57 protein-coding genes and 1 tRNA gene (1 of these 58 only partly in view) are annotated in these 56,932 nt (G+C 68.2%); 33 read left to right on the top strand and 25 right to left on the bottom strand.

Annotation, left to right across the window (positions count from 1 at the left end):
* Positions 1-235: 235 nt before the first annotated feature.
* The 3 genes from BM362_RS06690 to BM362_RS06680 all read right to left on the bottom strand — a co-directional run bounded on the left by BM362_RS06690 (position 236) and on the right by BM362_RS06680 (position 1,312).
* A tRNA-Ser gene (locus tag BM362_RS06690) sits at positions 236-322 on the bottom strand.
* A gap of 43 nt (positions 323-365) precedes the next feature.
* Positions 366-806 (bottom strand): nucleoside deaminase, encoded by a 441-nt coding sequence (locus BM362_RS06685; protein ID WP_067577212.1) that lies wholly within the window; start codon positions 804-806, stop codon positions 366-368.
* A 23-nt stretch (positions 807-829) separates the two neighbouring features.
* The gene (locus BM362_RS06680) at positions 830-1,312 is read right to left on the bottom strand and encodes a tRNA adenosine deaminase-associated protein (protein ID WP_037354362.1); all 483 of its coding nucleotides are present in this window, start codon (positions 1,310-1,312) and stop codon (positions 830-832) included.
* 76 nt (positions 1,313-1,388) lie between these two features.
* Here BM362_RS06680 and BM362_RS06675 point away from each other — a divergent pair, with 76 nt between their 5' ends.
* A complete protein-coding gene (locus BM362_RS06675) occupies positions 1,389-2,618 on the top strand; it encodes a M20 metallopeptidase family protein (protein ID WP_067577214.1) in 1,230 nt (409 codons plus the stop codon).
* 36 nt (positions 2,619-2,654) lie between these two features.
* On the opposite strand, the gene BM362_RS06670 is transcribed toward BM362_RS06675, so the two are convergent.
* Positions 2,655-3,368, bottom strand: coding sequence for a class I SAM-dependent DNA methyltransferase (locus BM362_RS06670; RefSeq protein ID WP_067577216.1), 714 nt, complete (start codon positions 3,366-3,368; stop codon positions 2,655-2,657).
* Between the two features lie 146 nt (positions 3,369-3,514).
* Between BM362_RS06670 and BM362_RS06665 the strand changes: the two genes are divergently transcribed.
* Both BM362_RS06665 and lysA read left to right on the top strand, forming a co-directional pair.
* Positions 3,515-4,417: a dihydrodipicolinate synthase family protein gene (locus BM362_RS06665; protein WP_093572473.1), complete on the top strand. Its 903-nt coding sequence runs from the start codon at positions 3,515-3,517 to the stop codon at positions 4,415-4,417.
* Between the two features lie 609 nt (positions 4,418-5,026).
* A complete protein-coding gene (lysA, locus tag BM362_RS06655; RefSeq protein WP_067577220.1) occupies positions 5,027-6,361 on the top strand; it encodes a diaminopimelate decarboxylase in 1,335 nt (444 codons plus the stop codon).
* Here the strand turns inward: lysA and BM362_RS06650 are convergent.
* Positions 6,358-7,884, bottom strand: a complete 1,527-nt coding sequence (locus BM362_RS06650) for an APC family permease (protein WP_093572472.1) — start codon at positions 7,882-7,884, stop codon at positions 6,358-6,360. The genes lysA and BM362_RS06650 overlap by 4 nt on opposite strands.
* Positions 7,885-8,076: 192 nt before the next feature.
* On the opposite strand from BM362_RS06650, the gene BM362_RS06645 reads away from it, so the two are divergent.
* Complete coding sequence (locus BM362_RS06645; RefSeq protein WP_009084674.1) at positions 8,077-8,574, top strand: Lrp/AsnC family transcriptional regulator; 498 nt, start codon at positions 8,077-8,079, stop codon at positions 8,572-8,574.
* 1,627 nt (positions 8,575-10,201) lie between these two features.
* On the opposite strand, the gene BM362_RS06640 is transcribed toward BM362_RS06645, so the two are convergent.
* Positions 10,202-12,031 carry a LamG-like jellyroll fold domain-containing protein gene (locus BM362_RS06640; protein ID WP_093572471.1) on the bottom strand — a complete coding sequence of 610 codons (1,830 nt, stop codon included), beginning with the start codon at positions 12,029-12,031 and terminating at the stop codon, positions 10,202-10,204.
* Between the two features lie 124 nt (positions 12,032-12,155).
* A complete protein-coding gene (locus tag BM362_RS06635) occupies positions 12,156-12,662 on the bottom strand; it encodes a DUF6328 family protein (protein WP_255366061.1) in 507 nt (168 codons plus the stop codon).
* Positions 12,663-13,677: 1,015 nt separating this feature from the next.
* Between BM362_RS06635 and BM362_RS06630 the strand changes: the two genes are divergently transcribed.
* Positions 13,678-14,265, top strand: coding sequence for a superoxide dismutase (locus BM362_RS06630; protein WP_093572470.1), 588 nt, complete (start codon positions 13,678-13,680; stop codon positions 14,263-14,265).
* A 13-nt stretch (positions 14,266-14,278) separates the two neighbouring features.
* Here the strand turns inward: BM362_RS06630 and BM362_RS06625 are convergent, their stop codons facing one another.
* Positions 14,279-14,680: a TIGR03667 family PPOX class F420-dependent oxidoreductase gene (locus BM362_RS06625; protein ID WP_093572469.1), complete on the bottom strand. Its 402-nt coding sequence runs from the start codon at positions 14,678-14,680 to the stop codon at positions 14,279-14,281.
* A 183-nt stretch (positions 14,681-14,863) separates the two neighbouring features.
* On the bottom strand, positions 14,864-17,326 hold the full coding sequence (locus tag BM362_RS06620; protein ID WP_244287053.1) for a DUF2339 domain-containing protein: 2,463 nt from the start codon (positions 17,324-17,326) through the stop codon (positions 14,864-14,866).
* Between the two features lie 94 nt (positions 17,327-17,420).
* Between BM362_RS06620 and dusB the strand changes: the two genes are divergently transcribed.
* Positions 17,421-18,593: a tRNA dihydrouridine synthase DusB gene (gene dusB / locus BM362_RS06615; RefSeq protein WP_093572468.1), complete on the top strand. Its 1,173-nt coding sequence runs from the start codon at positions 17,421-17,423 to the stop codon at positions 18,591-18,593.
* Positions 18,594-18,664: 71 nt separating this feature from the next.
* On the opposite strand, the gene BM362_RS06610 is transcribed toward dusB, so the two are convergent.
* Together BM362_RS06610 and BM362_RS06605 are read right to left on the bottom strand one after the other, a co-directional pair.
* The gene (locus BM362_RS06610; RefSeq protein ID WP_143132388.1) at positions 18,665-19,132 is read right to left on the bottom strand and encodes a hypothetical protein; all 468 of its coding nucleotides are present in this window, start codon (positions 19,130-19,132) and stop codon (positions 18,665-18,667) included.
* A gap of 12 nt (positions 19,133-19,144) precedes the next feature.
* Positions 19,145-19,399, bottom strand: a complete 255-nt coding sequence (locus BM362_RS06605; protein WP_093572466.1) for a hypothetical protein — start codon at positions 19,397-19,399, stop codon at positions 19,145-19,147.
* A gap of 1,015 nt (positions 19,400-20,414) precedes the next feature.
* Between BM362_RS06605 and BM362_RS06600 the strand changes: the two genes are divergently transcribed.
* Positions 20,415-21,113, top strand: coding sequence for a GntR family transcriptional regulator (locus BM362_RS06600; RefSeq protein ID WP_067577236.1), 699 nt, complete (start codon positions 20,415-20,417; stop codon positions 21,111-21,113).
* Here BM362_RS06600 and BM362_RS06595 read toward each other — a convergent pair.
* On the bottom strand, positions 21,083-21,847 hold the full coding sequence (locus BM362_RS06595; protein WP_198545185.1) for a maleate cis-trans isomerase family protein: 765 nt from the start codon (positions 21,845-21,847) through the stop codon (positions 21,083-21,085). The genes BM362_RS06600 and BM362_RS06595 overlap by 31 nt on opposite strands.
* Before the next feature lie 38 nt (positions 21,848-21,885).
* On the opposite strand from BM362_RS06595, the gene BM362_RS06590 reads away from it, so the two are divergent.
* The gene (locus BM362_RS06590) at positions 21,886-22,608 is read left to right on the top strand and encodes a GntR family transcriptional regulator (RefSeq protein ID WP_093572465.1); all 723 of its coding nucleotides are present in this window, start codon (positions 21,886-21,888) and stop codon (positions 22,606-22,608) included.
* Here the strand turns inward: BM362_RS06590 and BM362_RS06585 are convergent.
* The 5 genes from BM362_RS06585 to BM362_RS06565 are packed head-to-tail and all read right to left on the bottom strand — an operon-like array spanning position 22,544 to position 27,698.
* Entirely contained in the window at positions 22,544-23,230 is a 687-nt protein-coding gene (locus tag BM362_RS06585) for an SRPBCC family protein (protein ID WP_093572464.1), read from the bottom strand. The two genes, BM362_RS06590 and BM362_RS06585, sit on opposite strands and share 65 nt — an antisense overlap.
* Positions 23,231-23,250: 20 nt before the next feature.
* The gene (locus tag BM362_RS06580; protein ID WP_093572463.1) at positions 23,251-23,745 is read right to left on the bottom strand and encodes a (2Fe-2S)-binding protein; all 495 of its coding nucleotides are present in this window, start codon (positions 23,743-23,745) and stop codon (positions 23,251-23,253) included.
* Entirely contained in the window at positions 23,738-24,556 is an 819-nt protein-coding gene (locus BM362_RS06575; protein ID WP_093572462.1) for an FAD binding domain-containing protein, read from the bottom strand. Before BM362_RS06575 ends, BM362_RS06580 begins: the two co-directional genes overlap by 8 nt.
* Positions 24,553-26,925, bottom strand: a complete 2,373-nt coding sequence (locus BM362_RS06570) for a xanthine dehydrogenase family protein molybdopterin-binding subunit (protein WP_093572461.1) — start codon at positions 26,923-26,925, stop codon at positions 24,553-24,555. The genes BM362_RS06575 and BM362_RS06570 overlap by 4 nt, the downstream gene beginning before the upstream one ends.
* 23 nt (positions 26,926-26,948) lie before the next feature.
* Positions 26,949-27,698: an SDR family NAD(P)-dependent oxidoreductase gene (locus BM362_RS06565; RefSeq protein ID WP_067577248.1), complete on the bottom strand. Its 750-nt coding sequence runs from the start codon at positions 27,696-27,698 to the stop codon at positions 26,949-26,951.
* A 308-nt stretch (positions 27,699-28,006) separates the two neighbouring features.
* Here BM362_RS06565 and BM362_RS06560 point away from each other — a divergent pair, with 308 nt between their 5' ends.
* The 10 genes from BM362_RS06560 to BM362_RS49865 all read left to right on the top strand — a co-directional run bounded on the left by BM362_RS06560 (position 28,007) and on the right by BM362_RS49865 (position 35,836).
* Positions 28,007-28,654 (top strand): isochorismatase family protein, encoded by a 648-nt coding sequence (locus BM362_RS06560; protein WP_198545186.1) that lies wholly within the window; start codon positions 28,007-28,009, stop codon positions 28,652-28,654.
* Positions 28,651-29,730, top strand: a complete 1,080-nt coding sequence (locus tag BM362_RS06555) for a zinc-dependent alcohol dehydrogenase (RefSeq protein ID WP_093572460.1) — start codon at positions 28,651-28,653, stop codon at positions 29,728-29,730. The genes BM362_RS06560 and BM362_RS06555 overlap by 4 nt, the downstream gene beginning before the upstream one ends.
* An 11-nt stretch (positions 29,731-29,741) precedes the next feature.
* A complete protein-coding gene (locus tag BM362_RS06550) occupies positions 29,742-30,965 on the top strand; it encodes an aromatic ring-hydroxylating oxygenase subunit alpha (RefSeq protein ID WP_093572459.1) in 1,224 nt (407 codons plus the stop codon).
* Positions 30,962-31,423 carry an aromatic-ring-hydroxylating dioxygenase subunit beta gene (locus BM362_RS47300; protein WP_167545215.1) on the top strand — a complete coding sequence of 154 codons (462 nt, stop codon included), beginning with the start codon at positions 30,962-30,964 and terminating at the stop codon, positions 31,421-31,423. Before BM362_RS06550 ends, BM362_RS47300 begins: the two co-directional genes overlap by 4 nt.
* Positions 31,424-31,468: 45 nt before the next feature.
* Positions 31,469-32,335, top strand: a complete 867-nt coding sequence (locus BM362_RS06540) for a DUF3891 family protein (protein WP_093572458.1) — start codon at positions 31,469-31,471, stop codon at positions 32,333-32,335.
* The gene (locus tag BM362_RS06535) at positions 32,332-32,622 is read left to right on the top strand and encodes a hypothetical protein (protein ID WP_198545188.1); all 291 of its coding nucleotides are present in this window, start codon (positions 32,332-32,334) and stop codon (positions 32,620-32,622) included. Before BM362_RS06540 ends, BM362_RS06535 begins: the two co-directional genes overlap by 4 nt.
* An 8-nt stretch (positions 32,623-32,630) precedes the next feature.
* On the top strand, positions 32,631-32,816 hold the full coding sequence (gene rd, locus BM362_RS06530) for a rubredoxin (RefSeq protein WP_067577255.1): 186 nt from the start codon (positions 32,631-32,633) through the stop codon (positions 32,814-32,816).
* Position 32,817: 1 nt separating this feature from the next.
* On the top strand, positions 32,818-33,990 hold the full coding sequence (locus tag BM362_RS06525) for an NAD(P)/FAD-dependent oxidoreductase (RefSeq protein WP_167545214.1): 1,173 nt from the start codon (positions 32,818-32,820) through the stop codon (positions 33,988-33,990).
* A gap of 116 nt (positions 33,991-34,106) precedes the next feature.
* Complete coding sequence (locus BM362_RS06520) at positions 34,107-35,489, top strand: MFS transporter (RefSeq protein ID WP_093572456.1); 1,383 nt, start codon at positions 34,107-34,109, stop codon at positions 35,487-35,489.
* Between the two features lie 224 nt (positions 35,490-35,713).
* On the top strand, positions 35,714-35,836 hold the full coding sequence (locus tag BM362_RS49865) for a hypothetical protein (RefSeq protein WP_280142712.1): 123 nt from the start codon (positions 35,714-35,716) through the stop codon (positions 35,834-35,836).
* 65 nt (positions 35,837-35,901) lie between these two features.
* Here BM362_RS49865 and BM362_RS06515 read toward each other — a convergent pair whose 3' ends face one another.
* Entirely contained in the window at positions 35,902-36,321 is a 420-nt protein-coding gene (locus BM362_RS06515; protein WP_067577261.1) for an Hsp20/alpha crystallin family protein, read from the bottom strand.
* Positions 36,322-36,486: 165 nt separating this feature from the next.
* On the opposite strand from BM362_RS06515, the gene BM362_RS06510 reads away from it, so the two are divergent.
* From BM362_RS06510 to BM362_RS06500, 3 genes are all read left to right on the top strand, one after another.
* A complete protein-coding gene (locus tag BM362_RS06510; protein ID WP_067577263.1) occupies positions 36,487-37,320 on the top strand; it encodes an alpha/beta fold hydrolase in 834 nt (277 codons plus the stop codon).
* 148 nt (positions 37,321-37,468) lie between these two features.
* A complete protein-coding gene (gene idi, locus BM362_RS06505; RefSeq protein ID WP_067577265.1) occupies positions 37,469-38,032 on the top strand; it encodes an isopentenyl-diphosphate Delta-isomerase in 564 nt (187 codons plus the stop codon).
* 114 nt (positions 38,033-38,146) lie between these two features.
* A complete protein-coding gene (locus BM362_RS06500) occupies positions 38,147-38,806 on the top strand; it encodes a GGDEF domain-containing protein (RefSeq protein WP_067577267.1) in 660 nt (219 codons plus the stop codon).
* Between the two features lie 834 nt (positions 38,807-39,640).
* On the opposite strand, the gene BM362_RS46790 is transcribed toward BM362_RS06500, so the two are convergent.
* Positions 39,641-40,096, bottom strand: coding sequence for a hypothetical protein (locus tag BM362_RS46790; RefSeq protein ID WP_143132387.1), 456 nt, complete (start codon positions 40,094-40,096; stop codon positions 39,641-39,643).
* Between the two features lie 1,054 nt (positions 40,097-41,150).
* Here BM362_RS46790 and BM362_RS06485 point away from each other — a divergent pair.
* The 3 genes from BM362_RS06485 to phoU all read left to right on the top strand — a co-directional run bounded on the left by BM362_RS06485 (position 41,151) and on the right by phoU (position 44,116).
* Positions 41,151-41,483, top strand: a complete 333-nt coding sequence (locus BM362_RS06485) for a hypothetical protein (RefSeq protein ID WP_143132386.1) — start codon at positions 41,151-41,153, stop codon at positions 41,481-41,483.
* A 500-nt stretch (positions 41,484-41,983) separates the two neighbouring features.
* On the top strand, positions 41,984-43,357 hold the full coding sequence (locus BM362_RS06480) for an LCP family protein (RefSeq protein WP_244287052.1): 1,374 nt from the start codon (positions 41,984-41,986) through the stop codon (positions 43,355-43,357).
* An 84-nt stretch (positions 43,358-43,441) separates the two neighbouring features.
* On the top strand, positions 43,442-44,116 hold the full coding sequence (gene phoU, locus BM362_RS06475) for a phosphate signaling complex protein PhoU (protein WP_067578071.1): 675 nt from the start codon (positions 43,442-43,444) through the stop codon (positions 44,114-44,116).
* A 114-nt stretch (positions 44,117-44,230) separates the two neighbouring features.
* Here the strand turns inward: phoU and pstB are convergent, their stop codons facing one another.
* From pstB to BM362_RS06445, 6 genes are all read right to left on the bottom strand, one after another.
* The gene (gene pstB / locus BM362_RS06470; protein ID WP_067577279.1) at positions 44,231-45,007 is read right to left on the bottom strand and encodes a phosphate ABC transporter ATP-binding protein PstB; all 777 of its coding nucleotides are present in this window, start codon (positions 45,005-45,007) and stop codon (positions 44,231-44,233) included.
* Positions 45,008-45,010: 3 nt separating this feature from the next.
* Positions 45,011-45,925 (bottom strand): phosphate ABC transporter permease PstA, encoded by a 915-nt coding sequence (gene pstA, locus BM362_RS06465; protein ID WP_093572453.1) that lies wholly within the window; start codon positions 45,923-45,925, stop codon positions 45,011-45,013.
* Positions 45,926-45,927: 2 nt separating this feature from the next.
* Positions 45,928-46,848: a phosphate ABC transporter permease subunit PstC gene (gene pstC, locus BM362_RS06460; RefSeq protein ID WP_067578073.1), complete on the bottom strand. Its 921-nt coding sequence runs from the start codon at positions 46,846-46,848 to the stop codon at positions 45,928-45,930.
* A 188-nt stretch (positions 46,849-47,036) separates the two neighbouring features.
* On the bottom strand, positions 47,037-48,167 hold the full coding sequence (pstS, locus tag BM362_RS06455; protein WP_067577283.1) for a phosphate ABC transporter substrate-binding protein PstS: 1,131 nt from the start codon (positions 48,165-48,167) through the stop codon (positions 47,037-47,039).
* A gap of 240 nt (positions 48,168-48,407) precedes the next feature.
* Positions 48,408-49,307 carry a mycothiol synthase gene (gene mshD, locus BM362_RS06450; RefSeq protein ID WP_093572452.1) on the bottom strand — a complete coding sequence of 300 codons (900 nt, stop codon included), beginning with the start codon at positions 49,305-49,307 and terminating at the stop codon, positions 48,408-48,410.
* A gap of 22 nt (positions 49,308-49,329) precedes the next feature.
* Entirely contained in the window at positions 49,330-50,061 is a 732-nt protein-coding gene (locus BM362_RS06445; protein ID WP_067578075.1) for a winged helix-turn-helix transcriptional regulator, read from the bottom strand.
* A gap of 174 nt (positions 50,062-50,235) precedes the next feature.
* On the opposite strand from BM362_RS06445, the gene BM362_RS06440 reads away from it, so the two are divergent.
* The 9 genes from BM362_RS06440 to BM362_RS06400 all read left to right on the top strand — a co-directional run.
* Positions 50,236-51,138 carry an LmeA family phospholipid-binding protein gene (locus BM362_RS06440; protein ID WP_157904828.1) on the top strand — a complete coding sequence of 301 codons (903 nt, stop codon included), beginning with the start codon at positions 50,236-50,238 and terminating at the stop codon, positions 51,136-51,138.
* Between the two features lie 5 nt (positions 51,139-51,143).
* On the top strand, positions 51,144-51,578 hold the full coding sequence (locus BM362_RS06435; protein WP_093572451.1) for a thioredoxin domain-containing protein: 435 nt from the start codon (positions 51,144-51,146) through the stop codon (positions 51,576-51,578).
* Between the two features lie 478 nt (positions 51,579-52,056).
* On the top strand, positions 52,057-52,491 hold the full coding sequence (locus BM362_RS06430; protein ID WP_067577289.1) for a DUF4395 domain-containing protein: 435 nt from the start codon (positions 52,057-52,059) through the stop codon (positions 52,489-52,491).
* A gap of 28 nt (positions 52,492-52,519) precedes the next feature.
* Entirely contained in the window at positions 52,520-53,356 is an 837-nt protein-coding gene (locus BM362_RS06425) for a sulfurtransferase (protein ID WP_067577291.1), read from the top strand.
* The gene (locus BM362_RS06420) at positions 53,356-53,661 is read left to right on the top strand and encodes a DUF1416 domain-containing protein (protein ID WP_067577293.1); all 306 of its coding nucleotides are present in this window, start codon (positions 53,356-53,358) and stop codon (positions 53,659-53,661) included. The genes BM362_RS06425 and BM362_RS06420 overlap by 1 nt, the downstream gene beginning before the upstream one ends.
* Before the next feature lie 100 nt (positions 53,662-53,761).
* Positions 53,762-55,096: an MFS transporter gene (locus BM362_RS06415; protein ID WP_093572450.1), complete on the top strand. Its 1,335-nt coding sequence runs from the start codon at positions 53,762-53,764 to the stop codon at positions 55,094-55,096.
* Positions 55,097-55,225: 129 nt separating this feature from the next.
* Positions 55,226-55,837 carry a heme-binding beta-barrel domain-containing protein gene (locus BM362_RS06410; protein ID WP_067577297.1) on the top strand — a complete coding sequence of 204 codons (612 nt, stop codon included), beginning with the start codon at positions 55,226-55,228 and terminating at the stop codon, positions 55,835-55,837.
* Positions 55,838-55,853: 16 nt separating this feature from the next.
* Positions 55,854-56,456, top strand: coding sequence for a 5-oxoprolinase subunit B family protein (locus BM362_RS06405; RefSeq protein ID WP_093572449.1), 603 nt, complete (start codon positions 55,854-55,856; stop codon positions 56,454-56,456).
* Positions 56,456-56,932: the 5' portion of a 5-oxoprolinase subunit C family protein gene (locus BM362_RS06400; protein WP_093572448.1), read on the top strand. The gene runs 384 nt beyond the window's last position; 477 of the gene's 861 nt are visible here — the first part of the coding sequence; the start codon lies at positions 56,456-56,458; its stop codon lies beyond the right edge, outside the window. Before BM362_RS06405 ends, BM362_RS06400 begins: the two co-directional genes overlap by 1 nt.

Below are 56,932 nucleotides of genomic sequence, written 5' to 3'. Positions count from 1 at the left end.
GACTGTAAAGCTGTGTCTCTTGTCCGCCGAAGACTCAAACGAACAAACCCCACCAGACGTGCCCGCGAAATTGGCTCACGATGCCCACGCGCCCCTCCACACCCAAGGCGACCCAAGCCTCAGGGGGTCCGGGGGGCGAAGCCCCTCCGGGCGGGGCCTGGGGGTTGCACCCCCAGAAACACGGCGGGCGAGTCACGCCGACGCTTTCCGTCGGCATGACTCGCCCACTCGCACGCGGTGGCGGTGGGATTTGAACCCACGGACGGGATCAACCGTCACACGATTTCGAGTCGTGCTCCTTCGGCCGCTCGGACACGCCACCGCCGAGAACAATACCGGACCCCCTTCGCGGCTTGCGGCGGGGGCTACTCGGCCCCCAGCCGCCGATCCGCGAAGTACGCCTCAAGCAGGGCGGCGCAGTCGCTTTCGAGCACTCCGCCGTGGACTTCCGGCCGGTGGTTGAGACGGCGGTCGCGCACGACGTCCCACAGCGACGCCACCGCGCCCGTCTTGGGCTCCCAAGCCCCGAACACCAATCGCGCCACCCGAGCGAGCACGAGCGCGCCAGCGCACATCGTGCAGGGCTCCAGCGTGACCGCGAGCGTGCAGCCTTCCAGTCGCCAGCCGTCGCCGAACTCACGAGCCGCCGCGCGCAGCGCCAGGATCTCCGCGTGCGCGGTCGGGTCGCCCAGCTCGACGCGCGCGTTGCGCGCCGCGGCCAGGGGACGCCCGTCGGGGTCGAAGACGACCGCGCCGATGGGCACGTCGGCACCAGGGGCGCGGGCCGCGTCCAGCGCGGCTCGCACGGCCTCGGTGTCGTCCGGCCGTCTCAGAGCTGGTCCAGCAGTTTCGAGAACTCGGCCTCGAAGCCGCACCGCTGGGCGATCATCTGGAGCTGCTCGTCCGGGTAGAGGTCGACCTCGCCGACGATCACCTCCAGTTCGCCGCCGGGCAGGCCGAGATCGGCCAGGATTTCGAGGTCGCCCTCGGGCCAGACGGCGTCGTCGTCCTCGTCGGGCGGGTCGACCCGCAGGACGTCGAGGACGTCGGCCGCGATGTCGTAGTCGAGCGCCGCGGCGGCGTCCGACAGCAGCAGCGACGGACCCCTCGGGCTCGGCCGGACGATCACGAAGAACTCGTCGTCGACGGCCAGCAGGCCGAACGCCGCTCCGGTCGACCGGAGCTTGCCCAGCTCGGTGATCGCCGCATCCAGTTCTGTGAGCGCCGAGGAATCGAGCGCACTGCACCGCCACCGACCGTCTTCACGGACCACAGCTATCGCGAAGCCCGTGACCGGCTCTTGCACCGCCATGCGCACACCGTATTCCGCCTCGCTGGCGAACGCACGCACGGTGCGCCGGAAGCGTGCGAGGTGCCACTATCGAGCCATGACCGGACCCACCGACCTCCCCACCCTGCCTGGCAACCGGCACGCCGGGCTGCTCGACGCCGCGCGGCAGCTGCAGGACCGCACTGTCGAGCTCCGCCGCGCTGTGCACCGGCATCCCGAACAGGGCTTACAGTTGCCGCGCACCCAGGCGGCGATCCGCGCCGCACTGGCCGACCTGCCGATCGAACTCACCGACGGCCGCTCCACGACGTCGCTCACCGGCGTGCTGCGCGGCGCCCGTCCGGGCCCGGCCGTGCTGCTGCGGGCGGACATGGACGCGCTGCCGCTGACCGAGGACACCGGCCTGGAGTTCTCGTCCGAGATCGACGGTTCGATGCACGCCTGCGGACACGACACGCACGTCGCGATGCTCGCCTCCGCGGCGCGGCTGCTGTCCGAGCGGGTCGACGACCTGGCGGGCTCGGTCGTGTTCATGTTCCAGCCGGGCGAGGAGGGCCTCCACGGCGCGCGGCACATGATCCACGAGGGAGTGCTCGACGCGGCAGGCACGCGCGTCACGCGAGCCTTCGGCCTGCACACGATCGCCAACAGCCCGAGCGGCGTCCTGCAAGTGCGCGGCGGGCCGATGATGGCGTCGGCCGACACGTTCAGTGTCGAGGTCACCGGCCGCGGCGGCCACGGTTCCGCCCCACACGACGCCATCGACCCCGTCCCCGCCGCGGCGGCGATGGTCAGCGCACTCCAGACGATGGTCACGCGCCGGATCAGCGTCTTCGAGCCGGCGGTGGTCTCGGTGACCCGCGTCCAGGCCGGAACGACGACGAACATCATCCCCGAGACGGCGGTGCTCGAGGGGACCATTCGCACCCTGTCGGAGTCGACGCGTTCCTTCGTCCGCGAGGAGCTGCCGAAGGTGTGCGAGGCAGTCGGAGCGGCCCACGGCTGTCGCGTGTCGGCCGGCGTGGACCCTGGCTACCCGACGACGGTCAACGACCCGGCGGTGGCGGCCGAGGTGTTGTCGCTGGGCGCCGAGGTGCTGGGCGCGGACAACGTCGAGGAGCTGGCCACGCCGATCATGGGTGCGGAGGACTTCTCGTATGTGCTGCAACGGATTCCGGGCACATTCGCGTTCATCGGCGCCCGTGAGCCGGGAGCGGACCCGGCGACCACCGAGGACAACCACTCGAACCGGGTGAAGTTCCACGAACCGGCGATGGCCGCTGGGGTGGCCATGTACACGGCGTTCGCGTTGGACGCCTTGCGCTGAGGGCTCGGCACGTCCCTTTCGCCGGGGCGTGCCGGCTCACCCGGCTTGCGCGAGGAAGACGAACTCGCGGTCCGGGCGGTCGGGGGCTTGCCGGACGTCCAGGACCCGGTAGCCCTTCCTGCGCAGGCTCGTCTCCACCTCGTCCTGGCTGCGGAATCGGAGGGTCGAGTCCGAGGTGAGGACGCTGCCGTCGGCCAGGAACGTGTACGTGCTGCGGAATGAGGCGAGCGGCAGCCGGACTTCGGTGACCTCGACTCGCTGCTCCACCGCCCCGATACCCGGCACTTCGCGAGTGTGCGGCGGCACGTCCCAGGTCTCCCACGCGCGGTAATCCGGCCGGCGGGTCTCGAACACCAGATATCCGCCGGGTCGCAGCGCCGTCCGGATTCCGCGGAGTGTCGCGGCCCAGTCGTCGTCGGTCAGGAATACCTGCGCGACGTTTCCGGTCATCACCGCGAGATCCGCGTCCAGCGGGGGCAGGGTCGTCGCGTCTCCGTGCCGCCAATCGACCCCGGGGTCCTTCGCTCGCGCGATGTCGAGCGAAGCCGCGGCCGGATCGACACCGATGACGGTGCGCCCGGTTTCGGCGAGCAGGACTGCCAGGCAGCCGGTCCCGCAGCCGACGTCCAGCACCCGGCGAGCCGCCAGCTCGTCGGCGATCCGGACGTACGCGGGCAGGTCAACCCGGTCGCCATCGAACGCGTCGTAGATCGGCGCGAGGCGGGGATGGGCGAACAACGCGTCGGGCATCTGTCCACGGTACCCAGTTTTGCCAGGTCGGACCGCCCTTCGGAGCCTGCCTAGGACGCATATCCCAAAGATCAGGACGATCGTCCTGGCTGCCCTCGTGTTACCCTTCGACTGTCGAGACATCATATATCAGATCGGATCTGCTCGTGGCGTTCGAGAAACAGCGACAGCGGCTCGCCGGCGTGGTGGGGATCCCGGTGACCCCCTTCACCGCGGCCGGAGACGTGGACGCCGAGACGTACGGGCGGCTCGTCGAACGGCTTGTGCTGAGCGGCGTCGAGGTCGTCACGCCGAACGGCAACACCGGCGAGTTCTACGCGCTCGAAGAGCAAGAAACGCGACAGTGTCTCGAAGTCACCACGAAGGCCGCGCGGGAGGCGAGCGTCCTCGCAGGTGTCGGCCATGATGTGCGTACAGCTGTGAAGGCCGCGAAGCACGCGCGCGCTTCCGGAGCGGACATGGTGATGATCCATCAGCCCGTGCACCCGTACGTATCGCGCGCGGGTTGGATCGACTACCACCGCGCTATCGCGAACGAAGTGCCCGAACTCGGGGTTGTCCTGTACGTGCGCAACCCCGCCATCGAGGGTGCGGACCTGGCACATCTCGCCGACGTCGCACCGAACGTGCTCGGCGTGAAGTACGCGGTGCCGGATCCGGTGCGCTTCCGCACCGTCGCGCGCGACGCGGGGTACGAGCGCTTCGTGTGGATCGCCGGTCTCGCCGAACTGTCCGCCCCCGGGTACTTCGCAGTCGGTGCGACGGGCTTCACCTCCGGCCTGGTGAACGTCGCGCCGCAGATCTCGCTCGACCTGTTCCGCCGTCTCCGCAACCGCGACTTCGACGGCGCGATGGAAGTCTGGGACCGCATCCGCCCGTTCGAAGAGATGCGCGCCGCGCACGGGAACGCCAACAACGTCAGCGTGGTCAAGGACGCCCTCTCCCAGCTCGGCCTGTGCCGCCCCGACGTGCGGCCGCCGAGCAGGTTGCTGACTGCCGCCGAACGGGACCAGCTGTTCGAAATCCTCTCCTCATGGGGGCTTTCGTAACGCCTCACGCGAGCGCTGGCGGGAGGTTGAAGGCCGGACGTACCGAGTTCAGTTCCGCTCCCATATGCCCGCCAGCGCCGGGAGCGTGACTGCAACGCACGCCTTCGCGCAACAGTTCAGCGAAGACCGCTTCATCGTGCTCGACGAACGCCTTCACGTACTTCGCGATGTCAGGACGCAACGCGAGGCCGAAGTCGTGCGCAACCGGCAGATCGAGCGTCGGGTGTGCTTCGAGGTGGTCGAGGCACGCCTTGGTCGCGATCCGGTACAGCGCGGCCCGCGTATGTCGAACGGCCGCGCTACGCGCGCAGCAGAGTCCCCTGGACCAGGTCCTCCGCCTCGCCGAACGAGCCCGGCATCCGGCAACAGTGCACCCGCGGCTCGTGCCGGTACGACTCGGGTCGGTCTCGCCCGCGATGAGTCGGCCGGTCCCCGGAAAACTCGGCAAAGCCCAGCTCAACCAGGGTGTGGCGGAGGTTACTCGCGCGTTAAGAACGCGTCAGCACGACCGCCGGGACCGTCAGGGGCCCGTTTTCGGGACGTTCCGGTCCGGGGTCGGCGCAGTGTGCTGGCGATGTTCGCCGCGATCGACATCGACCGGAGGTAACCGTGACGCTCAGCGAGCTGCTCCCGAGTCTCGGCTGCGAGGCCGCCGACCATCTAGAACCGGGACTCTGGCCGCAAGGCACAAAGCTCGGTGAAGGCGGCGAGCTGCTCTTCGCCGGCGCGCCGGTCAGCCACCTGGCCGCGCGCTTCGGTACGCCCGCCTACCTCATCGACGAGGAACAGGTACGCGAAACGGCCCGCGCATACCGCCGTGCGCTGCCTGAAGCCGACGTCGCCTTCGCGAGCAAGGCGCTCTGTACGCGAGCAGTGTTGCGTTGGGTCGCTGAAGAAGGACTGTCGCTCGACACGTGCTCCGCCGGAGAGATCGCTGTCGCGCGCGCTGTCGGCTTTCCCGCAGAGCGCATTCTGTTGCACGGCAACGCGAAGACTCCTGAAGATCTGAAATCCGCGCTGCAGTACGGCGTCGGCCGCATCGTCCTCGACTCCCTCGACGAAATCGAACAACTCGGCGCGCTCGCACACGGCGCACAACGCGTCCTCATCCGTGTCACGCCTGGCGTCAGCGGCGACACGCACGCTGCGATCACGACCGGTACAGAAGGACAGAAGTTCGGCTTCTCGCTACGCCCCGACGTACGCGACAACGTCGACCGCGCTGTCGCAGCGGTGCTTTCGCAGCCAAGCCTGCAACTGACCGGACTGCACTGCCACATCGGCTCGCAAGTGTCCCGTGTGGACCGCTACGAGGAAGCCGCGCGACGGATGGTCGAAGTGCTCGTCCGCGTCCGCGACCAATACGGAATCACGTTGCGCGACTTGGATCTCGGCGGCGGCCACGCGGTTCCGTACGCCGACCGTGAAGCGTCCTTCGACCTCGACGGGTACGCCCGCCGCCTCCGCGTCGCACTGAGCTACGAGTGCTCGGCACACGACTTCCCCTTGCCACGCCTGACAATCGAACCCGGCCGCGCGATCGTCGGACCGGCTGGAATCACGGTTTACCGCGTGTGCGCTGTGAAACGCGGCGCGCGCACCTTCGTCGCTGTCGACGGCGGCATGAGTGACAACCCGCGCCCCGCGCTGTACGGCGCGCGCTACACCGCGCGGCTCGTCGGCCGTCGCACGAAGGCCGCGCGTACGCCGATGACGGTGGTCGGACGACACTGCGAGTCCGGCGACGTACTGGCGGACGTCTGCTTGCCCGACGACATCCACCTTGGCGATCTGTTGGCCGTACCGTGCACCGGCGCGTACCACCACTCGCTGGCGTCGAACTACAACCTCGTCGGCCGCCCACCGCTGGTCGGCGTCCGCGACGGGCACGCGACGCTCCTCGTACGCCGCGAAACCGAAGAAGACCTGCTTCGCCGCTGCTAGCTTTCGATGGTCTGACCGTCGCGGGCAACGGCGCCGCGCGTCAGCCGTCGCCCGGCGAAGAAGTCACGGCAGGCGCGTTGCACGGCGAACATCAACGGAAAGCCCACGAGGATCGCCACGACACCGATCACCGCGACGCCGCCGATGCCGAACACAGTGGTCTCTCCGGCATCAGGCTTCGCGTACGCGATCGCCGCGAGCACCAGTACCGCCAGGAAGAACACGCCGCCCACGAAGGGCAGCAAGCCGCGAAGCAAGAAATTGCGCACGCTCGACAACAGCGTCCGGCGAAACACCCACACGCACGCAAGCGCCGTCACCGTGAACTCGATCGCGATCGTGAGCCCGACCGCGTCGACCGAATCCGCGAGCACGTTCCGGCTCCACAACGCCAGCAGCACGTACAAGGCGAGCGACACCAGCCCGAACGCCCAGGTGGTCACCGACGGCGTCTGGTACTCCGGATGCACGCGGCCGAACACCTTGGGCAGCGCGCCGTGGCTGGCCATCGACAACGTGGTGCGCGCGGCGGGCATGATCGTCGCCTGGCTCGTGGCCGCGCCACTGGTCAGCACCGACACGATCAGCAGCACTCCCATGACCTTGCCGAACCCGGACGTCCCGAACACCGCGCCGCCCAGACCGGCGAGCACGTCCTCGGCGTTCGCCTCGTTGGCCAGCCCGATCCCGTGCTCGCCGACGCCTGCGAAGGCCAGCGACGCGACGGTCACCAGCAGGTAGTTGAGCACTAGCAGCACGGTGGACAGGATCGCCGCCCGGCCCGGCGCGTGCCGCGGGTCAGCCGATTCCTCGTTCACCGAAAGCGAACTCTCCCAGCCCCAGTAGATGAAGACCGCGAGCAGCACCGCCGACACCGCCGTCCCGACGCTCACTCCGCTCGGCCACAGCCAGTCCCACCGCGGTGTGGTCGCTTGCGGGCCCGCAGTGCCGCTGTAGACGCGCGTGAGCGCTACGACGGAAAAGATCACCAGGACGGCGAGTTCGATGCCGAGGAGGATCCACTGCGCCCGCGCGGACACCTCGATGCCTCGATAGCAGAGCCAGCAGAGCGCGAGCAGCCACGCGCATCCGATCGCGGTCGTCACCGCACGGTTGTTCGCGAGGTCGTCTAGACCAAACAGCAGCAGCGTGTACCGGCCGGTCAGCGCGGATTGACTGCTCATCACGAGCACCTGCTCCACCAGGACGACCCAGCCGGTCATCCAGCCGACGCGGCTGCCGAACGCACGGGTGGCCCAGGTGAAGTTGGTGCCGCAATCGGGTTCGGCCGTGTTCAGTTCCCGGAAGGCAAAAGCGACGAACAGCACCGGGACGAACGACAAGACCACGAACGCGGCGGCTTTGAACCCCGTTCCGGCGAGCACGATGAACCCGAGCGTCGCGGCGATCGAATAGGCTGGGGCGGTCGACGACATCCCGATCACCGTCGAGGACACCATGCCCAGCGCGTTCGAACGGAGCCCCTTGGCCGGCACCACGGGCGCGGCGACGGCTTCGGTCATTGGAATATTCCTCCTCGGGATCGGCGGTTCGCGACCGTACCCGCTGTTTGCCGGAGCCAGAACGCGGGCCGTGCGGGAGCGCACATGTCCGCCATCTGGAGAAGAAAACGGGAAAGGGTCTCCTGCTCTCCGGCTCCTGCCTATACGCTGCGCGTCTGACGAATCACATGCCGAAACACAGGGAGGGACGGCATGGGTGACGAAAACCGTACGAAAATCGAGGAACCGCGTGCTCCGAGAGCGCTAGACGGGACCGACCGGACGCTCATCACGCTGTTACAGGAAGACGGCAGGGCGTCGTTCACCGCACTGGCCAAGGCGGTGGGTCTTTCGGAGGGCGCGGTGCGGCAGCGAGTACAACGGCTGCTGCGAGAGGAAATGGTGCAGATAGTCGCCGTGACCTCACCAGAACACGTCGACCTGACCCGAAGGGCGATGGTCGGCATCACGGTGGACGGAGACGCCCGCGAAGTGGCCCAGCAACTGGCCAAGGTCGCCGACGTACACCAGGTGGCACTCTGCTCAGGCCGCTTCGACCTGCTGGCAGAACTGCTCTGCCGCGACGACGACCACCTGCTGTCCGTACTCGGCGACGAGGTACGGCCAATCGCGGGCGTCGTCTCGACGGAGCTGTTCGTGTACCTGAAGCTCGCGAAACAGGACTATTCGTGGGGACGGCTCACCGCCTGATCCGCGGGTTTCGTGGCTGGATGCAGGGCTGGCTCCGCGGTCGGGTTTCACGACTGGGCGCAGGGCCGGGTCCGGTCGGGTTTCACGACTGGGCGCAGGGCCGGGTCCGGTCGGGTTTCACGACTGGGCGCAGGGCCGGGTCCATGGGCTGGCGTGCTCAGGCTGAGTTCTCGGTGGGGTTCTCGGTCTGAGGTGCTGGTTGCACGGCACGGCCGGACTAAGTGCTTGGCCGGGCCCTTGAGCTGGGCTTGCGGCCTTGGCTCTTGGGCTGGCGTGCCCGGACTGGGTCCTGCGGCGATGTCCTCGGGGCCCACGGGCTCCTCGGACCAGCGCTCCTGGACAGGTTCGACGGGCTCATGGCCCCCGGACCGCTGCTCCCGGCCGGGTGTCCCTGGCCTGGACTAGCTGATCCTCGAGCAGAACCAAGCTGGTTCCGCAGGCGCGGTCCTCGGACCCCGCTCCAGGCTGGTACTCCCGGCCCGGATCGGCTGGTCCTTGGACTGGACCACCTTGGTTCCGCGGCGAGTATCCCCAGCCTCGTCTGACCGAGTCCGGGACTCGCCAAGGCGGGACGGTCCAGGCGCAGAAGCACCGGCTCCGGAGTTCCGGTTCCAGCATCAGCGCTGGTCCCGGCGTCGACAGGCCCAGCACGAACACCGGTCTCGACAGCGAGCTCCGACCGAGCCACCCGTCCTGGCAACCGGCAATGGCCGAAACGCCAGTCCGGCACGCTCTACTGCTGGCCCAGCAACGGCGCTGGCCAGCACGAGCTTCCACCCACCCCCGTTCCAGCAACGACGCCGGCGCGGGACACAGCTCCGACCTGATCCATCGCTCCAGCGACGACGCTGGCGCAGCACACGGTTCCGGCCATTGGCTCCAGCAACGATGCTGGCTGCACACGGTCCCCGACCCGCCCACTGGCTCAGCAACGACGCTGCCGGACCGGCGGAGCGGGCTTAGCCACCAGTCCCGGCAACGCTGCCGGTACTGGCAGCGGCCCGGCTCGACCACCGGTTCCAGCACCCGTGCTGATCCCCGGCGACGAACTCCAACGCCAGCAGCGCCGGCAACGAGTTCCGACCCGGCGATCAGCATCCACGCTGAACCCGGCAACGGGCGCACGCCACCGGCATCCGTGCCGACCAGGCAACGGGACTCCGGCCCCAGCGCCGATGCTGGCCCAGGAGTCCCAGCCCAGGCAACGGTCCAGCATCGACGCTGACCCCGCCTTAGGCCGCACACCGACGTTCCCTGCCCCAGTCCCCGGCGCGGGAACGCTCGCTGCTTCAGGCGCGTCTTCAGCGAGCCCAGTCCCGCTCACCGGCACAGCACCGGCCCAGGCGAATTGACCGGATCCAGCACTCGCCTGCACGAATTCGCACCACTCCGACACTACTTCAAGATGACTATTACCATCCTTCCCCGATTAGACCGACTGGCCGAAGCCATCAGTTTCGCTAACGCCTCCGAACGGGGGCACTGGTCGAATTTGCCCACCGCGCAATCGGAATAACGGGCTCGGGATTCCGTACAGGCGTTCTGCCAACAAGACGCTTCCGGACCCAATCCCAGGCCCGCGCGCCCCGCCTTCCGCAATTGCCGAGCAGCCAATCGGCACCGCTTATCAGCCCAGCAGGAATTCCCGCGGTGCCAGCGCCCGGTCGACCACGCGGGCCTCGCCGATCTCGCCGTAGAAGCTGCGCTCCACCTTGCCCCGGTACGACGACGCGCCGACCAGCCAGCTGCCGCCCGGATTGGCCAGGCCGACCGCCGGAGTCTTGGGGTTGCGCAGCAGCGGGCAGCCGTCGACGTACAGCGTGCTGCGCCGTCCGTCGTTGACAACCGCGACGTGCCACCACTTCGCCAACGGCAGTTCGTGACCCCAGTTGGTCGAAATCCCGTTCTGGTTCAACGGGAACACCGCCCACTGCAGCTCCGCGCTGTCCGAGACGCTGAACGTCGCGGCCGATTCGTCCGGGTCGTCGCCGGACTTCCCGGCCGCACCGCCGTTGCCGAGGCGCGCGAAGATGCCGCACCAGCCGTGGGTGCCGTCGCGGAAGTTTTCGGGTAGCCGGATGAACGCTTCGACGGTGTAGCCGCGCTGGAAGGTCAGGTTGTTCATCGGTGCGCTGTCGACGGTCTGGAGGTACGCGCCGCGGCCAGGGTTGCGCGCGCCGTCGAACCGAAGGCTCGCCCGCGACGGTTGGCGAGGCGAGAAATCCGCCGAGTAAGTCAGCGCGTCAGGCCCACTGCCCGGCACGGTCGCGCGGCGCAGGTCGTTGCCGCGGCCGGTGAGGTCCTTGATCAGCGCGTTGTCCGGAACCGGAGCCCCTGCGCGGCCGCCCTCGAACCGCCAGTACGCGACGGTGCCGGGCACGAGCTGCGGCTTCACCGGACGGGCAGGCGGCACCGGAACGGGCGCGAAACCGGCGAACCGCTTGTCGAAGTCGATGTCGATGCTGAAGTAGTCGACGTCGGTACTGCGCTCGGCCTCGATGCGCTCCAGCTCTGTGAGGTCACGCCGGCCATCGAGCCACGGCGAGAAGGTACGGACGTCGATCGCCCCGCGGGCGACGTCGAACTGGTACAGCCGGATCATGCCGCTGCCGCCGTAGTAGCGGTCCTGATAGTTCGTGAGGTGCAAATGCACGTCGTGGCCGGCGGCGTTGCGCTTCACCAGACGGCTCGGCGGCCAGTAGTGGCCGTTGAGGGTCAGGAAGATCTGGTCGCTTTCGTTGCCGAACTCATCCCAGACTCGCTTCCCGAAGTCCGACAGGAACGCCTTGCCCTGCTCGTCGGAGTTGACCAGCTCGTGGATGGTCAGGATGGCGGGCATCTTCGGGTGCTGCGCGAGAACCTGCTTCGCCCACGCGAACCCGCCTGCCGACGGACGCCAGTCCATCGCGAGCACCAGCCATTCCCGGCCGGCGGCCCGGAACACGTGGTAGGTGTTGTAGCCGTCCTTCGAGGAACCGCGGAACGTCGGCGAGTTCCGCTGCCGCTGCGGCCCGAACGCGTCGAGGTACGGCGTCCGGCCGCGCTGGTCGTCGGTGGAACCGTCGATGTCGTGGTTGCCCGCGAGCGTGCTGTACGGGAACCGGAACCGGTCGAGCACCTGGAACGACCGGCTGATGCCAGCGAACTCCCGGGCTTGCCCGTTCTGCGTGAGATCGCCGAGGTGCGCGAGGAAGACAACGTTGTCGTCGTGCGCGTGACGCAGCACGTACGACAACGAGGCGTCCACCGGCGTCGAGTCGCCCCGGTCCTCGTCGAACAGGTACTGGGTGTCCGGCATGACCGCGATCGTGAACCGCGGGCTGTCACCGTCCGGCCGCCGGGCGACACTGGGATCGGCCCCGGCGATCCCGTTCAGACCAGGAAGCGCGGACACCGCCGCACCGGCACCGAGGATTCCGGCGCCACGCAGGAAGTTCCGCCGTGAAGAGTCAGTCACGAGCAGGAAGCTACGGACCGGCCCCGACCGCTACGGCAACAATTGCCGACGGCTCGATGAACAGCTCCGCGCCCACGGCGTTTCTGTCCTGCGCAGGACAAGCGGAGGTCCGCACCGACGCCGCTCAGCGACCGTCGCGTCGCCTTTGGTCGCCGACCAGCATGCCCGGCACCGCAAACCACAGCAGCCCGAACAGCAAGATCGCCGTCCCGCCGACGAGCCCCATCGCAACCGGCCCGAAAGAGACCTTCGCGATCAGCGCGACAGTCACCGTGATCGCCGCGGCAAGACACCCAAAGCCAACGAGCACGACCCGGTTGCCGACCTGCAGGATCTGCTCCCGCCGCCCAGTCCGGAACAGCATCCGGTGCCACGCCGCAGGCGCGATCAGCAGCGCCGTCGCCGCGACGGTGAGCAGCACCGCGAGCAGATGCAGCGTCTTCTCGAACCCGCTGGCGTCGTGAAACCGGCCCGTGAAGACCACCGACAGCAGGAACCCGAACAGGATCTGCACGCCCGCCTGCGCGACCCGCAGCTCCTGCAGCAGTTCGCCGACGTTCCGCTGCAACATCTGGTTCCGCGTCTCGCCGGTGTGCTCGACATCGTCGTCAAACCCCGCCGATCCGGCCACGCCCGCCGATCCGGCCACGTCCGCCGACGCGGCCACGTCCGCCGACGCGGCGACCTGCGCCGGACCGCTGGCGTGCGCCGATTCGCCGACCTCAGCCGACCGACTAGCCTCCGCCGATCCCGGGGCCCGCACCGACCCACGGTCCCGCCCTGGCCCGCTGCCGTGCGTCAATCCGGTCGCTTGCGATAGCCCGCTGGGTTGCGTCGACCCGCCGGGTCGCCCCAGTCCGCCAGCCTCCGCCGATCCGCTGGTCTCCTCCGGCTCGCTGGTCTCCCCCGGCTCGCGGGGTTGCGGAGACCCGGGGATCCGCGCGGAGTCACCGGCCCGAACTCGCCCGCTGGATTGCACCGGTCCGCCGCTGCCCACCAGCCCGTCACCAGTCGATCCGCCGTCGACCGACCCGCCATTGCTGGCCTGCCCGCTGGCGTCCGCCGGTTGACCGGTCTCCGACGTCCCGCCGACCTCATCCGGCCCGCTGGCACCTGCTGGCTCATGGTCGTCCGCGCGACGGCCGTCAAACCCCATGGCACCGTTCGGGTCGTCAGGCATGTCAGGCTCCACCGGTGCTCGCCAAAGCATCGCCGGGCAAGTCCGACGCTGCCACGCTGCCAAATACCCAACGCGTCCCTGCCCGAAAACTCACCAGGCCAGCCGGGCGACCTCCACGTCCGACGCAACCGCCGTTCGAGCTCCACCGACTCGCCAGCCGCTCTAATACGGGGAGCGTGCCTCGAACCGCACCAGTGCGCCTCTGAGCCTCTCCACAACGAGCGCCGGATGACCTCGCGCCCAACATCCAGCCAGAGCCACGCACGCCTGCCTGGCGAGGCCCACATCTGACCTGCACCTCGCCCAGCCCGGCCAACGTCTGAATCTGGCTGATCCCGACGCTGTCCCACTCAGCGACCCCACGCACCTCACGCCCGCGAGGAAAGCCGTCCCGACATCTGGGCGACGTCCACACGTTCGAGTGGAGAACATGGCACGGCAAGCGCCGACTGGTTAGAGAAGTTTCATGCGTTTCCTCCCTAAGTTCCTTTCCGCAGCCCTCGCCGCCGGTCTCTCCGCCACGAGTTTCTCGGCTACCTCCGCCGCAGCCGCTCCGGCTGCGGCCTCTCCTGTGCACTTCACCGCTGCCCACGGCACATTCGCGGCATACACCCCGGGCGACCATGCCGTCACCTACCGCCCGAATCTCGTGCCTGCTGGAGCCAAGGTGCACGTCTCGGCCCTGTCCGCCGGTCACGTCGGCACCACCACCGTGCTGGTGATCAGCGGCCTCCTGCCGCAGCACGAATACGGTGCACACGCGCATGTCAACTCCTGCGGCGCCACCGGTGACGCCGCGGGCGGGCATTTCCAGCACGTGCCGGACCCGGTGAAGCCTTCGGTGGATCCGACCTATGCCAACCCGCGCAACGAGATTTGGCTCGACTTCACCACCGACCGCTCAGGCATCGGTCATGCAACCTCCACTGTGGACTGGACATTCGACGGACGACGGGCGAAGTCCGTGGTGATCCACGAAACCCACACCCATACCAACCCCGGGCACGCCGGAACCGCGGGTGGACGGCTGGCTTGCCTGGACGTCGGCTTCTAACCGGGAGCTGCCCTCAGAACCCCCAGGACTTCTCCGGCACGATCCGGATCCGCACGGAGTAGTCGGCGTCGAAGGCAGCTGGATCGGCGAACCCGATACCGGCGTAATGCCGCTGGTACTTCGCCAGGTAGCCAGGCGCTTCGGAGGCTTTGGCCTCGTCGACCTGCGCACGCCCGTTGACGACGATGATGCTCCCGCCGTGTTCGTCGCTGTTCAGGTGGAAACTCACCTCTGGGTTGGCGGCGAGGTGCCTGAGTTTGGCCGTGCCGGGCCGGCTGAAGACCACGATGTCCTCGCCATCGAGCACAAACCAGACCGGCCGCGGCGCGGGGCGGCCGCGAGGAGTCACGGTGGTGAGCCATGCGACGGATTCGCCTGCGCGTTCAATGAGTTTCGGGTCGTGGGTGTAGGTCATGGTCGGATACCTCCTCGGTAGGTTTCCCAGGTAACCACGAGCCACCGACAGTTCCGCCCCGCCGACCTTCGCGAGCCATCTCGGACCACTGCCCCGACACGACTAGAGTTTGGTGCCACACAAGGGAAAGCCCCCGATCCGAGGTCAATCTCGATTCCCCGGATCGGGGGACATCTCGCAAGTTCAGCGCGACGCGACAACCCGTGCGTACCGGGCACCCGCCACAAGCAGGATCACCCCGGCGCCGAGGAACGCGCCCACGCGAGCCAGCCCGTCCAGCGTGGCAAGGTCGAACAACACGAGCTTCGCGACGGCAGCGGCCACCAGCACCAGCCCGGCTATCCGCAACGCGACCACTTCGATCCCGCGCAGCAGAAGAACGAACGCCATTACGGTCCAGGAAACCGTGACGAGCGTATGGCCAACCAGGAATCCGACTCGGCCAGGAGCCACGAGCATGGACGCAGTGAGCACCAGTCCAGCAGCGCCGTAGAGCGCGCACAATCCTGCAGGCGGCCAAGGCACAAGGCTGGCCGTCTTCACCGCGTTGAGCCGAATTGCCGCCCACGGCAACGCAATCGCCGCGGCGAGGAGAAGCGCGGCCGAGGCCAGCGCGGTAAGGAGAAGATCTCGCGGATGCCAATGCGGGAGCAACAGCAGCGCGGGGGTCACGTCCGACCCGAGCGCGAGCAGTCCGCCGATCACCGCGAAGACGAGAGAACCGCCCAGCGCGAAACGGTTTCGAGTGAACTTCGCCGCAAACGCGAGCACTACTGCTTCGCCAAGCAGGACAGCTCCGCCATCGAACTGTGTGACGGTCGCCTGCATCCCGGCGACGAGACCGGCGATTCCTGCGACAGTACCGGAATTCCCCCGAACGATGATCCAGGTCGCGATGAGCACGACCGCCGTTCCACCCGCGAGAAGCACGGATTCCGGTCTGTGCGACACCAGCGCGGCAGCCAGGATCGGCAACGGGGAAACAGCCAGCACGGACAGCGAGTACGGCTCACTGTCGTTGCGCCGCAACGAGACCAGCGCCGCCGCCGCGCTGGCCACGCCAGCGGCGAGCACCGCCCACACCGGCAACGTGTGCAGCCCGACACCGATCAGCGCCGCTGTCAAGGGAGGAATGGCTGCAGTAAACGAAAGGGGAGACCACGACCGCCGAAGCTGGACAGGGACGGTCGCGATCTGGATCATGAGAAGGAACGTCACGAGTTCATCAGTGAAGCCCCAAGTGATCAGGGGCGCACACACCCCGCATCCTCCCACCACGGCATGAGCCAGGAGAGGGGAATCCCATTTGACCGCAAGCACAAGTCCGCCTACCGCGATCGCCAAGCCGACCGCGAGCCCGGCGGGAACGGGCAGGAAATCGTACAAGGAGGTGGCAGCGACAGTGTCGAGGTAGAGCGTCGCGATCCCAGTAGCGACAAGGGCAAATGCTCCCGTACGCGCCGCCGGTTTGCGGTGCAGCCAAGCGCCCGCGCCGACCAGGATCCCACCGAACACAGCGCCGACCGCCACCCGCGGCAACGGGGCGAGCCAGCCGCGTTGGATGGCCAGGATCAGTAGCAGGACGACCCCGAGCAACGTCACCGCGCCGCCGATCCACGCCAGCAGCCGCGAACCGGCGCCTTCGCGGCTGAGCCGTTCACGGAGCGTCGGCGCTGGAGGGTAAAGCCGCTGAATGAAGGGAGGCTGGCTGTACAGCGGATGTTGGGAGCTTGCCTGCGGTTGTCCTTGAGCGGGCTGGTCGGCGGCGGGCTGTCCGTGGCCCGGCTGGACGGCGGACTGTCCGGCTGCGACATCGCCCGCGGCGGGTTGCCCGGTCCCGGGTTGTGGCGTCGACGGGTGGGTCGCGCCAGCCACGGGTTGGGCGGAATATGGTGCTGCGTAAGGGTTGTACGAGTAGTAGCCCGGGTGGGGGTGGAACGCTGTCCCGTGCGCGGCCGAGTAGGCCGGGTATAGGTACGGACCCTGCGCAGCTTGGTAGCCCGGGGCGGGCGGGCGACCGGGAGCGGTCGGATAGCTGTGGCCAGGCGCAAGAGGCTGGCCAGGTCCGGCGGGTTGGCCCGGCACGGCGGCATCGCCAGCTTCGGCAACCGAGCCCGACTCGGCAGGGCGACCTGACGCGGACGGCTCGCCCGGCGCGGCAGTCATGTCCGGCACGGCAGTCTGGTCCGACGCCGCAGTCTGGTCCGGCGCGACAGTCTGGTCCGGCGCGACAGTCATGTCCGCCGCAGCGGCAGCCTGGTCCGACGCCGCGGAAGAGACTGCCTTGTCGGCAGGCCCCGGCGCGGCCGGGTGGGCGAAGCCGACGGTCGGCACGGCCGAGTGGTCGGAGCCGACGGTCGGCACGGCCGGGTGGGCGGAGCTGCCGGGCTGAGTGCCGTCAGGCGGGTAGGCCGCCTGCGACTGCTCCCTGGTCGGCGCTGCCGACTCAGCGTGGTCGCCCGGTTGGCCCGACGTCGGCTGGGAGCGCGCGGCCGTGTCCAGGACGGATGCCTCGTCGGGCTGGCCGGTCGCCGGTTCAGGCTGGGGTCGCACCGCGCGGAGTTCGGTGCCTACGTGTGTCAGGCGGCGGCCGAGGTCGTCCAGCTCGCCGGCCAGGCGGTGGAGCGTTGCAGCTTCCGTGGTCATACCGGACAGCGTGGGCGAAACGGCACGATGATCGGATCCGTAGCACTACTCAAGGCTGGACACGAGATGGTCTCGCGTCCGCCGACCTGCCCGGATGCGTGTGCCGTACGTCACGAGCGACAATGGAAGAGTGACTGCCACGTTGAGCGCGCCGACGTTGAAGATCGGCCCTTACCAGGTCGATCCTCCCGTCGTGCTCGCTCCGATGGCGGGGATCACCAATGTGGCGTTCCGGCAGCTCTGCCAGGAGTACGGCGCTGGCATCTACGTGTGCGAGATGATCACTGCCCGCGCAGTCGTCGAGCGGCACCCCGGCACGATGCACATGATGACCTTCGGCGAGCACGAAAAGCCCAGGTCCATGCAGCTCTACGGCGTCGACCCCAAAACCATGGCCGAAGCCGTGCGAATCATCGTCGGCGAAGGCCTGGCCGACCACGTGGATAGCAACTGGGGCTGCCCCGTCGCTAAAGTCACCCGCAAGGGCGGTGGGGCGGCGCTTCCCTACAAGCGGAAGCTGTTCGCCGACATCATCTCCGCCTGCGTGAAGGCCGCCGAACCGGCTGGTGTTCCGTTCACCGCGAAGTTCCGCGTCGGTATCGACGACGACCACCACACCTTCCTCGACGCCGGACGCATCGCCGAAGCCGAGGGCGCGGCTGCCGTCAGCTTGCACGCGCGCACCGCCGCGCAGCGCTACTCCGGCCAGGCCGACTGGACCAAGATCACCGCTCTTAAAGAGGCTGTCACCAGCATTCCGGTGCTGGGCAACGGCGACATCTTCTCCGCCGACGACGCCCTGCGCATGGTCAGCGAAACCGGCTGCGACGGCGTCGTCGTCGGACGCGGCTGCTTGGGCCGGCCATGGCTGTTCGGCGAACTGGAAGCCGCGTTCGCCGGGCGGCCGCTGCCGGCTCCGCCGAACCTCGGCGAGGTCGCGAAGGTACTCCGCCGCCATACGGAACTCCTTGTCGAACACGACGGGCACGACAAGGCCATGCGCGACATCCGCAAGCACATGGCCTGGTACCTGATGGGCTTCCCGGTCGGCTCCGAACTCCGCCGCGGCTTCGCGACCGTCTCGAACATGGGCCAACTGGACGGCCTCATCGCCCAACTCGACCACGACGCGCCGTTCCCCGAGGCGGCAACCGGACCGCGTGGGCGGCAGGGCTCGCCCGGCAAGGTCACGCTCCCGCACGGCTGGCTGGACGACCCCGACGACAACTGCGTCCCCGAAGCCGAAGACATGCACTCCGGCGGCTGACCCTGCTCGCGAACAGACCTCATCGGTGCGCGACCAGGGATTGTTCTCGCCGGCCTGGCGTCGTCGCCGATTTATGCCAGAGCGTCGGGGAAGACGATGACGGTTCCATTCGGGTAGGAGTTCTTTCGGGCCTGGTTGGGACTGGTGATCAGGCCGTCCGTTTGCATCGGTGCCAAGGTAGTGCGTTTGACGTGGCTGCTGGCGTCCGGCGTCGCAGCCACCACATGGTCAACAACGGATTCGATAGTGACGGCTTGGCCTGCGAAGTGTTGGGGCAGGTGCCGGCGCAGCGGCGCGGTGTTGACGGACTGCGAGAAAATGACTTCCTGGTTAGCGAGCCGATCACGGAAGCTGAAGTCGCCTGACTGGGCCACCTTCCACATCGCGGCTTTCATGCTGTCCAGGCCGATGAGTTCACGTGTTCGGTAGAACAGGTCGTAAAATCGCTTGCCACGGTCGCCATACATCGCGAAGCTCTGGGTATAGGGGTACTTGCACATCTCGTGCAACTGGCAGGGCTTGATCGATATTTCCCCCACCGCAGAATCGGGTTACCGCCTCGTGTGCGAAATAGATGAGCAGCTCACCTTTCGGATAGTCAGGCGAAGGAGGACGGACATCGGGGTGGCCTTGACTCCGACAGGGTCGACGAACGCGAAGGTCGGCGCGAGCCGCGTGTTGCGCTCGTCCAAGTCGTCGAGCATCATGCTGGTGACCTCGATGAAAGTCTTGTCCTCGATGTCGGCCTTGACATTTTTGGCCGCGGGTCGTGTCTCACGCTTGACCGCTTCGATGAGGCGAGTCAAGTTGCCACTGCAAGACAGCGCCGTTATCCTTGAACAGGAACTCGGTTCTGCTCATATTCGGAAAACGGTCATGGCCGCGCAGGGTGTCCAGCGCGATCATCGGCGAACCCGGGTACCGGAGGTCACCGTTGTTATATTCCCTCGGATCGGCAAAGGTATCGTAATAAGTCGCCGGTTTCGCCGTCATTGTTACGAGTTGTCGCCGTCAGTTGACGTGACGCCCCGTGCCGACTCGGTCCTGCCAGGTCCGGTTTCGGACACAGAGTCGCGCATACCCTGCTCAGCTCACCAGCACAGGCCCAGGCGGCACTGGGGTTGCGGATGTAGAACCTCCGACAGGAGTCTCCTCGCGGAAGCGGGCTGAATCAGGCCAGTGTTGATCGGAGCACGCATCGGGCTTTGCAGATTGCTGATCGTGACGTCGAGGGTTCTCGCCGGATCGGTGAGACAGTCTCGGCGATGGCGAGCATCAACTCCAGGCGGTATCGCTGACCGAATCAAGATACCCTGGGCTCCGATCTTTCTTTGCGGCCGCGCCGGATTACATCGAGGCTCTTGCCACGGCCTCTGCCGCCGACCCGGCTCGCGAGCGGCGCAGGGCAGCTTCCGCGAGCACTATGACGTCAGCCGGACCACCTACCCTGGGCAACGTCGGCAGAGGCGGACGCGATGCTGCGTCGATCGACGGCCGAGGGGCATCCTCCTCGACATCGTCAGCGGGCTCCCGAACCACTGCCGCCATGACATCACAAATCAACCCGATCGCCGCCGAGGTAGTCATGCGGAACTCCGACCGGCAAGCAGCAGGACGCATCCGGGAACCTTGGCCCGCACGCGCACGAAAGTGGCCGTTGGCCAGTACTTATCACTCGCCGCACTCAGTCGGCCAGCCAGCTTCGACGGGCTTCGGTCCCCCACCGTCGAGCCGTAACTGGCCACCGGGCCATGACGGTCGGGGTAAAAAGAAAACTGTATGCTGTTCGCGTCGGACAGTGGAGAGTAAGGAGCTTGCGGGGTGCCTGGCATCGAATCCCGGTCCGGAGCTCCGACGACTCCGGGGACGATCACCGAGTTCGTCGCCCAAGAGCTGCGCAACCGCATCGTGCTCGGAGTGCTCCAGCCCGGGGCGAAGGTTCCGGTGTACGAACTCGCCGCGGAGCTGGAGGTCAGCCGGGTTCCGTTGCGGGAGGCCGTGCGGCAGCTGGAAGCCGAGTCGCTGGTTGAGAATCTGCCGCGGCGCGGCACGGTGGTGCGGGAGCTGAGCGTCCGGGACTTGCGGGACGCGTTCGAGATCCTGCAGCGGATCGAGCCTCTCGCCGCCCAGCGTGCTGCCGCGCCGGAAAATGCCGCCGTCGTCGAGACGATGGAGTTCTGGCTTCGCAAGATGCAGGAGCTTTCCCAGCGGAAGGTTCCGTTTGTGTCGCGGGAGATGCTCGAAGCGCATCGGGAGTTCCACTTCGCGCTTTTCCGCGCTGGCGGCGAAGGCGTGCTGCACACGCACCTGTGCATATTGTGGAACACGTGCGAACGGTACGTGATGAGCAGCCTGCCCGACCTCGACCGCCAAGCAGCCGCGGCGGCCGAGCACGCGGAGCTGGTGAAGCGGATCCGCGCCGGCGACGCCGACGGCGCGACCAAGGTGCTGGCCGCGCATTTGACGGCCAGCCTCACCAGCTCGTTGCGTTATCTGGAGAACAACGAGACCGAGGGCTGAGCCAGCGCCGCGCCTGCCCTGGTCACGACCGGCTCCAGGCCGGTCGCGCGCAGCAGTTCACGGGTGGTCGAGGTTGCGGCCGTGACGACCGGCAGTCCGATCTTCCGTTCGACCGGATCGACCGCGGGCAGCGACGGCATCTGGACGCAGGCGGAGAGAACCAGGCCGTCCGCGCGGGACAGGTCGAGCCGCTCGACGTGTCCGGGCAAGCCGGCGGGATCGAGTGCGCCGACGCGGTGGTTGTCCGCCACTCCGAGACTGACGGAGTCCACGACTTCGATGTCGTAAGCCGCGAGGTAGCGGATCACCATCTCGGTCAGCGACGGCAGATACGGGGTCACGATCGCCACTTTCTGCAGCTTCAGGTCCAGCAGGGTGCGCACGAGCGCGCCCGCGCTGCTGATCACCGGCGCTGGGCAGCCCGCCTGCTCGGCCACGTCAGACAGCCGTGGTTCGATGCGTTCGTGCGCACGCGGCCCTTCGGCCATCAGCGCGATCAGGCAGGCGTAGCCGATCGCGGTTACTCGCGCGTCGGCGAGTTCGGCCGCGCACCGCTCTCCCTCGCCGACCATTCGGTGAAGCGATTCGGGGTCGACGGTATGCAGCACCGCCCTGCTGGAGTGGATCGTGAACACTTCGTCCGGGTCGGCGCGGCGGCGCAGGAGCGCGGGAACTTCGGTTTCCATGGTCGTGTTGGAACTCGGCACGATGAGGCCGAGGCGATACGGGGACACGGATTCTCCTTCAGTGCGGATAAGGGACGGGCTTTTCGGTGGTGGACGCGATGACGGATCGAGAAGCCGCCCCCGAGGGTGGCCGGCAGCCTGCGATGACGTCGTCGGCGGCGCGGCGGGCGTACGAGCAGATCCTCGAACAGCTCGTGTCCGACGAGATGCCGCCCGGGACTTGGTTGCGGGAGAGCGCGCTCGCCGGATCTCTGGGCATGAGCCGCACACCGGTACGGGAGGCGCTCAGCCGCTTGGGTTCGGAAGGACTGGTCCGGCTCGAACGTCACCGCGGAGCACAGGTGGTCGGGTGGAGCCGGGAACAGATCGTCGAGATCTACGGGCTCCGCGCGGTCGTCGAAGGTTATGTCGCCGCCGTCGCGGCGCAGAAGATCAACGACACGGCCATTGCGGCGCTGGAGGCGAACCTGACGGCGTACTGCGAGGCGATCGCGCAGGGCCGACGTGGGGCTGCCGATGCGGCGGCGTTGAACAACGAATTCCATGCACTGATCCTCGAAGCGACCCGCAGCGACAGCTTGATCTCGCTGCTGACCGGGGTGTTCGGACTTCCGTTGGTGCGACGCACATTTCTGCGCTACAGCGACCGTGACCTGCAGCGCAGCGCCGAACACCACCGTGAGCTGATCGAGGCACTCCGACAGCACGACTCAGAAAGCGCGGAGATGATCATGAAGGTGCACATCAGGGCAGCGCAACGGGCCGTTCTCCAGAACGAGCAGTTCCCCGCCGTCCCACCAGCCACGTAAGCAGCACGCCCAGCGTGAACGCTCCCACAGCCGGTACGGCGCGTTTGAGCAGAGGAGCCACGAGCGCGAGTGCGTTGAGGTCCGAGCCTGGCCGCGCCGCCGTTGGCGTCTCGGACGTGGCTGGGACACGGCCGTTGCGACTTGGCTCGCGGTCGGTCGCGGACGCCGCCTGCGGGGCCGGGGCCAGCAGGGCTTCCAGGTTGGTCGCGAACTGGCCGATCAGGCGTGCGCCGACGTCAGCCATCGCGCTGCGGCCGAACTGCGCCAGTTTTCCGGTGATCTGCAGGTCGGTGTGCACGTCCACGCGGGTCTTGTCGCTGGATGCCTCGTGCAGGGTGACGGTGACGACCGCGGCCGCTGACCCTTTGCCGGTTTTCTCCTTCCCCCGGGCGTCGAGGACCATGCGCCGGGCGGGCTCGTCCAGCTCGCGAAATGCGGCGGTACCGCCGTAAGAAACCTTGATCGGGCCGACCTTCATCGACACTGAGCCGCGGTAGGAGTCGCCGTCGGCGGGCTCAACAGTCGCGCCCGGCAGGCACGGGGCGATGCGCGGCACGTCGGTCAGCACGGTCCACGCGGTGGCGATGTCGGTGGGCACGATGAAGTCGTTCGAGAATTCCATGACATTCCCTTCTGGTGTCCTCAATGGACGGTCGCGGATCCTTCGGCCTCGATGCCCTCGGCTGTCGCGGACTGGACGGCGCGGACGATGCCGTTGTAGCCGGTGCAGCGGCAGATGTTGCCTGCCAGCGCGACGCACACCTCGTCGCGGGTGAGCGCTTCGCGGCGACGCACCAGGTCGTGGGCGGCGAGCAGCATGCCGGGCGTGCAGAATCCGCACTGCAGCGCTCCCTCGTGGGAGAAGGCGGCGCGAACCCGGTCGGCGTCCGGCCCGTCAAGCCCTTCGACAGTCACGACTTCGGTGCCCTGGCAAGAAGCCGCCAAGACGAGGCAGGAACGCATCGGCAGCTCGTCGACGAGGACAGTGCACGCGCCGCACACTCCTTGCTCGCAGCCCAAGTGCGTGCCCGTGAGGTGGAAGCGGTCGCGCAGCAAGTCCGCGAGCGTGGTGCGGGCAGGCACGGTCGCGAATTTCCTGCGGCCGTTGACGGTAAGCTCGATAGTCACCTCAGACACGGGTTACCTCCTGGTGGTGCGCGGCGTTCAATGCTCGCTGCACCGATACGGCGTGCAGCTGGCGTTGGTGTCCTTCGCTGCCGGTGTCGGCACCGACGGCGTCGAGGAGATCGGGCAGCTCGGGTGATTCGGCGACCGCTTCGGTGTTCGGCAGCCGGATCGGGACGTCGCGCGCGGCGCCCAGCCAGAGTTCGGCGCCGTCGGGGCGCAGGAGCGCCACAGCGAGCGATTCGGCGAACTCGCCGGGTTTACGCGCCATCTTGTACAAGCCCCATCGGGTCTCCGGCGCGAAGCGGGTGACCTCGACTCCGGTAATGAATTCGTCCTCGTCCAAGGCCGTGGTGAAGAAGCCCCGCAGGAGGTCGCGTACCGGGATGCGACGGGTGCCGCGGACGGACAGCGTGTGCACGGCGGCGTCGACAGCGGCCATGATCGTCGGCCACTCGGCGCTGGAGTCCGCATGGGCCAGGCTGCCCGCGAGCGTGCCGCGGTTGCGGATCGCCCGGTAGCCGATGCCGGACGCCGCACGCGGGAGCAAACCGTTGGTGCGGTCGGGAACGAGTTGTTCTTCGAGCATCATGTGGGTCGTGGTCGCCCCGTAGCGGATCTGGTCGTCGGCTTCGGTGAAGGTCCGCAGTCCTCGGATGGCAGTGAGGTCGACGAGGTGTTCGGGCGAGGCCAGCCGCATGTTCATGATGGGCAACAGGCTCTGGCCGCCGGCGAGCACCTTCGCGTCGGACAGTTCGGCGAGCAGACTCGCAGCTTGCTCCGCTGTGGACGGCCGGTGATAGGTGAAGTCCGCGGGTTTCACCGGGCCGCCCCCACTTCACGCGCCTGCGCGTTCGCGAGCCGCAGCGCCGACCACACGCGCGCCGGACTTATCGGCGTTTCGTTGGCGAGCGCGCCGAACTCGCGCAGCGCGTCGGTCACCGCATTGGCGATCGCCGCGGGCGGGGCGATCGAACCGCCTTCCCCGGCGCCTTTCATCCCGAAGACCGTGTAGGGCGAGGGCGTTTCGAGATGGCCGATCTTGATCTCCGGCACTTCACTCGCCCCAGGCAGCAGGTAGTCGAGGAAGCTGGTGGACTTCGGCTGGCCGTCGGCGTCGTAGACCAGTTCCTCCAGCAGTGCGGTGCCGATGCCCTGCGCGATACCGCCGATCAACTGACCGTCAACGACCTGCGGGTTCACGATCGTGCCACAGTCTTCGACGATCGCGTAGTCCAGCAGTTTCACGTCGCCGGTGTCGAGGTCGACCTCGACTGCCACGGCGTGCGTCGCGTAGGTGAACGCGCCGGTCTGCACCTCGGGCTGGTAGTAGCAGGTGCATTCCAGACCCGGTGCCACGCCTGGCACGTGGTCGGGAGTGAAGAGGAATTCTTTCGCCAGAGCGGCGTAGTCGATCGAGCCCTTCCGGCTGTGGACCGCGCCGTCGCGCAACGTGAGAGAGCCTGCGGATTCGCCGAGGAGCACTGCGGCGATGTCCAGGACCTTTGCCGCAAGCTCGCGCGCGGCGCCGAAAGTCGCGCCACCGGCCATCACCATCGACCGTGAAGCGAAGGTTCCGTCGCCGCGTGGGGTGACGGCGGTGTCGCCGTGAAGGACACTGACACGTTCGATGTCGACGTCGAAGACCTCGCTCACCACCTGCGCGAGAGTGGTTTCCGAGCTTTGGCCGTGGCTCTTGATGCCCACGGCGAGGGTGAAGCTGCCAGTAGCGTCCATTGCCAGCCGCGCACCCTCGGTCCCGATGGTGATCGCGAGACCGCGCGAGGCCCATTCGATGCACCCGTGAGCTGTCTGTTCGGTGAAAGAGCCGTAGCCGATTCCGATGCGGTGGCGTGAATCGAGTGGCGTCGCCTGCTGTCGAGCACGCCATTCGCCGTGTCCGAGGAGCGCCGCCGCTCGGCGCACGGCCTCCGCGTAGTCGCCGCTGTCGTAGACCTTGTTCGCCACCGACCGGTACGGCATCTCGGCCGGGGTGACCATGTTGTGCATCCGCATCTCGTGCGGCTCGATGTCCAGCGCGTGCGCGAGGTCGTCGAGGGTGCGTTCGATGGCGAAGCAGGCTCCTGGGCGGGCGACGCCGCGGTAAGGGCCGGAGGGAGTCTTGTTGCTGGCAACGCTTCGAGTGCGGAATCGGTAGTTCCGCAGCCGATACGGACCGGGGATCATCGCTGACGACATGGTCGCGTCCATCGTCGCCGTCCAGGGGTGCACCGAGTAGGCACCGCTGTCGACGACGATGTCGGCCTCGACGCCCAGCAGCGTGCCGTCCGCCGCCGCGTGCGCGGTGATGCGGTAGTGGTGGTCGCGGGCTTGGGTGGAGGACACCATCGCTTCCCACCGGTCTTCGACCCAGCGGACGGGGTAGTCGAGCTGCATCGCGATGGCCGCCAGTGCGACTTCTTCCGGATAGACCGAGCATTTGGCGCCGAACCCGCCGCCCATGTCCGGGGCGACCACGCGGACGCGCCTGGCTTCGATTCCCAGCTGCAAGGCGATCATGTCGCGGATCATGTGCGGCGTCTGCGTCGACGACCACACGGTCAGCAGGTCCGCCGACCGGTCGTAGTGCGCCGCGACGCCGCGAGTTTCCAGCGGCACGACCGCTTGCCGGTTCATCGTGTACTCCCGCGTGATCGAGACCGCCGCGGCACGCACGGCCTCGTCGAGATCGCCGAAATCGCCCTGGGTGGTGGCGAAGATGTTGTCCGGCCACTCGTCGTGCACGAGTGTCTCTCCGGCGAGCGCGGTGGTGAAGTCCGGTATCGGCGGCAGCGCTTCGATGTCGGCGGTGATCTCGCCGGCCAGGTCTTCGGCTTCGGCTCGGGTGTCGCCGATGGCGAGCGCGATCGCTTCCCCGACATAACGCACCTTGTCCGACGCCAGATTGGGCAGCGGAGCCGCGCGGAATCCCGGCAGAGTCGAGGTCGCGGTGAGCGCTTGGGCGAACGGCGCGAGATCCTCCGCGGTCCACACCGTTCCGGGCTCGGCGTCCGCTGGTTTGGCAACTCGGGCAAGACGCCCGTGGGGCACCTGGCTGCGCACGAACGCGACCTCGCGCAAGCCGGCCAGCCGGAGGTCGGCGATGAACGTGCCGCGCCCGGCGAGGTGGCGGGCATCCTCGCGGCGCGGTGCCCTCGCGCCGATGCCGTGGCGCCGTTTGGCTGGTTTCACAGATTCTCCTCGTCGGACAGTGCTCATCCGGCCAGCCACCCGCCATCGACCGGGATGGACGTGCCGGTCGTGTGGCGGGCGGCGGCTGAGCACAAGTGGACAGTCAGCGCCGCGATCTCGTCGGCCTCGATCAACTCCTTGATGGCCGCGCCGCCGAGCATCACGTCTTCGATGACCTCCCGCGGGGTCGTGCCGCGGATCTCGGCTTGCCGGCCGGCGAGGTCGTGAGTCAGCGGTGTTTCGACCCAGGCCGGGGCGATGCAATTCGACGTCACGCCGTGCGCGGCGCCTTCCAGGGCGATCGTCTTGGACAGTCCTTCGACGCCGTGTTTGGCGGCGACGTAGGCACCTTTGCGGACATCGCCGAGGACGCCCCGGATCGAGGTGATGTGCACGAACCGGCCCCAGCGGCGCGCATACATGCCCGGCAGCACCGCACGGGCGATCCGGAACGGAGCCTGCAGCATGACGTCGAGCAGGCGGGTGAACTCCGCGGGCGGAAATTCGTGCAGCAACGCGAGGTGCTGCACTCCCGCGTTGTTGACCACGATGTCGACCTCGATGCCGCGCAACGCCTCGTCGACCGCGGCAAGATCGGCCAGGTCAACGACCAGAGCACGACCGCCTGTCCTTAGCGCCACCTCCTGGGCAGCGCCGGGACGCACGTCGAGCACGACGACGTCCACTCCCTCCGCAGCGAGCCGGCGCGCGCAGGCCGCACCGATCCCGCTCCCGCCGCCGGTCACCAGCGCGGTCCGGCCTGGCAAAGCCATCCTGTCCCCCTTCGGAGATTTGTATGCAACTTTTCCTCGATTGGTGACGTAGCCGCAAACCGCTGACCCTGGCACTGCACCCGATCGGAGGTGAGCCGTCAAGAGGCAACCGCTCGCCAATCCGGGTCAATTTGCGATCTTGACCTGCCCGAACACCGACACTTGACATCCCGCGGCCCGCAACTCATGCTCTGAATATAGAATTCTATCTGCTGTTTGGGCAACCCCAGTGGACGCATCACCCAACGCAGACTCAGGCACATCCACGCAAAGTTGTATGCAACTTATCCAGTTCAAGGAGGTGGGGCGTGTCCGTCACAGCCGCCCAGCTGTACCGGGAGAGGCGTATCGGGGAGCGTCAGTCCGGGATCCGGCGACCCGCTCTGGTCGTCGTCGACTTCACCTACGGGTTCACCGACCGGGACTCGGCTCTCGGCTGCGACGCCGGCGAAGCCGTGCGGGAGACAGCCCGGCTGCTCGACCTCGCGCGCGGGCTGGGGCTGCCTCGCGTGTTCACGCGGATCCAGTACGCCGCGGCCGATGAGCGCGTTGCCGCGCCTTTCCTGGAGAAGATGCCGGCGCTCGCCCAGTGCCGGGCCGGGAGCCGGTGGGCGGAGATCGACGAGCGGCTCGCCCCGCGACCGGACGAACCCGTGCTGGCGAAGCTGTTCGCGTCGGGTTTCTTCGGCACCAACCTCGCGGCGTTCCTCGCCGGTTCCGGTTGCGACGGTGTCGTGGTCACCGGAGCGACGACGTCGGGCTGCGTGCGGGCGACCGTGGTCGACGCGCTCCAGCACGGCTATCGCGCCGTGGTGCCCGGCGACGCGGTCGCCGATCGCGCCGCGGAACCCCACGCGGCCGCACTCTTCGACATCCAGGCCAAGTACGGGCAGGTCGTCACCGCCGCCGAGGCCGGGCAGCTCCTGCGCGCGTCCGAGCGGAAGGCCGGGGAATGACGACCAGCAGGGCCGCCGTGCTGCACGGCGAAGGACAGCTCACGATCGAGGAATTCCCGTTGCCGCGCATCGGAACCGACGACGGCCTGCTCAAGATCGAGGCGACCGGCGTCTGCGGCACCGACATCGCCGCGTACCGGGGAGTCAACCCGTTCTACGAACTTCCGTGCGTGCTCGGGCACGAACTGGTGGGCCGGATCGCCGAACTCGGCGACGGCGCGGCGCGGCGATGGGGCGTCGCGGCAGGCGATCGCATCGTCGTGGAGGAGTACTTGCCCTGCGGCACCTGCCGTTCGTGCCTGGCGGGCGCGTATCAGATGTGCCGGGTGCCGCGGTACGGCGGGAAGTCCATCCACAGTGGACCGAGCCTGTACGGCGGGTACGCCGACTACCTGTACCTGCACCCGCAGGCGATCGTGCACAAGGTGTCCGAGGACGTGCCCGCGGAACTGGTGCAGTTGTTCATCCCGATCTCCAACGGGCTCGACTGGGTCACCCGTGTGGGCGGGCTGCACCAGGGCGGGACTGTCGTGATCGTCGGGCCGGGTCCGCACGGCCTCGCGTGTCTCGTCGGCGCGAAGGAAGCGGGCGCGGGCAAGGTGATCGTCGTCGGCACGTCCGCCGACGAAGCTCGCCTGGCGGTCGCGCGAGAGCTGGGCGCCGACCACACGCTGACCGGAGACGTCATCGAGCAGGTCGCGCACCTGACCGACGGGACGTTCGCGGACGTGGTGGTCAACGTCGCGAGCAGCGCGGCCGGGCTCGACACCGCGCTCGCCGTCGCGGGCGACCGCGCGACCGTCGTGCAAGCCGGGGTCGCCAAGGGAGCCGGCGGCGGTGCCGAGTCCATTGTGGACGCGATGAACCGGCGAGTGCTCACCCTGCGCGGGGTCCGCGGGCGGCCCAGCAGGCTCGTCCCGCCCGCGCTGCGGCTGATCGAGTCCGGCCGCTACCCGCTCGATCTGCTGTGCACGGGCCGGTTCTCGATCGAGGACACCGAAAAGGCGCTCAACGCCGCGAACGACGACCCCGGAGCCATCCGGGCCACCGTCTTCCCCGACCTTTCTCACCGCTGAGGAGCAAGACCATGAGCATCACCGCGGACGGCCCGGCGAAGGACCCGCTGATCACCGACGACTGGCACGTCAGCACCCGGATCTACCGGGACCCGTCGATCTTCGCACGCGAGCTGGTCACCGTGTTCCACCGGACCTGGGTGTTCGTCGCGCACGAGACGGAGATCCCCGAACCGGGCGACTACCGGACCGCATACCTCGGCAGGCAGCCGGTGATCGTGAACCGCTCCGCCGACACCGGCCGGATCAACGTCATGTTCAACCGCTGCCGGCACCGCGGCTCGCAGGTGTGCCAGCGCGAGACCGGCAACGCGAACTTCTTCCGCTGCGCCTATCACGGCTGGACCTACTCGTCCTCGGGCGAGCTGACCGGGGTTCCCTTCGACGACGGGTACGCCGAGTTCGACAAAAGCGCGATGGGCCTGGTCCACGTCCCCCGCGTGGAGTCGTACCGCGGCTTTGTGTTCGCCAGCCTCGACGCCGCCGTGCCGCCGCTTCCGGACTACCTCGGCAACGCGCGCCGCTACCTCGACTTCATCGCCGGCATCGGCGACGGCGGGCCCGAACTGGTGTCGCGGGCGCACAAGCTCGTCTACCGCGGCAACTGGAAGCTCCAGATCGAGAACACGATCGACCCGTACCACTTCTCCTTCACCCACAAGAGCTGGCTCGACATCCTCAAGGACCGCACCGGGAAGAGCAGCCCCTGGGTCAAGAACGTGCGGACGAATCCGGACTGGCGGGGCATCGACCTCGGCAACGGGCACGCGGTGCACGAGTACGGCAGGCTCGAAGACGCGGGCGAGAACGCGCACGCCATCGCCATCGGCGAGCTGATCCCGTTCAACCTCAACATCTTTCCGAGCCTCGCCTTCGTGGGCGCGCACCTGCGCCTGGTCGTGCCGCGATCGGTCGACGAGACCTGGGTGTACCTCTACCCGCTGCTCCCCCGCGGAGCCGACGCGGAGACGCGCGCGCGGATCCTGCGGGACCACGAGATCTTCTACGGCCCGGCGGGCTTCGGCTCGACCGACGACATCGAGGTGGGCTTCGACCGGGTGACCCAGGGCAACGAGGCGTCGGCCAGCGCGGCCGACTTCACGCTGATGGCCAGGGGCCTGCACCGCGAAGTCGTCGACGAGGAGACCGGTGTCCGGATCGGCCGGTCGTCGGACGAAGTGCCGCAGCGCGCGTACTTGCGCCGCTGGCTCGAACTGATGGAGGCGGGCGCGTGAGCGAGATCGAACAATTCCTCTACGCCGAAGCGGCTTTGCTGGACGCCCGGGATTTCCCCGGCTGGCGCAAGCTGTTCGCCGACGACGCCGTCTACTGGATCCCGGCCAACGCCGACGACACCGACCCTGACCGCGACGTGTCCATTGTGTACGACGACGTGGCCTTCCTCGCCGAACGCGTGTGGCGGCTGGACAGCGGACTGGCCTACGCCCAGGAACCGCGCTCGCGGACCGTGCATCTGGTGAGCAACGTCCAGGTGCTGCGGGAAAGCCACGGCGAGATCGACGTCGCAGCCGCGTTCCTGGTCGTCGAGTTCCGCCGCGACGTCCTGCATCACCACGCGGGCCGGTACCGCTACCGGTTGCGCCGCGACGGCGGCGAACTCCGCATCGCGCGGAAGAAGGCCGTCCTCGTCAACAACGGCGGGCACCTGGGCAACCTTTCCGTCCTGCTCTGACGAATCTGACGAACACGCGTTTCCCCACCACCGAAAGGAAATCCGATGCTCATCACCCGACGCGGCGGCGAGCTGGTCCTGGTCGACCAGAACGAGCACGGCCGGCTCGCCGGCGAGCTCACCCTGCGATGGGGCAACTCCGGCTTCGAAGCCCCCACCCGCCGCGAGCAGGTCCGGATCGGCACCGCGCGCCACGACGACGGCTGGCTCGAGGCCGACGCCGGACCGCTGTTCAACGCCGAGGCGCGGCGTCCGCTGCACTTCCTGGAGATCCCGCTGGAGGACCACCTGCCGCTGTACCAGCGGGGCGTCGACCGGATCTACCAGGAGGACGCCTACGCCGGACTGCTCGTGAGCATGCACTGGACCGGGCTGTACCGGAACCGCTGGGGCATGCAGGACGGCGGCGTCGGCATCACTCCGGCGGCAACCCCGCTCGACGAGATCCGCGAAAAGCACGTCGCGGACGAAGAGCGACGCTGGGCCGAAACGAAGAAGTCGCTGGTGAAAGACAGCATCCGCAGCGATTTCGAAGCCCGCCTCTGGTACCACTACGACCTGCTGCAGGTGTGGGATCTGTTCTCGCTCTACGCCTCCCTCGCCGACACCACCCCCGGCGACGGCCCCGCGGTGCCGCTCGCGAGCACGCTGCGGACCATCGACCAGCGACCGGGACCGCGGGTCATCCAGCTGGCCCCGTCACGCGTCGGCGGCCCGCGCACCGATCTGACCCTGACCCCGGTCAAACCCGGCGTGGTCGTCGTGGACCCGTTCCCCTTCGACGGCGAAGTGGTCGCGACCCTGTCCGCCCGCACGATCCCGGACCGCGCGTACGCCGACGAGGACGATCTCGCCGCGGCACTCGGCGCGGCGGAAGAGCGCACGCTGGAATGCCGGTTCGCGAAGCCATGAGCGACTCCGGACGCAGCGGCTCCGACGGCATGCCGATCGAGGACATCCTCGCGGCGCTCGAACCCGATCCGGACCGGGTGCTGGTGCGCAACGAGTTCGCCGTCGTCGGCGTCACCGTGCGCGAATCCGGCGGCGGGCGGTCCCGGCTGCGCATCGAGGACCTCCGCACCCGCCAAGCCGTCGAACTCGACGCGCTGGAACTGGAAAGCCTGGCCTGGGCCCGGCACGACGACCTGTCCCCCTTGCTCGACCCGAGCCGGTCGAGGTGGGCGGGGACCGGGGAATAGGAGCAGCGATGGAAACAGTGCGAGCGACCCGCAAATGGATCTGCGTGTCCTGCGGCGACATCTACGACCCCGCCGAAGGGGACCCCGAGGGCGGCATCCCGCCCGGCACCGCGTTCGAGGACATCCCCGACGACTGGGTCTGCCCGGTCTGCGGCGCGGCGAAGTCCGACTTCGAACCCTGCGATGAGGACTGACATGACCGACACCGACGTCGACGCGCTCTTGATCGGCGGCGGGGTGGCCTCGGCGGCCGCGGCGGCCGAACTGCGCAAGCAGGGTTTCGCCGGGTCGATCGCCCTGGTCACCCGCGAACTGGACCCGCCGTACCGGCGTCCGCCGATCACCAAGCAACTGCTCGGACCGGAAGCCGGGGACACGGACCTCGCCGTCGTGTCCCCGCAGTGGTGGGATGACAACGACGTCCAGCTGCGGACCCGGTCAGCGGTGCTCTCGCTGGACACCGAGACGCGGACCGCGACGCTGGCGGACAAGACCGAGATCCGGTACCGCAGCGCCTTGCTCGCGACCGGTGCGATGGTCCGCCGCCTGTCGCTGCCCGGCTCCGCGAACGCCGGCATCCACTATCTCCGGGCACCCGCCAACGCGCACAAACTCCGGGCCCAGGCGGCAGCGGCGCACCGGGCTGTGCTCGTCGGCGGATCCTTCATCTCCGCCGAGGTCGCCGCGTCCCTGACCGAATCCGGCGTCGAGTGCACGATGGTCATGCCCGAACGCGCACCTCTCGAGACCGCGTTCGGCCCGGAGGTCGCCAGCCACGTCGCCCGGCTGCTGACCGCGCGCGGCGTCACGCTGGTCTGCGGCGAGCAGGTCAGCGAATTCACCGGGGACGGGACTGCCACCGGCGTGCGCACGGCCAGCGGCCGCGACATTCCGGGCGACCTCGTGGTGGTCGGCGCCGGAGCCGTCCCGGACACCAAACTCGCGCGGAAGGCCGGGCTGCGGCTCGGGCCCAGCGGAGGAATCCTGTGCGACCGCACGCTTTGCACCAGCGCCACCGGGCACTGGGCGGCGGGCGATGTCTGCGAGTACCACAGCGAAGTGCACGGCAGAGCGCTGCGCGTCGAGCACGAGGACCACGCGATCGCACAAGGTGTGACCGCCGCCCACGGCATCCTCGGCCAACCGGTGGCGCACCGGGAAGTCCCGTATTTCTGGACCGAACTCGCCGGTTGGGCGCGTTTCGAATACGTCGGGCCCGCCACGCAGTGGGACCGGACCCGGGTCACTGGTTCCTGGGACAGCGATTTCACGGTCTGGTACGAGCGCGGGGGCCGGGTCGTCGCCGCGCTCACCTCTGGCCGCCCGGAAGATCTCGACCGCGCCCGCGCCGAGATCGTCGGGGCCTGATTCCGCGCATTCCTCCCCGGGGACGCCGCCGACCCGGCGTCGCCCGGGGCAAGGGGGAACTCCGCGGCACCCCGCGGCATCACCGTCGATGTCACACCTGAACAGGAGCTCCGGTCATGGACCGAATCCCACCCGCGCCGCCAGTCTCTCCCGCCGGGCAATCCTCAAGGACGGCTGCCGCGAAACAGGCCAAGCGGGCCACGCACGCCGCGTTCTTCGGCTTCGGCGTCGACTACTTCGACATCTATCTGCCGGTCGTCGCGCTTGCCCCGGCGATCCATTACTTCCAGCCGAAAGGCATCCCGGACTCGGTCGAGACGACCCTGTTCTACCTGACCTTCGCCGCGACACTGCTCGGCCGTCCCGTCGGCTCCATCATCTTCGGCGGCATCAGCGACCGCATCGGCCGCCGCAACGCGACCCTGATCGCGGTCGCCGGATTCACCGTCGCCACTTTCCTCATGGCCGCTCTCCCCGGCTACGCGCAATGGGGTTACGGCGGCATCGTCTGTCTCCTGCTGCTGCGTTTCGTCGGCGGCATCTTCATGGGCGGCGAGTACACCAGCGCAAACCCGCTGGCGCTCGAATCCTGTCCACCCGCGAAACGGGGCATCGTCGGCGCCTACATCGCCGGCGCCTACCCCATCGGCTACATCGCGATCTCCGCCGTGACGCTGCCGCTGCTGAGCTTCCTGCCCGGCGGTGGAGCCGGATCGGCCTACCAGAACTGGGGCTGGCGGTTGCCGTTCTTCGTCGGCGGACTGCTCGGAGTCGTGTTCTTCCTCTTCTTCTACCGGTCTGTCGACGAGTCCGCTGCTTGGCGGGCCGAGACCGCCCGCGAAAAATCCGCGACCGAGAAGAAGGCACCGCTGCGCGAACTCCTTCGCGACCGCAAGATCCGCCGCCGTCTCGCCCAGGCGATGCTGCTGATGACCGGGCTCTGGTTCGGCGTGCAATCGATCATCTCCCCCGTTTCAGGTTTGCTGATCACCTATCTCAAGCAGAACTCCGGCGCAGTGACGACGGCTCTGCTGGTGTCGAACGTCGCGCTGTTCCTTGGCTATCTCGCACTTGGACATCTCGGGCAGAAATACGGCCGACGTCGAGTGCTGATCTGCGCTGGGATCGCCACGTTTCTCGTGTCGGTGCCGAGTTTTCTCGCGATGCTGACGCTGCTGAGCACCGGAGGCAGCTTCGTTCTCGCCATGGCGCTGTACACGGTCGGCCTCGTCGTCGCGATCTCGCCGTTCGGCGTCGCGACGGTCTATCTGATCGAGGCGTTTCCGACCAAGATCCGCGCATCCGGCTACGGCGTCGCCTACAGCGTGTCGCTGCTCATCCCGTCGTTCTACAGCTTCTACATGCTCGGTCTCAGCTCGTTCATGCCCTACCTCTACACACCGCTGATCATGATCGCACTCGGCGGGATCCTCACCGCGGTCGGCGCGAAAATCGGCACCGAGACGAGCCGGGCCAAGCTGCTCGACGCCGCGGACTAGGGACACCCGGCGCAGCTCAGTCCGCGTCCTCTCCTCCGGTGGCGGCCTGCGTGCACGGCCTCCGCCGCATGCGAGTCCATGGTCGAGCAATACCGCGTCTCCGGCGGGGGTAGGCGTACACCGACGTCACCCGACTTTCGCGCGCTGAGCTTCGCCGCGGTCGGCGCGGCGACGAAGGGCCTTTTCCCGACGCTGACCTTCGCCGACATCTACACGGCGAGCGCGTGGGCTCGATCATGGTCTGCGCGCTCGTCGCGGAGTACCTCGTCCTCAACCGCACGATCGCGCCCCTGGTGCGCAAGCGGCAGCCAGCCGACTCGATTACTGCCGTTGACCTGCACAGATAGCAATTGTCCCCAGGTTGTCCACAGCCCACTGTGGACAACCTGGGGACAACTTGGGTACGGAGGTCTCAGGCGTCGATCTTCCGCGGCTCTCCGCCGACAGTGATCTTGCGCGGCTGGGCCTTCTCGGCGACCGGAATGCGCAGCGTCAGCACACCGTCGACGTAGTCCGCGGCGATCCGCGTGGTGTCGAGCGTGTCGCCGAGGAACAGCTGGCGCGAGAACTTGCCGCGCGGCCGCTCGGACACCTGGACCTGCGCGTCCTCCACCGCGACGGGCGTGCGCTCGGCGCGGACGGTGAGCACGTTGCGCTCGACGCTCACGTCGATGGAGTCGCGGGCGATCCCCGGGAGATCGAACTGGATGACGTACTCGTCGCCGACGCGGTAAGCGTCCATCGGAACGGAGCGCGGCGCGGTGCCCTGACCGCCGAAGAACTGCTGGGTCAGACGGTCGAACTGGGCGAACGGGTCGGTGCGGATCAGCATTGTCGAATCCCCTTTCGGACAACTGCGGCCAGCCGCTAGGGCGCTGACCAAGCCTTGCAAAGTTGCCAACGACTGACTCAACTTATTTGTTCCCGTGTAGCTCAGATCACAGAGCTGCCGCGAGACCGGCCAGAACTGTCGGTGCCGGTCCGTAGAGTGCGTCTCGTGATCGACCAGCTGACCATCCCGACCGACGCGGGATCCTTCGACGCCATCGCCGCCGGTCCTGAAGACGGCCGCCCGGTACTGCTGCTGCACGGCTTTCCCCAGGCCGCCGTGGAGTGGGAGCACCAGGTGGCGACGCTCGGCGTGCTCGGCTACCGCGCGATCGCGCCGGATCAGCGCGGTTACTCGCCGGACGTGCGGCCCGAGCATCCGGCCGAATACGGCATCTCGACGCTGGTGTCCGATGTCGTGGCCATGGCCGACACGCTCGGCTGGAGCAAGTTCGACCTGGTCGGCCACGACTGGGGCGGCGCGGTCGCTTGGTGGACGGCGGACGAGCACCCGGAGCGCCTGCGCAGCGTCACCGTGGTGTCCACTCCGCACCCGGGCGCGCTCGCCGAGGCGATGCGGACGGACGAGGACCAGCACCTGCGGTCGGCCTACCTGACCGAATGGCGCCAGACCCCCGCGACCGAGCGCCGCATGCTGGCCGACAACGCCAAGGCGCTGCGCGACATCTTCGACCGGCGCATCCCGCCGAGCAAGATCGACGAGTACGTGCAGCGACTGTCCGAACCAGGCGCGCTCACCGCCGCGCTGAACTGGTATCGAGCCGGCCGTCCAGGCGGGAAGATCGGCAAGATTTCGGTGCCGGCGATGTACGTGTGGTCCACAGAGGACGTCGCCTTCGGTTCCACCGCCGCGCTCGACACGGCGAATTGGTGCACCGGGCCGTACCGGTTCGAGATGCTGGAGGAGGTGTCGCACTGGGTAGCGGAGGAAGCGCCGGAGGCATTGACCTCGTTGATCGTCGAGCATCTCGGCAGCCGGTGACACCGGGTCTCGCCCGCGCCGTCGTTCGGTTGGGTATCGGTTGGACTGAGGATTCGAGCGGTGCGTGAAGGCCCGACACTCGAACCGGGCGAAACGGCCACCCGGCTCGCGGTATCGGCCGGTAGGCGCGTGGTGTTCAGTATCCGGAGTGAACACCAGCACTGAAGCCGAAACCGAACGCGTTGTCTTCGTGACCGAGGACGGCGTGCCCACCGGGGAGACCGGGCCGAAGCTCGCCAGTCATCACGCGGAGACGCGACTGCACCTCGCGTTCTCCTGCTACGTCCTGCGCCGTTCGGACAACGCCCTGCTGATCACCCAGCGCGCGCCGCACAAGAAGGTGTGGCCTGGCGTGTGGACCAACAGCGTGTGCGGGCACCCGGCTCCCGCCGAAACGCTGGAGACCGCCGTGCGCCGACGGGCTTCGTACGAACTCGGGCTGCCCGAACTCGATGACCTCAAGTGCGTGCTGCCCACGTACCGCTACCGCACGCCGCCCTTCCAGGGGATCGTGGAGAACGAGTTCTGTCCGGTGTTCACCGCCTGGACGGACGTCGATCCGCGGCCGAATCCCGAAGAAGTGGGCGGCTGGCGATGGATTTCCTGGGCCGATTACACACAGTGGATCACAGATCCGATGACTGACGCGAGTTACTGGGCACGTGATCAATTCGCGCAGCTCAAGGACAAAAAGCCCTTCTCCGCGCTCTGAGCGAAGAACTGCGCTGCGTGACATCAGCGGAAGTCCGTCGTCCACTTGAGCGAAATTCACCTTCGTCCGTACCGATGACTCAAGCCAACGCTCCTTTACGACGAAGACGATGGAGTGGCGGAGGTCAGAGTGTCGGCGGACGACGAGCTCGGAACGGGGGAGACCGCGCCAGACTTGCTCACGTTGCACGAGTCCATCGCGGACCTGTTCGCGACGCGCGGCGACTGGCGGCGGGCCTACCGGCACCTGCGCTCCGCGCTCGACATCGCGCGAGCGGGCAGCCTGCGTGATCCGCTCACCTCCAGCTACAACCGGCGGTACCTCGACCAGCGGCTGCCTGAGCTGCCCGCCGCGGTGGCCGTCGCCCTGGTCGACCTCGACCGGTTCAAGTCCGTGAACGATACGTACGGTCACCTTCTCGGCGACCGCGTCCTCTGCCGGGTCGCCGATCTCCTGCAAGAGGGGCTGCCCGCCGATGCGTTCTGCGCACGGTACGGCGGCGAGGAATTCGCTCTCGTCCTGCCGGGAATCGATCACCGGGGCGCCGTCCGGGTCGCCGACGCCGCCCGCCTTCGAGTCGCCCGTCATCCCTGGTCAGAACTCCGGCCGGGCCTGCGGGTTACGATCAGCGTCGGCCTCGCGCACGGCACCGGATCCGGGCCGCGTCAGCTTCACCGAGCCGACAATCTCCTTTACGCCGCGAAGCGGGCGGGACGCAACAAGGTCGCTTTCCATGACCGCGAGACCGCTCAGGTAATTACGCACTCTGAGTAACGCACGTCTGCGATTACTCCATTCATTGAACCCGATCTTCACCTGTTCGTCCGCTTCAGTGCGCCTTAGGGCGACGCATGGTGAAGAAATTCGCGGGAGGGTGTCGTCACGAACGGCGGGTATCCGTACGATAACGAAAAGCTCCCCCGGTACGACGAGTCCTGGGAGACCCGGTGCAGCCGCCGGGTGTTCAAAGGTAAGCCGCCCCAGCCTGGCGCCTGACGTGCGAGAGGAGACCGAGTGCCCGACGAGCGCAACACCCCCGGCACCGGTCGCCACTCCGACATCCCGGCTCGCCCCCGCGGCGGACGTCGCCGTTCGATGGACACGCACGGCGGCATCAGCGTGTCCGACGTGGTCGCGCGGCACACCGGCGAACGCCCCGCCTTCGCCGACGATCCCGGAACGCGGCATGCGGAGCCAGCGAGCCGGCTCGCGGAACCAGGCACCCGCCGGGCAGAGCCTGGCCGTCGCCGAGCGGACAGCGAGCGGCCTGAACCAGGACGACGGCGAGCGGAGCCGGACGCCGGTTTCCCGGGCACGAACGGCCGCGCTGGGGTGCCCGCCGAGCCGGGTCGGCGGCGAGCGAATGGGCACGTCAACGGGGTTGGCAGCAGGCACGCTGAGCCGGCAGACAGCTCGGGTCTGGGCGACCTGGCTAATGGGCAGGTCAACGGGGTTGGCGGGCGACACGGCGAACCCGCGGAAGGCGACGCCGCGCCAACCGGTGGACGAGCGAACGGGGTCGGCAATCGCCATGGCGAGGTGGCCGGAGGAGACACCGGCTCGGTGGGCAGGCGGGCCAAGCGGCACAGCGAACCCGCGGCGGACGCGCTAGCTGACGAACGCGCGAACGGGCACGTCAACGGATTCGGCGGGCGGCACGGCGGGCCCACAGACGGCGACGGCGCGCCTGCGGGCCGCTGGACGAACGGGCGCGGCAGCCGACACGGCGAGGTGGCAGAGGACGGTGCCGGACCGACTGGCAGCCGGGGAGACGGGCGGGTCGATGGCCTCGGAGGCGTCGGCAATCGGCACAGCCGAGAGGTAGCCGACGGTTCTGCGCTCGGCAATGGCACCGGGCCTGCGCGAGTGGGCGGGCGTGCGCTTCTTGGCGGAGCGGTGCCGGGCGGCGCCGGCGACCCGGACGCTGCCCGAGACGACGCGCGGCGTCGGGAGACTGGGGCTTACCAGGTCGAGCCGGGTGAAGGGCTTGGCGAGACTGGCTACGCGGTGCCGCCGGGTGGTCGGCGGGCTCGGCCAGCCGACGTTCGCGGAGAGACCAGGCATGCCGCGCCGGATTCCGCGCTTGGCGACTATCGGGGTGGGCCCGGTGAGGTGGACGGGCCTGGGCGTCGCAATGGCTTGAGTGAGCGGCCCGGCGACGCAGTCGCTGGCGGACGGGCCGAGGGAGCTAACCGTCGCAGGGAGCCGGGCGGGTCTCGTGCGATGGGACCCGGCGGACAGCTCAACGGGGCTGAAGCTTCTTCGGCGGAGCCGGGCGGGCGGGTTCGGCCTGGTCCCGGCGAAGCCGGTGAGCCGGGAGAACCGCGGCGTCGTCAGGCCGGGCCTGGGCCGGTGCACAACGGTGGGCAGCCGGGGAGCGCCGAGCTTGGTTCTCCGGAGCAGGGGGCCCGACCGCGGCGTCGGCGAGCGGATGGACTTCCGCCTCGGCCTCGGCAGGGCGGCGGGGTCCCGGTTTCGCCGGAGCCGCCTGGGCCTCGACCGCCGCACGGTGCGGAGAACGCTCCTGGGCAGCGGATGCCGGGTGCGGAAGCGGACGGGCCGCGAATGCCCGGTCCAGACTCCGGCGGATTGCCTCGTCCGGGACTGGACGGGCCGCGAATGCCCGGTCCGGACTCCGGCGGATTGCCTGGTCCGGGACTGGACGGGCCGCGGATGCGGGCGACAGGGCCAGATTCCGCTGGGCAAACAGCCGCCGGGCCTGGCTCGGCAGCGCAGCGGAGGCCCGCCGAGCAAGCGCCACGGTTGCCTGGCGGCCCCGGGCCCGCTGAGCAGCGGATAGCTGGTGCTGATTCGGCGGCGCTGCCGATCGAACCTGACGGGCAGCGCGCGGCTGGGCAGGACTCCGGCGGGCACCGAGTGCCGGGGCCGAACGCGCCTCGCCGACGGGTGGCGGGTCCTGGACCGGCCGGGCGGCGACCTGGTGACCTCGATCCGGAACCCGAGGACGAACTTGAGCGGACGCAGCTGAGTCCGGCGCTTGAGCCGGACCGGTTGCGGGGCAAGCAGGCCGAGCAAGGGCGGGCTCCGTCGCCGCGGCGTGGGCGAGCCGGCGCGCCGGATGGCGTCGAGCGCGGTGGGCCGGGCGCGGCTCAGGGTCTTGAGCAGACCCAGCTCAGCCCGGCACTGGACGGTGACGGGCTGGACGACGCCGGTTCCGGACGTTCGCGCCGACCGGAACGTCCACGGCGCGGCCCGGCACCGGACGGAAGCCGGGGTGCAGCGCAAGGTCCTGAACGAACCCAGCTCGGCCCGGCACCGGACGGAAGCCGGGGTGCAGCGCAAGATCTTGAACGAACCCAGCTCGGCCCGGCACCGGACGGCGGCCGGGGTGCAGCGCAAGATCTTGAACGAACCCAGCTCGGCCCGGCACCGGACGGCGGCCGGGGTGCAGCGCAAGATCTTGAACGAACCCAGCTCGGCCCCACGCTGAACGGTGGCCGGAGTGCGGCGCAAGGCCCGGCACTGGACGGCAGCCGAAACCTGGCGCAAGGCCCGCAGCTGGACGGCAGCCGAAACCCGGCGCAAGACCCCGAACGAACTCAGCTCAGCCCAGCACTCGACGGTGACCTGGATGACGAGCGCCCGCAGCGCGGCTCCGCGGCCAAGGACGGGCGTCCCCGGCGCAGACCCGCGCCGAACGCTGGGCCGCAGGGCGGTCCGGAAGCAGAGGGCGAGCGGAGCCCGGCGCTAGGCGGAAAGCAGCCGCTCCCGGCGGATCGGACGCAGTTCACCCCGGTCAAGGGCATCGGGCTCGGCGCCGTAGCCGCCGGGGACTCCGAGCAGACCCAGCTCAGTCCGGCGGCGAAGCCTGCCTCAGACCCGGAGCGCACTCAGCTGAGCCAGGCCGTCGAGGGGCCGAATGGCAAGCGGCCCCGGCGTACTCCGGCGAGGCCGGCCGCCGCGGTTCGGGCGGAGATGGATCCGCTCACGATGACCGACGAGATGGAGGCGATCGACGAGGCGACTCAGTACCGTCGCAAGATCGATCACAGTCTCGCTCGGTTCTCGGCCGCGCATGACGACGCGGCTGCCGAGGAAGCGAAGCGCCGGGAGCGGCGGGAGCGGCTCACTACCCGGTCGATGGCCTTGTTCGAGCAGACCCGGACTGCGTTGCAGCGGGTCGTACTGCTCGACAAAGAAGAGGAAGAACAAGAGCCGCCCGCCGAGAAGCCGGAACAGACTCGGCTTCAGGAGAAGAAACAACGGCATACCGCGCGCAACGTCCGGATCGGGCGGATCGCGTTGATCGTGGTTGTCGCGCTCATTTTCATCGGCACGGGCGTCGCGTGGGGTGCGGTTACCTGGTTTGACGCCAAATTCGCCCAGGTGTCCGCGCTGGACGAAAACTCCTCGGACATCCAGAACGCCGATGCGCAGGCCAACGACGAGAACTTCCTCATGGTCGGCTCCGATTCCCGCGACGGCGCTTCCGCCGAGGAGAATGTCGGGGACGCGGCCAACATTCCCGGCGCGCGGTCGGACACCGTGATGGTGGCGCACGTTCCCGCGGACCGGAAGCGGGTCGTGGTCGTTTCGTTCCCGCGAGACCTGGAAATCGACCGGCCGGATTGCAACCGGTGGGATCCGGCCAAATCCCAGACTACCGACGAGATCGTGCGCGAGCAGAAGATCGCCAAGCTCAACACGGCCTACGCGGTCGGCGGACCACAATGCATGACAAAGGTAATCCAGAAAATCACCGGTCTGCGGATCAACCACTTCGTCGGCATCGACTTCAACGGGTTCAAGGAAATGGTCGACGCGGTGCACGGGGTGACCGTGCACAACGAGAAACCGATCATCGACACCACGCTCGGCAAGGTGCTGACCGAGACCGGCGACGTGACCATTTCCGGCGATCAGGCGCTGAGTTACGTGCGCGCCCGGCACGTCGTCGGTGACAAGACCTCCGACTACGGCCGGATCAAGCGGCAGCAGGCGTTCATCGGAGCGCTGCTCAAGAAGGTCATGTCCTCGGATGTCGTACTGGATCCGGGGAGACTGTCCGGCTTCATCACCGCGTTCGCGCACGCCACGTTCGGCGACAACCTCGGGGTGCAGCAAATGATGACGCTCGCGCAATCGATGCGCGGGCTCGACCCGGCCAACATCAACTTCCTGACCGTGCCCACCGTCGGCCTGCCGAACAAGCGCGGCAACGAAGTCCTGATCCAGGAAAAGACCAAGAGCCTCTTCGACGCGTTGCGCGACAACACTCCGCTGCCGGGCAACCAGCCCGCCGGAACCGCGGCCAGTGCGCCGCCCGCGAACGCCAGTCCCGGCAAAAACACCAACACCGGCTGAGCGCTCCGGATTCGTTAGGCGGGGTTCATACGCGGTTCACCCAGCGATGCGGTATTCGGACAGTCCACGTCGTAGGGTGTGTTCATGCGTGAGGCCTACCATGTCGAACTCGATCAGCTCGCCGAAAACCTGGCCGCGATGTCGGTCCAGGTTGCCGACGCCATGGAGCGGGCCACCAAAGCACTGCTGGAGGTCGACCTCGGCCTCGCCGAGCAGGTGATCAGCGACGACGCGAAGGTCGACGACGCGCGCGCCGAATGCGAGGAGCAGGCGTACGCGCTGCTGGCGCTGCAGGCCCCGGTCGCGACCGATCTGCGCACCGTGCTCGCCGCCATCCACGCGGCGGAAAGCCTGGAGCGCATGGGAGATCTCGCCCTGCACGTCGCCAAGGCCGCCCGCCGCCGCCACCCCGACCCGGTGCTGCCGGACGCGGTCAAGCCCTACTTCGCCGAGATGGGCAAGGCCGCGGTCAAGCTCGCCCGCCAGGTAGAGGCGATCATCAAGACCAAGGACGTGTCCGCGGCCAAGGACCTTGAGGCCGAGGACGACCAGGTCGACGACCTGCACCGGCACCTGTTCACCGTGCTGATGGACCGCGAATGGCCGCACGGCGTCGCCTCCGCGGTCGATGTCACGTTGCTCGGCCGCTTCTACGAGCGCTACGCCGACCACGCGGTGTCCGTCGCCAAGCGGATGATTTTCGTGGTCACCGGCCGGATGCCCGGCTACGGCTCCGACGACGAAGACCTGACCATCTGAGAAACCACGGCACAACCGCCGCCCGGCCCTAGCGCCGGGCGGCGGTTTTTGTTGCGCACAAAACAAAACGGCCGCCCTGGCCGGGATAAACCAGGGCGGCCGTCCACAGTGGAATCAGCCGAACCGGCCCGAGATGTAGTCCTCGGTGGCCTTCTCGTCCGGGTTGGAGAAGATCTTCTCCGTGTCGTTCAGCTCGATCAGCCTGCCGGGCTGGCCGACACCCGCCAGGTTGAAGAAGGCGGTCTGGTCCGAAACCCGCGCCGCCTGCTGCATGTTGTGCGTCACGATGACGATCGTGTAGTCCTTCTTCAGCTCGCCGATCAGGTCCTCGATCGCGAGCGTCGAGATCGGGTCCAGCGCCGAACACGGCTCGTCCATCAGCAGCACGTCCGGCTGCACCGCGATCGCCCGCGCGATGCAGAGCCGCTGCTGCTGACCGCCGGAAAGGCCGCCGCCTGGCTTGTTGAGCCGGTCCTTGACCTCATTCCACAGGTTCGCGCCGCGCAGCGCGCGCTCGGCGACCTCGTCGAGCTGCTTGCGGCTCTTCACCCCGCCGAGCCGGAGCCCGGCCACCACATTGTCCTTAATGGACATCGTGGGGAACGGGTTCGGCCGCTGGAACACCATGCCGATGGTGCGGCGCACCTGCACCGGGTCCACCGCCGAGGCGTAGATGTCCTCCCCGTCCAGCAGCACCTGGCCCTCGACCCTGGCACCGGGAATGACCTCGTGCATCCGGTTCAGCGTGCGCAGCACGGTCGACTTGCCACACCCCGACGGCCCGATGAACGCGGTCACGTTCCGCGGCGGGACGTTCAGCGTGACGCTGTCCACGGCGTGGAACTTGCCGTAGTAGATGTCCAGGTCTTTGACGTCGATTCGCTTGGCCATGACTCACTTCTTCTTCGGGGCGACGATGCGGGAAAGGACCGTGGCGAGCAGGTTGATCACGGCGATGATGAGCACCAGGGTGAGCGCGGCTCCCCAGATCCGGTCGAAGCCGACGCTGCCGGGGTCCATCGAGTTGGTGGCGCGTTCGTTGTTCATCACCAACGGAAGCGACGCCTGCTCCCCGCTGAAGATGTTCCAGTTGACGTAGGACGTGTACCCGACGAGCACCAGCAGCGGCGCGGTTTCGCCCATCACGCGGGCGAGCGCCATCATGATGCCGCCGAGAATGCCCGACAGCGCGGTCGGAAGCACGATCTTCATGATCGTCTTCCACTTGGGAACGCCCAGCGCGTACGAGGCCTCGCGCAGGTCGTCCGGCACGATCCGCAGCATTTCCTCCGCGGAGCGGACGACCACCGGGATCATCAGCAGCACCAAGGCAAGCGACACCGCGAACCCGCTGCGCGGCAGACCGAGCGTGGTGACCCACAGCGCGTAAATGAACAGAGCGGCCACAATGGAGGGAACGCCGGAGAGGATGTCCACCATGAACGTGGTGGCCCTGGCCAGCTTGCCGCGGCCGTACTCGACCAGGTAAATCGCGACCAGCAGGCCGATCGGCACCGAGATGACCGCGCACACCAGACCCTGCAGCAGGGTGCCGATGATCGCGTGCAGCACCCCGCCACCGACCTCGTCGCCGAGCACCGAACCGAAGTCCTGGCCCCACCAGTTGCTGTACGGGATCCGCTTGATGCCGTTGGCGATCACCGTGTACAGCACCCACACCAGCGGGATCACGGCGATCAGGAACGACAGCCACACCAGCACGGTGGCCACGCCGTTCTTGATCTTGCGGGCCGCGCTCACCTGCTGGAAAGCCGGTGTCGTCGCGGGTCGTTCGAGGGTGGTCGACATGGTCACTCCCCCTTCTTGCCGACGATCGCGCGGGCGGCGAAGTTGACCAGGAACGTCAGCACGAACAGCACCAGGCCGGCCGCGATGTAGGCGCCTGCCGAGGTCGGGTTGTTGAACTCGCTGTAGTTCTGGGCGATCTTGGAGGCGAACGTCGCGCCGCCGTCGAACAGGCTCCAGTCGAAGTTGCGCCCCTGCGGGATCAGCAGAATCACCGCCAGGGCAATGGTTTCACCGAGCGCGCGGCCGAGGCCGAGCATCGACGCACCGACGAAACCGGCCTTGCCGAACGGCAGCACCGTGGTGCGAATGACCTCCCAGCGCGTGGCTCCGAGCGCGAGCGCGCCCTCGACCTGCGCGGTCGGCGTGCGCTCGAAAACCTCGCGGGTCAGCGACGTGATGATCGGCAGAATCATCACCGCCAGCACGATTCCGGCGGTGAAAATGGTGCCGCGCACGTTCGGCGCGATGTTGCCCGGCGCGAGAATCGGAATCCACGAGAAGGTGCTGTTGACCCATTCCGAAAACGGCTCGATCGTGGGCGCGAACACGAGAATGCCCCACAGGCCGAAAATGATCGACGGCACCGCCGCGAGCAGATCCACGACATAAGCGAACGGCCGGGCCAGCTTCGCGGGCGCGTACTGGGTGAGGAAAAGCGCGATGCCCAGCGAGATCGGCATCGCGATGACCAGCGCGACCAGCGAGGTCGCCACGGTGACCTCGGCGAGGTCGGCGATGCCGAAGGCCATGTTCGCCGGGTCGTTCGTCGACCACCCGTGGTTGAACAGGAAGTTGACCTTGTCCGCCTTCAGCGCCGGGATCGCCTGGACGACCAGGAAAATCCCGATCAAGGCGATCAGGGCGACGACGAAGATCCCGGCCCCGGTGGTCAGATTCTGGAAGATGCGGTCACCGGCGCGCACCTTCGTCGGCTTCTTCCGCGCGGGCGGCGCTTCCGGCGCCGGCGCGGGTGGCTTGTCCGAAATCGGATCCTCCGGGAACGCTCGGGCGGACGACGAACGCCCACCGGGGTCGCCGGTGGGCGTTCGCGTCGAGGGTTGGTCGCTCATCGACAGTCTCTGTCAGCCTTCGTACCAGCTAGGCAGTCGTTTCAGGAAATCGCCTTGACCGCGGTCAGGACCTTGTCCTGCAGGCTCTGCGGGATCGGCACGTAACCCTTGCTCGACAGCGGCCGCTGGCCCTCGGTGGCGGCCACCGTCAGGAACGCCTTGACGGCCTTCGAGACATCCGCGTTCGAGTACTTCGAGCACACGATCTCGTAGGTGGTCAGCAGCAGCGGGTAGGCGCCCGGCACGTTGCTGGCGTAGATGCCGTTGAGGTCCATCGCGAGGTCATTGGTGCCCTCGTGCAGGAACTTCGCCGAGTCGAGCGACTTGGCCACGTTCTCCGGGCTCAGCGCGACGCCGCCGGAGCCGCTGTCGATCTTGGCCGCGGTGACGCCGTCCTTGGCGAACGCGCCCTCCACGTAGGTGATCGCACCGTCGGCGCCCTTCACCGTGGTGGCTACGCCGTTCGAGCCCTGCGCACCGTTGCCGACGCCGCCGTTGAACTTCTTGCCCGCGCCCTGGGTCCAGACGTCCTTGGCAGCCGCGCCGAGGTACTTCTGGAAGTTGTCGGTGGTGCCCGACTCGTCGGAGCGGGAGACGACCTGGATCGGCTTGTCCGGCAGGTTCAGGCTCTCGTTGCCCTTGACCGCCTTGATCGCCGGGTCATTCCAGTTCTTGATGCCGCCGTTGAAGATCTTGGCGATGACCTGCGGGGTCAGCGTCAGGTTGTCCACCCCGGACAGGTGGTAGCCGACCGCGATCGGGCCGACGACCAGCGGGATGTTCCATGCCGGGGCACCGCAGCGCTTGGTGGCGGCCTCGAGGTCGGCGTCCTTGATCGGCGAGTCCGAACCGCCGAAGTCGACCTGATTGCCGTTGAACTGCTTCACGCCGGCACCGGACCCGGTCGCGTTGTAGTTCACCTTCTGGCCGGAGCACTTCTTGCCGTAAGCCATGTTGAACACGTCGATGGCGTTCTTCTGCGCCGTCGAGCCCTCACCGGACAGCGGGCTCTTGCCCCCGCAGTCGACCTGGGCGGTTCCGGTGGCGGCGGGAGCGGCGGAGTTCGAGCCCGAGCCGCTGCTGGACGCCGAAGGGTCGGAGCCACAAGCGGCGAGGACGAGCGCGGCGCTCGCCACGATGCCGACGGCACCCAGGGGCCGCATGATCTTCACTGCATTTCCTCCACTCGGAGATGTGCCTTTGGTGAATCCGGTCGGGATTGGCGGCGACTGAGCCGCACCGGAACCGGACACTAGGCAGCCTCGGTGGACGGGCTTCCTTGGTTGTATGAACGGAAGGTGAACAAGTCACCGGTTGTGAGCAGGACTACTCCCCCGAACGGGTGCCGTGGCCTGCTCGTGACCTGCTAGTACGCAGAAAGTAACACGGGTCACCGGTCGCGTCGACCGTGATCACTCACCGTACTGGACGTCGGTCTCGAAACGCTGGAACCCCAGCTTGTTGTACACAGCCAAAGCCGCGGCGTTGTCACCCTCGACGTAGAGGATCACCCTCGGTAGTCCCCGAGAGCGCAGGTAGCGAAGTCCGGCCAAGGTCAGCGCCTTGCCGAGGCCACTACCCTGGGTAGCAGGATCGACGCCGACCACGTAGACCTCCCCGACCGGGTCGCCGTCGAACCGGCCGGGCACCGGGTCGTGGACCTTCGTCCAGTGGAAGCCGGCCACCTCGCCGTTCTCGTTCTCCGCGAGGAAGAAGCCCGCCGGGTCGAACCAGGCCCGGAGTTCCTCGGCGCGCACCTCGGCGGCAGTCAGCGCGCCCTGTTCCGGATGCCAGTCGAACGCGCGCGCGTTGACCGCGATCATCGCGTCCTCGTCTTGGCCGGGAACGAAGGTGCGCAACCGGAAACCGTTGCGCAGCACCGGTTCCGGCCAGTCCGCATCGGACACGTCGACGTGCAGGACCAGCAGTTCGCGCTGACGCCCGAGGCCGAGTTTCGCCGCTATCGCCGCCGCACCAGGGTGATCGCCGTGCGCCCACACGCGCAGTCCCTTGCCTGCGCGCTCGACTGCTGCCTGTGCGAGCGCGGTGCCGACGCCGCGACGCCGGAAACCCGGGTGCACGAAAAGCTCCGCGACCTGATGGCCGTGGGAATCGCCTTCGGTATCAAGGTGGACGTATCCCGCGGGCGCGCCGTCGAAGCGGGCGAGGAGATGCAGCCCGCCTTCGAATTCGCGCGGCAACGGCCCGGTCGCGTCGACCTCGGGACGTCCGTCAGTCGCTCTGGCCGCGAGCAGCACTTCGCGCACCGCGTCGTCGGGATCGGTCGTCCAGTCGCCAAGGTCGATAGCCACAAACCGACCTTACCGGCGAACGTCAGCGGGAGGTCAGCTCCGAGGCATCGACCGGAACGGCGACAACCGGCTTCGCGCCTTTCGCCGGCCGCTCGAACTTGTAGCCGACGTTTCGCACAGTGCCGATCATCTGCTCGTGCTCCGGACCGAGTTTCGCGCGAAGCCGCCGTACGTGGACATCGACCGTGCGCGTGCCGCCGAAGAAGTCGTAACCCCACACTTCCTGCAGCAGCTGCGCGCGAGTGAACACGCGACCGGCGTGCTGGGCGAGGTACTTAAGGAGCTCGAACTCCTTGTACGTCAGCTCAAGCGTGCGACGGCGCAGCTTCGCCGTGTACGTCGCTTCGTCAATGACAAGGTCACCTACGCGCAGTTCGGCGTCTGCCTGCAGTCCGATGCCGTCGCGCGTGGTGGCCAGCCGCAGCCGTGCGTCAACCTCCGCGGGACCAGCGGTGGGCAGCAGGATGTCGTCTGTGCGCCATTCGGCGTTGACCGCGACCAGACCGCCTTCGCCGACGACCGCGATGACCGGCGTGCCCGATTCGTCCTCCGCGCCCTTAAGCAGCCGGCAGAGGCTCTTCGCGGACGCGAGGTCGCTGCGCGCGTCGAGGAGGATGACGTCCCGGTGACCTGCGTCGAGCAGGGCCGTAACTTCCGGCTCGCGTACGCGTACGGTGTGCGGCAGCAGGTCCAGCGCGGGTAGTACGGAGGTAGCGTTCAGTTCCTCCGTGAGCACCAGCAGGTCCAAGCTCATGATCCGCACCGCCTTCAGATTCGTCGCCTCGAACGTGGCGTCGGTCGGTGCTAAGTGAGAATAGCGGGTGAACACCCCGGCACCTAGCTCGTGCTGGATCGATCACACCTGGTCCAACGGCCGAGGCGTGACCCGCACCACGACGAAATCCACCCGAACAGGAGAACCGAGGCGATGGCGAGCAGGCCCGTGACCCGGGACGACCGACCGGCCCCTAACCCCGGCAGCGGCCGCCGCGGCAGGCGCGTGCGGCGGTGGCTCATCGTGCTGGGAGTGCTGGTGCTCCTGCTGGTCGGTGCGGATTTCGGAGCGGCGGCCTTCGCCGAGCACACGATCTCGCAGAAGGCCCGCGCACAGCTCGGGCTGAGCGACGATCCGTCGGTCACCATCCACGGCTTCCCGTTCACCGTGCAGGCGCTCTCCGGTGACTACAGTCACATCACGGTTTCCGCGGACGGCGTCCCGGTCGGCAGCGAACTGCGCGACTTGCGCGTGAGCGCCGAACTGGAGGACGTGATCGCGCCGCTGTCGGACCTCACGTCCGGCAACACCAAGGCGGTGAAGATCGGCAAGCTCACCGGCGCGGTGACGATCAAGGCGTCCGACCTCGCCCGGGTCTCGCCGCTGAACAAGATCCAGAACCTGAAGATCGACCAGTCGACCCAGGCGTACGTGAAGTACGGCGACACCGAGCAGGGCAAGCAGCCGGACCCGACGCCGACCAACGCCGACGGCGAACCGGCCGACGGCACGAGCGCGGGCTTGCGCATCTCCGGCGACGTGCAGGTGGCCGGGCAGAAGGTGGAGATCTTCTGCTTCGCGCTGATCCAGCTCAAGGAGAAGACGATCTCGATCGTGCCTTACCGGTTGCAGTTCGGGAATGACCAGAGCACCACGATCGTTCCGGAAGCTGTGCAGAAAGCTCTGCTGCCGAACTTCCGGGCGAGCATTTCGACGACCCGGCTGCCGCTGTCGGTCACCCCGACCGCGGTCCGCGTGGACAGCGGTTCGGTGACCATCAAGGGCGAAGCGCACGACGTGAACTTCGCCGACCTGTCCACCAACCACGGAGGCTGATCCCGGTGACCGGAGTGTGGGTGCTGCTGGCGACCCTGGTCGTCGCGACGGCCGCGGGCCTGGTCCTGCGCGCCCGCAACGGCCGGATCCGCGCGGCCAAGCCGGCCGCCGCGATCCGCCCGCTCCCCGCTCCGGTCTCCGCGGCCCTTGATCCGCGATCCGCCGTCACCCTGGTGCAGATCTCCACCACGTTCTGCACCCCGTGCCGGCACACGCGGGCGATTCTCTCGTCGCTCGCGGAGAAGACCGACGGCCTGCACCACGTCGACCTGGACGTCACCGAACGTCCCGAGGTCGCGCAGGCGCTGTCGGTGCTCAGCACGCCGACCACGCTCGCGCTGGACCCGGAAGGCCGGGAACTGCTGCGCGTGGGCGGCGTGCCCAAGGGCCCGGAGCTGCTGGAAGCGCTCCGCCCGCACCTCACCGCCGCATCGCACTGACCCGCGCCCGCTGGCCCGCGCGCCCAGCCTCTGGTGCCGCCCTAATGCGGTTTGCTCAGTAGCTGTTGCGTGCGGCCTCGCTACAGCCATGCGCAACAGCGCCCGGACCGAGCGGCTCGCTCTGACGTACCAGTAAGACCGCGCCCATCGACCAGAGGACGACTTCGCGCGCTCCCGCTACCGAGAAGACCCTCATGCTCGTGGTCGGCGACGGTTGATTCTCAGGATCCGGACCTCGTCCCAAGGAATGAACATGGTTCCGGGAGCGAGCGAGCCTGGGTACCCTCCCCCTGTGGACAAGCTGCCCATCACCCTCCTGACGCAGCGCCGCGCGGTCGATTTCTGCCGCGTGCGCAGCAGCTTGTGTCTGCCTGTCCTCGACCGGCGCTGAAGCACGCCTCGCGCACGGATTCGCTGTACCCGTCTTCGCCGCGTGCTGCCCGCACGCTCTTCCCCTCGCACTGAGCAGGAGGAACCCATGTCCGCCGGACCGTCCGTAGACCCGCGAGGTCCCAGGTTCGCCGCGATCGTGACCACGGTGGTGCTCGCCGTCGTGCTGGTCACGCAGTGGTGGCCGTTGCTCGCCCTGCAGACCGTGGTCTTCGCGATCGGTGCGTTCGTCGGGCTCAAGCCCGCGCCGTACTCGGTGCTGTACCGGCTCGCGATCGCGCCGCGGCTCGGGCCGCCGACCGAACGCGAGGACGCCGCCCCGCTGCGGTTCGCGCAGGCGGTCGGGTTCGTGTTCGCGCTCGTCGGCACGATCGGCTTCGCGGCCGGGGTGCCGCCGCTCGGCGTCGTCGCGACCGCGTTCGCGCTCTTCGCCGCGTTCCTCAACGCGGCGTTCAACTACTGCCTCGGGTGCCAGGTGTACCTGCTGATCAAGCGTTTCAGCCCCGCGCGGGCGTCCTCGTAAAATCAACCAAGAAAGAGAGCCAGCTTCCATGAGCCGAGAAGACGTCCTGGTCACCACCCAGTGGGCCGAGGAGAACCTGGACACCCCGGGCGTGGTGTTCGCCGAGGTCGACGAGGACACGACCGCCTACGACAACGGGCACATCCGCGGCGCGGTGAAGCTCGACTGGCGCAACGACCTCCAGGACGGCGTCCGCCGCGACTTCGTCAACAAGGAGGGCTTCGAGAAGCTCCTGTCGGAGAAGGGCATCTCGAACGACGACCGCGTGATCCTCTACGGCGGCAACAACAACTGGTTCGCCGCCTACGCGTACTGGTACTTCAAGCTCTACGGCCACGAGAACGTGCAGCTGCTCGACGGCGGCCGCAAGAAGTGGGAGCTCGACGGCCGCGAGCTGAACTCCGACGAGGTCAAGCGCGAGGCCACCGCCTACCAGGCCAAGGAGCAGGACCTGTCGCTGCGCGCGTTCCGCGACGAGGTCGTCCAGTCGATCGGCGAGAAGAACTACATCGACGTGCGCTCGCCGGACGAGTTCGCCGGCAAGCTGCTCGCCCCGGCGCACCTGCCGCAGGAGCAGTCGCAGGTGCCGGGCCACATCCCGGGCGCGCTGAACGTGCCGTGGGCGAAGGTCGCCAACGAGGACGGCACCTTCAAGTCCGAGCAGGAGATCAAGGACCTCTACGCCGAGGCCGGCTACGACGAGGCCAAGCCGACCATCGCGTACTGCCGCATCGGCGAGCGTTCGTCGATCGCCTGGTTCGCCCTGCACGAGTTGCTCGGCCAGGCGGATGTGAAGAACTACGACGGTTCGTGGACGGAATACGGTTCGCTGGTCGGCGTTCCGGTCGAGTTGGGAGCTAAGTGATGGCAGACGGCTGCAGCGCACCGGCGCAGGTCGCGACCCCGGCGAACTTCGACACAGGCGGCCAGGTCGTGCTGGCAGGCAAGGTCACCGGCACCGAGGGACCGGTCGGTGGCGCGTTCGTCCGGTTGCTCGACGGCGGCGGCGACTTCGCGGGCGAGGTCGTGTCCTCGGCGGACGGCGACTTCCGTTTCTACGCGGCCGAAGGGGCCTGGACGGTGCGCGCGCTGCACCGCACGGGCAACGGTGAGGCCACCGTCACCGCGGCGGGCCCTGGCCTGCACCAGCTGGCTATTTCGGTTTCCTGACAACGTTTTTCCACAGGAGGGCCCCTCGGTTTCCGAGGGGCCCTTCCGCGTGTCCGGGACACTTGACCTCAAGTCGGCTTGAGGACCCAAGCTCGCGGGTGTGTCCGAAACGAAAACCGTTACGCGGAGCCCGCTGCTGGCCGCCGCCGTGTTCCTCGGCAGCTTCATGGCGTTGCTCGACGCGAGTGTGGTGAGCGTCGCGCTGCCGACCATCCAGCGCGAGCTGCATGCCGAATTCACTGACCTGCAATGGATTGTCGACGGGTACACCGTCGCGCTCGCCGCGCTGATCCTCACTGGCGGCACACTCGGCGACCGATACGGCCGCAAGCGGATCTACCTCGGCGGGCTCGCCGTGTTCACGCTCGCCTCGCTGGGCTGCGGTCTCGCTCCGACGCTCGCTCTTCTCATCGCCGCGCGCGTCGTGCAAGGCGCAGCGGCCGCGGCGGTCATCCCGGGCGGCATCGCGCTCCTCGCGCACGCGTATCCAGAGCCGCGGGAACGAGCCCGGATGCTGGGGGCGTGGGGCGGGGTCGCCGGATGCGCGCTGGTCATCGGACCGCTTGTCGGCGGACCGATCACCGACGCGCTCGGCTGGCCGACCATCTTCCTGATCAACCTGCCGATCGGGATTTTCGCGGTGCTCGCCGGCCACCGGGGTCTCGACGAGTCGTCCGATCCGGCGCACGGCGCACTGGACCTGCCCGGCCAGCTGCTCGGCGCGTTGTGGATCGGATCGTTCACCTACGCCGTGATCGCCTCCGACGCCGTAGTCGCGGTGGTCGGCGCGGTCGGACTGATCGCGTTCATCGTCATGGAACTGCGCGCCCCGCATCCGATGCTGCCGATCCGGCTGTTCGGCAAGTTCCGGTTCGCCGCCTCGATCTTCACCTCGTTCGTCCTCGGCTTCGCCTGCTACCCGCTGCCCGTGCTGATCGCGGTCTACCTGCAACAGGCATGGGGCAGCACCGCCTCGACGACCGGCGTGCAGATGCTGCCGTACGTCGTCGCCAACGCCCTTCTCGCGTTCTTCTCCGGACGGCTCGCCGGCCGGTTCACCGCGGAACGCGTGCTGCCGATCGGTCTCGCCATCACCGCGGCGGGGAGTTTCGCCTTCCTGCTGGTCGACACGACGAGCCCATATTGGCTGCTCAGCGTCCCGCTGACGCTGTCCGGCGTCGGGCTCGGCCTGAGCATCACCCCGACCAACGTCGTCGGTCTCGCCGGGCTTCCAGTGCAGCGCACGGGCACCGCGGCCGGCACGGTGAACGCCGCGCGGCAGGTCGGGATGGCGCTCGGCGTGGCAGCGCTCGGGGCGCTGCTCGATCACGGAAGCACGCTCACCACCGGCCTGCAGACGGCGATGGCAGTGGCCGGCGCGGCACTGCTGGCGGTGACCGTCCTCACCGCCGCGACCCTGCGCAGCGCCAGATGAGCCGGGGCGGACTATTGTCCTCGCTGTGGAGACCTTGTTTACGACCCTGTTGATCATCGCGGGCATCGCCACCGTGTGGTTCGCGGTCTACGTCGTCTACCGGCTGTACGCCGACCAGCGCTGATCAGCATGACGAGTGGCGACGAGGCCATCGCAGCAGCCGAGGAGCGGGCCGCCAGCACGCGCGACCGCAACCTGCCGTTGTGGGACGACCTGCCGATCCCGAACGACACGGCGAACCTGCGCGAGGGCCCGAACCTGAACGACGCGTGCCTCGCCCTGCTGCCGATCGTCGGCGTCTGGCGCGGCGAGGGCGAGATCGACTACCCGACGATCGACGGGCCGATCAAGTTCGCCCAGCAGCTGACCGTCTCCCACGACGGCCGCCCGTTCCTGTTCCACGAGGCACGCTCGTGGCTGCTGAACGAGGACGGCAGCGTGCTGCGGCCGGCCGCCCGCGAAAGCGGGTTCTGGCGGCCGCAGGAGGACGACACCCTGGAACTGCTGCTCACGCACAGCTCCGGGATCGTCGAGCTGTACTACGGGAAACCGCGCAACCAGACGTCCTGGGAACTCGGCACCGACGCGGTCATCCGCACCGCGACGGCCAAAGAGGTCACCGGATCGCAGCGGCTTTACGGCCTGATCAACGGCGACCTCGGGTACGTCGAAGAACGCGCGATGGTCGGCCAGGAAATGCAGCCGCACGCCTCCGCGCTACTGCGCCGCGTGGTGGGCTGAGGCTCCGGGAGACGCCGTGCGCTGGCGGCGGTACGGCGAACACGCCGCCCTGCTCGACTGCACCTCGCTCGAAGAGATGAGCGCGGCCAGAGCGACCCTCGCCGAAGCCGCGCTCGACGGCGTCGAGGAGATCGTGCCCGGGGCCCGCACCCTGCTTGTGGTCGCGTCCCCGGGTGCACTGGAAGCTGCGCGTTCCTTGCTGGCTTCGGCCGATCTGGACCATCCGCCTGCCGGGGACGCCCGCGAAGTCGTTTTGGACGTGCGCTACTCCGGCGAAGACCTCTCGCTGGCCGCTGAGGACGCGGGGCTCAGCGTGGACGAGGTCGTCGCTCTCCACACCAGCGCGGTCTACACGGTCGCGTTCACTGGTTTCGCGCCCGGTTTCGGTTATCTCGCCGGGCTTCCCGCCGAGCTCCAGCAGCCGCGGCTGGCTTCGCCGCGCACCCGCGTCCCCGCCGGCTCGGTGGCCATCGCCGACGAGTACACCGGCGTCTATCCGCGGGAATCCCCTGGTGGCTGGCGGTTGATCGGACACACCGAAGCGACGCTCTTCGACCCGTCCGCCGCGCGACCGGCGTTGTTCACGCCCGGTCTCCGCGTGCGGTTCCGGAGCGTTTGATGCGTGCGCTGGAGATCGTCTCGCCCGGTTCGCTGGCTTTGGTGGAAGACCTCGGCCGTCCCGGTTACGCACATCTGGGCGTCCCACCGTCGGGTGCTCTTGACGTCGCCGCGTTACGGCTCGGCAACCGGCTGGTCGGCAATCCCGAGTACGCCGCCGGGATCGAAACCGTGCTGGGCGGGCTGACCGTCCGGGCGGCCGCTTCGTGCACCGCGGCGGTGACCGGACCTCCGGTCGCGGTGTCCGTGGACGGACGGGAAACCGGTTCGCACACGCCGATTCCGTTGCGATCAGGCCAAACCCTGACGATCGGCAGGCCTGCCACCGGACTGCGTTGCTACCTGACGGCGTCCGGCGGCATCGCGGTGCCGCCGGTATTGGGAAGCCGGTCGGCTGACGTCCTGTCCGGACTCGGCCCCTCGCCGTTGGAAGCTGGCGCGAGAGTCCCGCTCGGTCCCGTCACCGGTGTTCCGTCC

It is taken from the genome of Amycolatopsis rubida (assembly GCF_900115345.1).
GTDB classification, from domain to species: Bacteria; Actinomycetota; Actinomycetes; order Mycobacteriales; family Pseudonocardiaceae; genus Amycolatopsis; species Amycolatopsis rubida.
Note: the sequence above shows the minus strand (reverse complement) of the source record. Positions and strands in the feature narration are given on the sequence as shown.

What these genes read in the sequence shown, in the direction of transcription:
- BM362_RS06680 (WP_037354362.1), bottom strand. Translation starts at nt 1,312, where the DNA reads ATGGCGGTGCAAGAGCCGGTCACGGGCTTCGCGATAGCTGTGGTCCGT.
- BM362_RS06675 (WP_067577214.1), top strand. Translation starts at nt 1,389, where the DNA reads ATGACCGGACCCACCGACCTCCCCACCCTGCCTGGCAACCGGCACGCC.
- BM362_RS06670 (WP_067577216.1), bottom strand. Translation starts at nt 3,368, where the DNA reads ATGCCCGACGCGTTGTTCGCCCATCCCCGCCTCGCGCCGATCTACGAC.
- BM362_RS06650 (WP_093572472.1), bottom strand. Translation starts at nt 7,884, where the DNA reads ATGACCGAAGCCGTCGCCGCGCCCGTGGTGCCGGCCAAGGGGCTCCGT.
- BM362_RS06645 (WP_009084674.1), top strand. Translation starts at nt 8,077, where the DNA reads ATGGGTGACGAAAACCGTACGAAAATCGAGGAACCGCGTGCTCCGAGA.
- BM362_RS06630 (WP_093572470.1), top strand. Translation starts at nt 13,678, where the DNA reads ATGCGTTTCCTCCCTAAGTTCCTTTCCGCAGCCCTCGCCGCCGGTCTC.
- BM362_RS06625 (WP_093572469.1), bottom strand. Translation starts at nt 14,680, where the DNA reads ATGACCTACACCCACGACCCGAAACTCATTGAACGCGCAGGCGAATCC.
- BM362_RS06620 (WP_244287053.1), bottom strand. Translation starts at nt 17,326, where the DNA reads ATGACCACGGAAGCTGCAACGCTCCACCGCCTGGCCGGCGAGCTGGAC.
- dusB (WP_093572468.1), top strand. Translation starts at nt 17,421, where the DNA reads ATGCGTGTGCCGTACGTCACGAGCGACAATGGAAGAGTGACTGCCACG.
- BM362_RS06585 (WP_093572464.1), bottom strand. Translation starts at nt 23,230, where the DNA reads ATGGAATTCTCGAACGACTTCATCGTGCCCACCGACATCGCCACCGCG.
- BM362_RS06565 (WP_067577248.1), bottom strand. Translation starts at nt 27,698, where the DNA reads ATGGCTTTGCCAGGCCGGACCGCGCTGGTGACCGGCGGCGGGAGCGGG.
- BM362_RS06555 (WP_093572460.1), top strand. Translation starts at nt 28,651, where the DNA reads ATGACGACCAGCAGGGCCGCCGTGCTGCACGGCGAAGGACAGCTCACG.
- BM362_RS06550 (WP_093572459.1), top strand. Translation starts at nt 29,742, where the DNA reads ATGAGCATCACCGCGGACGGCCCGGCGAAGGACCCGCTGATCACCGAC.
- BM362_RS06540 (WP_093572458.1), top strand. Translation starts at nt 31,469, where the DNA reads ATGCTCATCACCCGACGCGGCGGCGAGCTGGTCCTGGTCGACCAGAAC.
- BM362_RS06535 (WP_198545188.1), top strand. Translation starts at nt 32,332, where the DNA reads ATGAGCGACTCCGGACGCAGCGGCTCCGACGGCATGCCGATCGAGGAC.
- rd (WP_067577255.1), top strand. Translation starts at nt 32,631, where the DNA reads ATGGAAACAGTGCGAGCGACCCGCAAATGGATCTGCGTGTCCTGCGGC.
- BM362_RS06525 (WP_167545214.1), top strand. Translation starts at nt 32,818, where the DNA reads ATGACCGACACCGACGTCGACGCGCTCTTGATCGGCGGCGGGGTGGCC.
- BM362_RS06520 (WP_093572456.1), top strand. Translation starts at nt 34,107, where the DNA reads ATGGACCGAATCCCACCCGCGCCGCCAGTCTCTCCCGCCGGGCAATCC.
- BM362_RS06515 (WP_067577261.1), bottom strand. Translation starts at nt 36,321, where the DNA reads ATGCTGATCCGCACCGACCCGTTCGCCCAGTTCGACCGTCTGACCCAG.
- BM362_RS46790 (WP_143132387.1), bottom strand. Translation starts at nt 40,096, where the DNA reads ATGCCTGGTCTCTCCGCGAACGTCGGCTGGCCGAGCCCGCCGACCACC.
- BM362_RS06480 (WP_244287052.1), top strand. Translation starts at nt 41,984, where the DNA reads ATGACCGACGAGATGGAGGCGATCGACGAGGCGACTCAGTACCGTCGC.
- phoU (WP_067578071.1), top strand. Translation starts at nt 43,442, where the DNA reads ATGCGTGAGGCCTACCATGTCGAACTCGATCAGCTCGCCGAAAACCTG.
- pstB (WP_067577279.1), bottom strand. Translation starts at nt 45,007, where the DNA reads ATGGCCAAGCGAATCGACGTCAAAGACCTGGACATCTACTACGGCAAG.
- pstA (WP_093572453.1), bottom strand. Translation starts at nt 45,925, where the DNA reads ATGTCGACCACCCTCGAACGACCCGCGACGACACCGGCTTTCCAGCAG.
- BM362_RS06445 (WP_067578075.1), bottom strand. Translation starts at nt 50,061, where the DNA reads ATGAGCTTGGACCTGCTGGTGCTCACGGAGGAACTGAACGCTACCTCC.
- BM362_RS06440 (WP_157904828.1), top strand. Translation starts at nt 50,236, where the DNA reads ATGGCGAGCAGGCCCGTGACCCGGGACGACCGACCGGCCCCTAACCCC.
- BM362_RS06430 (WP_067577289.1), top strand. Translation starts at nt 52,057, where the DNA reads ATGTCCGCCGGACCGTCCGTAGACCCGCGAGGTCCCAGGTTCGCCGCG.
- BM362_RS06425 (WP_067577291.1), top strand. Translation starts at nt 52,520, where the DNA reads ATGAGCCGAGAAGACGTCCTGGTCACCACCCAGTGGGCCGAGGAGAAC.
- BM362_RS06420 (WP_067577293.1), top strand. Translation starts at nt 53,356, where the DNA reads ATGGCAGACGGCTGCAGCGCACCGGCGCAGGTCGCGACCCCGGCGAAC.
- BM362_RS06410 (WP_067577297.1), top strand. Translation starts at nt 55,226, where the DNA reads ATGACGAGTGGCGACGAGGCCATCGCAGCAGCCGAGGAGCGGGCCGCC.